59 protein-coding genes (1 of these 59 only partly in view) are annotated in these 56,169 nt (G+C 77.4%); 25 read left to right on the forward strand and 34 right to left on the reverse strand.

The features are described from left to right. Positions 1-248 precede the first annotated feature (248 nt). Positions 249-956, forward strand: coding sequence for an ANTAR domain-containing protein (locus ACI780_RS18870; protein ID WP_457004903.1), 708 nt, complete (start codon positions 249-251; stop codon positions 954-956). A 166-nt stretch (positions 957-1,122) separates the two neighbouring features. Here ACI780_RS18870 and ACI780_RS18875 read toward each other — a convergent pair whose 3' ends face one another. After that, entirely contained in the window at positions 1,123-2,685 is a 1,563-nt protein-coding gene (locus tag ACI780_RS18875; RefSeq protein WP_456868808.1) for an MFS transporter, read from the reverse strand. A 118-nt stretch (positions 2,686-2,803) separates the two neighbouring features. Between ACI780_RS18875 and ACI780_RS18880 the strand changes: the two genes are divergently transcribed. After that, positions 2,804-3,736 carry a helix-turn-helix domain-containing protein gene (locus ACI780_RS18880; RefSeq protein WP_456868809.1) on the forward strand — a complete coding sequence of 311 codons (933 nt, stop codon included), beginning with the start codon at positions 2,804-2,806 and terminating at the stop codon, positions 3,734-3,736. Then, entirely contained in the window at positions 3,733-4,275 is a 543-nt protein-coding gene (locus ACI780_RS18885) for a dihydrofolate reductase family protein (protein ID WP_456868810.1), read from the forward strand. Before ACI780_RS18880 ends, ACI780_RS18885 begins: the two co-directional genes overlap by 4 nt. Here ACI780_RS18885 and ACI780_RS18890 read toward each other — a convergent pair whose 3' ends face one another. The 4 genes from ACI780_RS18890 to ACI780_RS18905 form a co-directional block, all read right to left on the reverse strand. Beyond that, positions 4,276-4,878, reverse strand: a complete 603-nt coding sequence (locus ACI780_RS18890; RefSeq protein WP_456868811.1) for a YceI family protein — start codon at positions 4,876-4,878, stop codon at positions 4,276-4,278. Positions 4,879-4,958: 80 nt separating this feature from the next. Then, positions 4,959-5,768: an acyl-CoA thioesterase gene (locus tag ACI780_RS18895; protein ID WP_456868812.1), complete on the reverse strand. Its 810-nt coding sequence runs from the start codon at positions 5,766-5,768 to the stop codon at positions 4,959-4,961. Positions 5,769-5,915: 147 nt separating this feature from the next. Continuing rightward, positions 5,916-7,058, reverse strand: coding sequence for a thiolase family protein (locus ACI780_RS18900; RefSeq protein WP_457004907.1), 1,143 nt, complete (start codon positions 7,056-7,058; stop codon positions 5,916-5,918). Between the two features lie 35 nt (positions 7,059-7,093). Beyond that, positions 7,094-8,464 (reverse strand): MFS transporter, encoded by a 1,371-nt coding sequence (locus ACI780_RS18905; protein WP_457004909.1) that lies wholly within the window; start codon positions 8,462-8,464, stop codon positions 7,094-7,096. Positions 8,465-8,516: 52 nt separating this feature from the next. Here ACI780_RS18905 and ACI780_RS18910 point away from each other — a divergent pair, with 52 nt between their 5' ends. Beyond that, complete coding sequence (locus ACI780_RS18910; protein WP_457004911.1) at positions 8,517-9,617, forward strand: LacI family DNA-binding transcriptional regulator; 1,101 nt, start codon at positions 8,517-8,519, stop codon at positions 9,615-9,617. Here the strand turns inward: ACI780_RS18910 and ACI780_RS18915 are convergent. The 3 genes from ACI780_RS18915 to ACI780_RS18925 are packed head-to-tail and all read right to left on the reverse strand — an operon-like array spanning position 9,614 to position 12,302. Next, positions 9,614-10,390: a crotonase/enoyl-CoA hydratase family protein gene (locus ACI780_RS18915; protein ID WP_457004913.1), complete on the reverse strand. Its 777-nt coding sequence runs from the start codon at positions 10,388-10,390 to the stop codon at positions 9,614-9,616. The two genes, ACI780_RS18910 and ACI780_RS18915, sit on opposite strands and share 4 nt — an antisense overlap. 29 nt (positions 10,391-10,419) lie before the next feature. Then, positions 10,420-11,520 carry a CaiB/BaiF CoA transferase family protein gene (locus tag ACI780_RS18920; protein ID WP_456868817.1) on the reverse strand — a complete coding sequence of 367 codons (1,101 nt, stop codon included), beginning with the start codon at positions 11,518-11,520 and terminating at the stop codon, positions 10,420-10,422. After that, the gene (locus ACI780_RS18925; RefSeq protein ID WP_456868818.1) at positions 11,517-12,302 is read right to left on the reverse strand and encodes a dienelactone hydrolase family protein; all 786 of its coding nucleotides are present in this window, start codon (positions 12,300-12,302) and stop codon (positions 11,517-11,519) included. Before ACI780_RS18925 ends, ACI780_RS18920 begins: the two co-directional genes overlap by 4 nt. Positions 12,303-12,486: 184 nt before the next feature. Between ACI780_RS18925 and ACI780_RS18930 the strand changes: the two genes are divergently transcribed. The 3 genes from ACI780_RS18930 (at position 12,487) to ACI780_RS18940 (ending at position 17,497) form a co-directional block, all read left to right on the forward strand. Further along, positions 12,487-12,630 carry a hypothetical protein gene (locus ACI780_RS18930; RefSeq protein ID WP_456868819.1) on the forward strand — a complete coding sequence of 48 codons (144 nt, stop codon included), beginning with the start codon at positions 12,487-12,489 and terminating at the stop codon, positions 12,628-12,630. Positions 12,631-12,786: 156 nt separating this feature from the next. Further along, entirely contained in the window at positions 12,787-14,028 is a 1,242-nt protein-coding gene (gene mftD, locus ACI780_RS18935; RefSeq protein WP_457004915.1) for a pre-mycofactocin synthase MftD, read from the forward strand. Positions 14,029-14,161: 133 nt separating this feature from the next. Next, positions 14,162-17,497, forward strand: a complete 3,336-nt coding sequence (locus ACI780_RS18940; RefSeq protein WP_457004917.1) for a BTAD domain-containing putative transcriptional regulator — start codon at positions 14,162-14,164, stop codon at positions 17,495-17,497. On the opposite strand, the gene ACI780_RS18945 is transcribed toward ACI780_RS18940, so the two are convergent. Further along, a complete protein-coding gene (locus ACI780_RS18945) occupies positions 17,494-18,207 on the reverse strand; it encodes a hemerythrin domain-containing protein (protein WP_457004919.1) in 714 nt (237 codons plus the stop codon). The genes ACI780_RS18940 and ACI780_RS18945 overlap by 4 nt on opposite strands. 126 nt (positions 18,208-18,333) lie before the next feature. On the opposite strand from ACI780_RS18945, the gene ACI780_RS18950 reads away from it, so the two are divergent. Then, positions 18,334-19,323 carry an LLM class flavin-dependent oxidoreductase gene (locus ACI780_RS18950; protein WP_456868823.1) on the forward strand — a complete coding sequence of 330 codons (990 nt, stop codon included), beginning with the start codon at positions 18,334-18,336 and terminating at the stop codon, positions 19,321-19,323. 56 nt (positions 19,324-19,379) lie between these two features. After that, positions 19,380-21,041: a Na+/H+ antiporter gene (locus ACI780_RS18955; RefSeq protein ID WP_457004921.1), complete on the forward strand. Its 1,662-nt coding sequence runs from the start codon at positions 19,380-19,382 to the stop codon at positions 21,039-21,041. Between the two features lie 9 nt (positions 21,042-21,050). On the opposite strand, the gene ACI780_RS18960 is transcribed toward ACI780_RS18955, so the two are convergent. The 6 genes from ACI780_RS18960 to ACI780_RS18985 form a co-directional block, all read right to left on the reverse strand. Continuing rightward, positions 21,051-21,572, reverse strand: coding sequence for a pyridoxamine 5'-phosphate oxidase family protein (locus ACI780_RS18960; RefSeq protein ID WP_457004923.1), 522 nt, complete (start codon positions 21,570-21,572; stop codon positions 21,051-21,053). A 29-nt stretch (positions 21,573-21,601) separates the two neighbouring features. Then, positions 21,602-22,186, reverse strand: coding sequence for a class I SAM-dependent methyltransferase (locus tag ACI780_RS18965; RefSeq protein ID WP_456868825.1), 585 nt, complete (start codon positions 22,184-22,186; stop codon positions 21,602-21,604). A gap of 76 nt (positions 22,187-22,262) precedes the next feature. Beyond that, positions 22,263-23,099, reverse strand: coding sequence for an alpha/beta hydrolase (locus ACI780_RS18970; RefSeq protein WP_456868826.1), 837 nt, complete (start codon positions 23,097-23,099; stop codon positions 22,263-22,265). 98 nt (positions 23,100-23,197) lie between these two features. Next, positions 23,198-23,848, reverse strand: coding sequence for a LysE family translocator (locus ACI780_RS18975; protein WP_457004926.1), 651 nt, complete (start codon positions 23,846-23,848; stop codon positions 23,198-23,200). A 64-nt stretch (positions 23,849-23,912) separates the two neighbouring features. Continuing rightward, entirely contained in the window at positions 23,913-24,323 is a 411-nt protein-coding gene (mscL, locus tag ACI780_RS18980) for a large conductance mechanosensitive channel protein MscL (protein ID WP_456868828.1), read from the reverse strand. Between the two features lie 47 nt (positions 24,324-24,370). After that, a complete protein-coding gene (locus tag ACI780_RS18985; RefSeq protein WP_457004928.1) occupies positions 24,371-24,904 on the reverse strand; it encodes an N-acetyltransferase family protein in 534 nt (177 codons plus the stop codon). Between the two features lie 196 nt (positions 24,905-25,100). On the opposite strand from ACI780_RS18985, the gene ACI780_RS18990 reads away from it, so the two are divergent. From ACI780_RS18990 to ACI780_RS19000, 3 genes are read left to right on the forward strand one after another with little or no spacing between them, the layout of a single operon-like run. Next, positions 25,101-25,832: an ANTAR domain-containing protein gene (locus ACI780_RS18990; protein WP_457004930.1), complete on the forward strand. Its 732-nt coding sequence runs from the start codon at positions 25,101-25,103 to the stop codon at positions 25,830-25,832. Next, the gene (locus ACI780_RS18995) at positions 25,822-26,634 is read left to right on the forward strand and encodes an MEDS domain-containing protein (protein WP_457004932.1); all 813 of its coding nucleotides are present in this window, start codon (positions 25,822-25,824) and stop codon (positions 26,632-26,634) included. Before ACI780_RS18990 ends, ACI780_RS18995 begins: the two co-directional genes overlap by 11 nt. Further along, positions 26,631-27,533, forward strand: coding sequence for a hypothetical protein (locus ACI780_RS19000; protein WP_457004934.1), 903 nt, complete (start codon positions 26,631-26,633; stop codon positions 27,531-27,533). Before ACI780_RS18995 ends, ACI780_RS19000 begins: the two co-directional genes overlap by 4 nt. A gap of 24 nt (positions 27,534-27,557) precedes the next feature. Here the strand turns inward: ACI780_RS19000 and ACI780_RS19005 are convergent, their stop codons facing one another. The 5 genes from ACI780_RS19005 to ACI780_RS19025 all read right to left on the reverse strand — a co-directional run bounded on the left by ACI780_RS19005 (position 27,558) and on the right by ACI780_RS19025 (position 31,996). Next, complete coding sequence (locus ACI780_RS19005; RefSeq protein WP_457004936.1) at positions 27,558-28,142, reverse strand: hypothetical protein; 585 nt, start codon at positions 28,140-28,142, stop codon at positions 27,558-27,560. 29 nt (positions 28,143-28,171) lie between these two features. Next, positions 28,172-29,593 carry an NADP-dependent succinic semialdehyde dehydrogenase gene (locus ACI780_RS19010; protein ID WP_456868834.1) on the reverse strand — a complete coding sequence of 474 codons (1,422 nt, stop codon included), beginning with the start codon at positions 29,591-29,593 and terminating at the stop codon, positions 28,172-28,174. A gap of 82 nt (positions 29,594-29,675) precedes the next feature. Further along, positions 29,676-31,055, reverse strand: a complete 1,380-nt coding sequence (chrA, locus tag ACI780_RS19015) for a chromate efflux transporter (RefSeq protein ID WP_456868835.1) — start codon at positions 31,053-31,055, stop codon at positions 29,676-29,678. Positions 31,056-31,070: 15 nt separating this feature from the next. Then, positions 31,071-31,502, reverse strand: coding sequence for a chromate resistance protein ChrB domain-containing protein (locus tag ACI780_RS19020; protein WP_456868836.1), 432 nt, complete (start codon positions 31,500-31,502; stop codon positions 31,071-31,073). After that, a complete protein-coding gene (locus tag ACI780_RS19025; protein WP_457004939.1) occupies positions 31,499-31,996 on the reverse strand; it encodes a Chromate resistance protein ChrB in 498 nt (165 codons plus the stop codon). Before ACI780_RS19025 ends, ACI780_RS19020 begins: the two co-directional genes overlap by 4 nt. An 831-nt stretch (positions 31,997-32,827) precedes the next feature. Between ACI780_RS19025 and ACI780_RS19030 the strand changes: the two genes are divergently transcribed. Beyond that, positions 32,828-33,073, forward strand: a complete 246-nt coding sequence (locus ACI780_RS19030; protein ID WP_456868838.1) for a hypothetical protein — start codon at positions 32,828-32,830, stop codon at positions 33,071-33,073. A 227-nt stretch (positions 33,074-33,300) separates the two neighbouring features. Here the strand turns inward: ACI780_RS19030 and ACI780_RS19035 are convergent, their stop codons facing one another. After that, positions 33,301-34,674, reverse strand: coding sequence for a DUF222 domain-containing protein (locus ACI780_RS19035; RefSeq protein WP_457004941.1), 1,374 nt, complete (start codon positions 34,672-34,674; stop codon positions 33,301-33,303). Beyond that, on the reverse strand, positions 34,623-34,832 hold the full coding sequence (locus tag ACI780_RS19040) for a hypothetical protein (RefSeq protein ID WP_457004943.1): 210 nt from the start codon (positions 34,830-34,832) through the stop codon (positions 34,623-34,625). The genes ACI780_RS19035 and ACI780_RS19040 overlap by 52 nt, the downstream gene beginning before the upstream one ends. A gap of 132 nt (positions 34,833-34,964) precedes the next feature. Between ACI780_RS19040 and ACI780_RS19045 the strand changes: the two genes are divergently transcribed. After that, complete coding sequence (locus tag ACI780_RS19045) at positions 34,965-35,534, forward strand: dihydrofolate reductase family protein (RefSeq protein WP_456868840.1); 570 nt, start codon at positions 34,965-34,967, stop codon at positions 35,532-35,534. 1 nt (position 35,535) lies between these two features. On the opposite strand, the gene ACI780_RS19050 is transcribed toward ACI780_RS19045, so the two are convergent. Next, complete coding sequence (locus ACI780_RS19050) at positions 35,536-36,504, reverse strand: sulfotransferase (RefSeq protein WP_456868841.1); 969 nt, start codon at positions 36,502-36,504, stop codon at positions 35,536-35,538. A 67-nt stretch (positions 36,505-36,571) separates the two neighbouring features. On the opposite strand from ACI780_RS19050, the gene ACI780_RS19055 reads away from it, so the two are divergent. The 4 genes from ACI780_RS19055 (at position 36,572) to ACI780_RS19070 (ending at position 38,679) form a co-directional block, all read left to right on the forward strand. Beyond that, positions 36,572-37,474: a hypothetical protein gene (locus ACI780_RS19055; protein ID WP_456868842.1), complete on the forward strand. Its 903-nt coding sequence runs from the start codon at positions 36,572-36,574 to the stop codon at positions 37,472-37,474. A 90-nt stretch (positions 37,475-37,564) separates the two neighbouring features. Beyond that, entirely contained in the window at positions 37,565-37,645 is an 81-nt protein-coding gene (locus tag ACI780_RS19060; RefSeq protein WP_425283680.1) for a putative leader peptide, read from the forward strand. Between the two features lie 72 nt (positions 37,646-37,717). Then, positions 37,718-38,284: a cysteine dioxygenase gene (locus ACI780_RS19065; protein ID WP_457004946.1), complete on the forward strand. Its 567-nt coding sequence runs from the start codon at positions 37,718-37,720 to the stop codon at positions 38,282-38,284. Next, complete coding sequence (locus ACI780_RS19070) at positions 38,281-38,679, forward strand: rhodanese-like domain-containing protein (RefSeq protein WP_457004948.1); 399 nt, start codon at positions 38,281-38,283, stop codon at positions 38,677-38,679. Before ACI780_RS19065 ends, ACI780_RS19070 begins: the two co-directional genes overlap by 4 nt. A 213-nt stretch (positions 38,680-38,892) precedes the next feature. Here the strand turns inward: ACI780_RS19070 and ACI780_RS19075 are convergent, their stop codons facing one another. Together ACI780_RS19075 and ACI780_RS19080 are read right to left on the reverse strand one after the other, a co-directional pair. After that, positions 38,893-39,927 carry a glycosyltransferase gene (locus ACI780_RS19075; RefSeq protein WP_457004950.1) on the reverse strand — a complete coding sequence of 345 codons (1,035 nt, stop codon included), beginning with the start codon at positions 39,925-39,927 and terminating at the stop codon, positions 38,893-38,895. Then, entirely contained in the window at positions 39,924-40,982 is a 1,059-nt protein-coding gene (locus tag ACI780_RS19080; RefSeq protein WP_456868844.1) for a glycosyltransferase family 9 protein, read from the reverse strand. Before ACI780_RS19080 ends, ACI780_RS19075 begins: the two co-directional genes overlap by 4 nt. 85 nt (positions 40,983-41,067) lie before the next feature. On the opposite strand from ACI780_RS19080, the gene ACI780_RS19085 reads away from it, so the two are divergent. The 3 genes from ACI780_RS19085 to ACI780_RS19095 are packed head-to-tail and all read left to right on the forward strand — an operon-like array spanning position 41,068 to position 44,954. Next, positions 41,068-42,321 (forward strand): glycosyltransferase, encoded by a 1,254-nt coding sequence (locus tag ACI780_RS19085; RefSeq protein WP_457004952.1) that lies wholly within the window; start codon positions 41,068-41,070, stop codon positions 42,319-42,321. Then, positions 42,318-44,105 (forward strand): glycosyltransferase, encoded by a 1,788-nt coding sequence (locus ACI780_RS19090; RefSeq protein ID WP_457004954.1) that lies wholly within the window; start codon positions 42,318-42,320, stop codon positions 44,103-44,105. Before ACI780_RS19085 ends, ACI780_RS19090 begins: the two co-directional genes overlap by 4 nt. A 33-nt stretch (positions 44,106-44,138) precedes the next feature. Next, on the forward strand, positions 44,139-44,954 hold the full coding sequence (locus ACI780_RS19095) for a hypothetical protein (RefSeq protein WP_457004956.1): 816 nt from the start codon (positions 44,139-44,141) through the stop codon (positions 44,952-44,954). Between the two features lie 4 nt (positions 44,955-44,958). Here ACI780_RS19095 and ACI780_RS19100 read toward each other — a convergent pair whose 3' ends face one another. From ACI780_RS19100 to ACI780_RS19135, 8 genes are all read right to left on the reverse strand, one after another. Beyond that, the gene (locus tag ACI780_RS19100) at positions 44,959-45,408 is read right to left on the reverse strand and encodes a hypothetical protein (RefSeq protein WP_456868848.1); all 450 of its coding nucleotides are present in this window, start codon (positions 45,406-45,408) and stop codon (positions 44,959-44,961) included. 118 nt (positions 45,409-45,526) lie between these two features. Then, positions 45,527-46,612, reverse strand: a complete 1,086-nt coding sequence (locus tag ACI780_RS19105; RefSeq protein WP_457004958.1) for a zinc-binding dehydrogenase — start codon at positions 46,610-46,612, stop codon at positions 45,527-45,529. After that, positions 46,609-46,884 (reverse strand): hypothetical protein, encoded by a 276-nt coding sequence (locus tag ACI780_RS19110; RefSeq protein WP_457004960.1) that lies wholly within the window; start codon positions 46,882-46,884, stop codon positions 46,609-46,611. The genes ACI780_RS19105 and ACI780_RS19110 overlap by 4 nt, the downstream gene beginning before the upstream one ends. Before the next feature lie 105 nt (positions 46,885-46,989). Beyond that, on the reverse strand, positions 46,990-47,559 hold the full coding sequence (locus tag ACI780_RS19115) for a Gfo/Idh/MocA family protein (RefSeq protein WP_457004962.1): 570 nt from the start codon (positions 47,557-47,559) through the stop codon (positions 46,990-46,992). Between the two features lie 112 nt (positions 47,560-47,671). Further along, positions 47,672-48,313, reverse strand: coding sequence for a hypothetical protein (locus ACI780_RS19120; RefSeq protein WP_457004964.1), 642 nt, complete (start codon positions 48,311-48,313; stop codon positions 47,672-47,674). Beyond that, positions 48,310-48,795 (reverse strand): hypothetical protein, encoded by a 486-nt coding sequence (locus tag ACI780_RS19125; RefSeq protein WP_457004966.1) that lies wholly within the window; start codon positions 48,793-48,795, stop codon positions 48,310-48,312. Before ACI780_RS19125 ends, ACI780_RS19120 begins: the two co-directional genes overlap by 4 nt. Beyond that, positions 48,792-51,245 carry a molybdopterin oxidoreductase family protein gene (locus ACI780_RS19130; RefSeq protein WP_457004968.1) on the reverse strand — a complete coding sequence of 818 codons (2,454 nt, stop codon included), beginning with the start codon at positions 51,243-51,245 and terminating at the stop codon, positions 48,792-48,794. Before ACI780_RS19130 ends, ACI780_RS19125 begins: the two co-directional genes overlap by 4 nt. Further along, complete coding sequence (locus ACI780_RS19135; protein ID WP_457004970.1) at positions 51,242-51,709, reverse strand: MarR family winged helix-turn-helix transcriptional regulator; 468 nt, start codon at positions 51,707-51,709, stop codon at positions 51,242-51,244. Before ACI780_RS19135 ends, ACI780_RS19130 begins: the two co-directional genes overlap by 4 nt. Before the next feature lie 158 nt (positions 51,710-51,867). Here ACI780_RS19135 and ACI780_RS19140 point away from each other — a divergent pair, with 158 nt between their 5' ends. The 3 genes from ACI780_RS19140 to pdxY are packed head-to-tail and all read left to right on the forward strand — an operon-like array spanning position 51,868 to position 54,776. Beyond that, entirely contained in the window at positions 51,868-52,902 is a 1,035-nt protein-coding gene (locus ACI780_RS19140) for a bacteriorhodopsin (RefSeq protein WP_457004972.1), read from the forward strand. 4 nt (positions 52,903-52,906) lie between these two features. Beyond that, positions 52,907-53,878: a Brp/Blh family beta-carotene 15,15'-dioxygenase gene (locus ACI780_RS19145; RefSeq protein ID WP_457004974.1), complete on the forward strand. Its 972-nt coding sequence runs from the start codon at positions 52,907-52,909 to the stop codon at positions 53,876-53,878. A gap of 28 nt (positions 53,879-53,906) precedes the next feature. Then, on the forward strand, positions 53,907-54,776 hold the full coding sequence (gene pdxY / locus ACI780_RS19150; RefSeq protein ID WP_456868856.1) for a pyridoxal kinase PdxY: 870 nt from the start codon (positions 53,907-53,909) through the stop codon (positions 54,774-54,776). Positions 54,777-54,794: 18 nt separating this feature from the next. Here pdxY and ACI780_RS19155 read toward each other — a convergent pair whose 3' ends face one another. Beyond that, a complete protein-coding gene (locus ACI780_RS19155; protein ID WP_457004976.1) occupies positions 54,795-55,301 on the reverse strand; it encodes a MarR family winged helix-turn-helix transcriptional regulator in 507 nt (168 codons plus the stop codon). An 88-nt stretch (positions 55,302-55,389) separates the two neighbouring features. Here ACI780_RS19155 and ACI780_RS19160 point away from each other — a divergent pair, with 88 nt between their 5' ends. Continuing rightward, positions 55,390-56,169: the 5' portion of an EamA family transporter gene (locus ACI780_RS19160; protein ID WP_456868858.1), read on the forward strand. Its footprint extends 123 nt past the window's final position; the window shows 780 of its 903 coding nt (coding positions 1-780); the start codon lies at positions 55,390-55,392; its stop codon lies off the right edge, out of view.

Genomic DNA, 56,169 nt, shown 5'->3' on the forward strand with positions numbered 1-56,169 from the left:
CCGCGCGGCCGCGCCGGCCCGCGCCGGCCCCGCACCCCCCCCCCCCCCGCGCCCCCCGCCCCCCGCCCCCCCCCCCCCCCCCCCCCCCCCCCCCCCCCCACGCCCCGGGTAGTCTCCTCGGCGCGCGTCACACAGCCGGCGTGCAGGAGGGGGCCTCGCCCCACCCGTACGGGGTCCTGGAACCACCGGGTCCCCCGACCTGCAGCCGGCACCCACCGCCGGCCACCCCGGCCCCCGGAGTACGACACGTGACCCGCCCCGACGACGACCTCTTCTGCGCTGCCCTCCTCGACCTCGGCCTGGTCCCCGCCGACCGGCCCCTGCCGCTGCTGCTCGAACAGGTCGCCGCCCTGGCCGCCGACGTGCTGGGCGCCCGGCCGGCGCTGTCGGTGACCGTCGTGGGTCCCGACCGCGGCAGCACGGTCGGGGCCAGCGCCCAGGTCGCGGCCTCGCTCGACGAGGTCCAGTACACCGCCGGGGAGGGGCCCTGCCTGACGGCCGCCACGACCGGCGAGGTGGCGGTGGTCGCCGACACCGAGCGCGAGCAGCGCTGGCCCGCGCTGACCGCGGCCGCCGCCGCGGGCGGCGTCCGGAGCCTGGTGTCGACGCCCTTCCCCTCCCGGTCCGTGGCCGGGGGGCTCAACCTCTACCTGCAGCCGCCACTGACCGCCGGCGGCGTGCCCCGCGACCGCGCCGAGCGGTTCGCGCGCCACGCCACCGTCGCCGTGGCCAACAGCCACCTCTACGGCCGCAGCGTGCAGCAGGCGCAGAACCTGCACGCAGCGCTGGAGTCCCGCGCGGTCATCGACCAGGCGAAGGGCGTCCTGGTGGAGCGCTACCGGCTCACCGTGACCCAGGCGTTCGAGGCGCTGGTCCGCGTCTCCAACGAGACGAACACCAAGGTCCGCGACCTCGCGGCACACCTGGTCGACACCGGCGAGTTCCCGCCGGCCTGACCCGCCGGGCGGGCGGTCCTGCCGCCCGGGATCTCGAGCGGCAGGACCTGACCGGCCCCGGCCCCCCGGGTGGCGGCGCCGGCTGCGACCAGTGTCGGGGCCGGTCCGCCCGGCCGCGACCGCCGGCCGGCGCTCGCGTCCCCCTGCCGCGTCGCCCGGCCGGCGCTCAGCCGTGCGCGGCGTGCCCGTGGCTGTGCACGCCGTCGGGCCCGTGCCGCTCGTCGGGCACCGGACCGCCGTCGTCGGCCGCGCGGTCGACGCCGTCGCGGTCGGCGGCCCGGTTGCGCCGCAGGTCGACCACGCCGAGCACCAGCGCGGCCGCGGCGCCCAGCACCGACACCCCCAGCCCCGCCGCCGCGGCGAGGGGGTAGTCGTCGCCGGTGGCGCCGAGCACGAGGTAGAACAGGCCGGGCAGCGCCGCGGTGCCGACCGCCGCGCCGAAGCGCTGGGCGGTCTGCAGGCCGCCGCCGGCCGAGCCGGCCATGGCCACCGGCACGTCGCGCAGGGTCATCGTGATGTTGGGCGAGATCACCAGGCCGCCGCCGATGCCGCCCAGCAGCAGCGCCGGCGCGATGGCCCACCCCGCCGCCGACGGCGGGACGAGCAGCAGCACGCACGCGGCCGCCGCCAGGCCGGCGATCACCGTTCCGAGCCCGAGCACGGTCAGCTTCCGCCCGTACCGCTCGACCAGCCGCCCGGCCACCACCGCCGAGGACGCCGACCCCAGCGCGAAGGGCGTCACCGCCAGTCCCGACTGCAGCGGCGTGTAGCCCAGGCCGGTCTGGAAGAACAGCGCGAGCACCAGCCAGATGCCGCTGAAGCCGACGAAGTAGACGGTGCCCAGCGCCGCGCCGATGCCGTACCCGCGGGTCTGCGTGACCAGGCGGGGGTCGAACACCGGCTGGCCGTCGCGGGCCACCACCCGCCGCTCCCAGGCCACGAAGCCGGCCAGCAGCGCCGCGCCGACGACGAACAGCCACCACAGCCGTGACAGCCCGCCGGCCTCGGCCTGCACCAGCGGGAAGAGGACGGCCAGCGCCCCGGCGCCGAGCAGCAGCACCCCGAGGACGTCGATCCGCCCGCGCCCGCCCGACCCGCCGCGCGGCAGCAGCCGCAGGGCCAGCAGGAAGGCGACGACGCCGATCGGCACGTTGACGTAGAACAGCCAGCGCCAGCCGTCGGGGCCCGACGCCAGGCCGAGGATCGCCCCGCCGGCGACCGGCCCGACGGCGGTGGAGATGCCGACCGTGGCACCGAACAGGCCGAAGGCCCGGCCGCGCTCGGCCCCGCGGAACAGCTGCTGGATGAACGCGGAGTTCTGCGGCGCGAGGCACCCGGCGGCCAGCCCCTGCACCAGCCGCGCGGCGACGAGCCAGCCGATCGACGGCGCCGCGCCGGCGGCCGCGCTGGCCAGCACGAACCCGGCGAGGCCGGCGAGGAACAGCCGCCGCCGGCCGAGGGCGTCGCCCAGCCGCCCGGCGGGGACCAGCGCCAGCCCGAAGGTCAGCGCGTAGCCCGACACCACCCACTGCACCGTGGCCGGCGTGGCGCCGAGGTCGTCCTGCAGCGAGGGCAGCGCCACCGACACGATGCTGACGTCGAGCAGCGACATGAACCCGACGACGAGGGTGACCGACAGCGCCTGCCAGCGCCGGGGGTCGGGCCGGTACCCCTCGTCCGGGCCGGCGGCGGAGCGGGGCGCGGTCTCGGCCGGGGAGCGGGGTGGCACGACGGGGGGCCCTACCCGGTCGTGCGCGACCGACACCCGCCGCCCGCGCGTCGCACCGGCCGGGACAGCGCAAGAACGGTCGGGCGCCGCGGGCGCGGCGCTCGCCAGACTGGTCCCCGTGACCCCACCCGGACGCGACCGGCTGCGCGAGCTCCTCGACGCCGTCCTCGACGAGGACAACCGCACGCTCACCGACATGGCCGGCGACGCCTACGCCTCCCCGTTCCACTTCAGCCGGCAGGTGTCGGTCGGCGCCGGCGAGTCACCGGTGGCGCTGCGCCGCCGGGTGGTGCTGGAGCGCGCGGCCTGGCAGCTGCGGCAGGGCGCCAGCGTCACCGAGGTGGCCCTCGCGGCCGGCTACGAGTCGGTCGAGGGGTTCAGCCGGGCCTTCGCGCGGGCCTACGGCCGCACGCCGGGCAGCCTGACCACCGGCGACGGCGGCGTGCGGGCGCGCGACGAGCACTGGCTGCCCGCGCCCAACGGCCTGCACTTCCACCCGCCGTCGTCGCTGTGGGTGTCCGACGAGCCGGTGCGCCGCGGCGGCGACGCGGTCACCGCGCTGCTGGTGCACCACGGCGTCGAGGACACCCGGGCGCTGCTCGAGCTCGCCAAGGGCCTGCCCGACGAGGAGTACCGGCGGGTGCGCGCCCCCGGCCTGTCGGTGCTCGCGTGGAGCGGCACGGAGGAGACGCTGGCCGCCGTCCTCGACGAGCTGGTGTGGACCCTCGAGGTCTGGGTGGCCTCCATCGAGGGCGGCGACACCCCCGCGCGCGGCGCCGACGACCCGGCCGCGCTGCTGGACCGGCACGACGCCGTCGCACCGCGGTGGCTGGCGGCCGTGCGGGAGGTGTCCCGGCGCGGCGCGTGGAACGACCGGCTGGTCGACGCGCTGTGCGAGCCGCCGGAGAGCTTCGTCCTCGGCAGCGTCGTCGCGCACGTCCTCACCTTCTCCGCGCACCGCCGCCTCCTGGCGCGGCACTGGCTGCGCGCGGCCGGCGTCGAGGTCGACGCCGGCGACCCCATCGAGTGGCTCTCCCGGAGGGACCGATGACCCGCACCGTCTACTACACCGCCACCTCGCTGGACGGCTTCATCGCCGACGCCGAGAACTCGCTGTCCTGGCTGCTGTCGCGCCAGGTCGACCAGGAGGGGCCGATGGGCTTCTCGACGTTCGAGAAGTCACTCGGCGCGATGGTCATGGGCGCCACCAGCTACGAGTGGATCCGCGAGAACGGCGGGCCCGACCCCTGGTCCTACGCCCAGCCGGCCTGGGTGCTCACCCACCGCCGGCTCGAGCCGTTCCCGGGCGCCGACATCCGGTTCGCCGCGCCGGGCACGCCGGAGGAGCTGCGCGCGCTGCACGCGGACATGGCCGCGGCGGCCGGGGACCTCGACCTGTGGGTGGTCGGCGGCGGGCCGGTGGCCGCACAGCTGGCGGGCGTCGGGCTGCTCGACGAGGTGGTCGTCGCCATCGCGCCGGTGACGCTGGGCGGGGGTGCGCCGCTGCTGCCGGCGCGGGTGGAGCTGGTGACCCGCGAGGTGGCGCAGAACGGCGAGTTCACCTGCGTCCGCTACGACGTCGTCCGCTAGCTACTGGTCGGCGCGGATCACCGAGACGTCGAACTCGACCTGGATGCGGTCGCTGACCAGCACGCCGCCGGTGTCCAGCGGGGTGTTCCAGGTCAGGCCCCAGTCGCTGCGCTTGATCGCCAGCGCGCCCTCGAAGCCCACGCGGGTGTTGCCGAACGGGTCGCGCGCCGAGCCGGTGAGCGTGAACTCCACGGTCACCGGCCGGGTGACGTCGCGGATGGTGAGGTCGCCGGTGACCTCGTAGACGCCGTCGTCGACCTGCTCGACGTCGGTGGAGGCGAAGACGAGCTCCGGCCACCGCTCCACGTCGAGGAAGTCCGGCGAGCGCAGGTGGGCGTCGCGGTCGGCCTGGCCGGTGTCGATGCTGGCCGTCCGGATGCGGATGCCGACCGTGCTCGCGCCGGGCTTGGCGACGTCGAGGTGCGCCTCGCCCTCGAAGTCGGTGAACGCGCCGCGGACCGTCGTCACCATGGCGTGCCGCGCCCGGATGCCGATGCGGGTGTGCGCGACGTCGATCGTGTAGTCACCCGAGACGTCGGACAGCGCGGCCGTCGCCGCGTCGAAGTCGGTGGGACCGCCGTCGGGTGCCCGGTGCTTGGCCACGTGGTCGTCCTTCCCCCAGTCAGCCTCCCCATCCTCTCCGATCAGCCCGGCGCTGCCACCGCCGGGCTCCCCGGGGGCGGTCAGCGGCCGGGGCGGAAGGGGTTGCGCCCGGGCCGGAACAGCGTCTCCTGGGCGAGGCTGGCGGCCAGGACGCCGTCGCCGGTGGTCACCGAGCCGGTGTACCAGCCGCGCCCGCCGGAGACGGTGTGCGGGACGAGGTCGACCAGCACCCACTCGTCGAGCCGGGCCGCGCGGTGGAACCACACGGCGTGGTCGAGCGTGGGCCCCGGCGCCGCCTCGTCCTCGGGCAGCGCGGCCAGCCCGGTGCCGATGTCGGAGAGGTAGGTCAGCGCGCACGCCTGCAGCAGCGGGTCGCCGGGCAGCGGCACCGTGGCCCGCGCCCAGAACCGGGTGGGCGAGGAGGCACCGGGGTGGGGCTGGGCCGGGCGGCGGCTCTCCATGGTGAACAGCCGCGGCAGGGTGAACGGCACGCTGTCCTGCGGCGGCTCGGCGGCCGGCGCCGCCGCCACCTGCAGGTCGGGGCCGGCGGTGGGCGCCTGGAAGGACGCCGACATCGACAGCACGACCTCGCCGCCCTGCACCGCGACGACGCGGCGCGCGGAGAACGAGCCGCCGTCGCGGTCGCGGTCGACGCGGAACACCGTCGGGCGGGCGGCGTCGCCGCTGCGCAGGAAGTAGCCGTGCAGCGAGTGCGGCAGCCGCTCGGGCGCCACCGTGCGACCGGCGGCGAGCAGCGCCTGGGCGGCGACCTGGCCGCCGTAGAGCGGCAGCGGGTCGGTGAACACCAGCGTGCTGCGGTAGAGGTCCCGGTCGATCTCCTCGAGCGTCAGGACGTCGAGCAGCGTGGGCCCGTCGGCGGTCGCCGTCACGACCGCCGACCGTAACCGGGCGCCGGGACCGCCCCGCAGGGCGGCCCCGGTCGGAGGACCCCCGTGCCCCCCACCCCTCGCACGCTCGGGGCGGGCCCCCGCACGGGGCCGCCCCGAGCGCGGCGAGGAGGCGAGCTCAGGACGCGACTAGAGGAGCTCGAGGATGGTGGCGTTGGCCTGGCCGCCGCCCTCGCACATCGTCTGCAGGCCGTAGCGGATGCCGTTGTCGCGCATGTGGTGCACGAGCGTGGTCATGATCCGCGCGCCCGAGCCGCCGAGGGGGTGGCCCAGGGCGATGGCGCCGCCGTTGGGGTTGAGCGCCTTGGCGTCGGCGCCGATGTCGGCCAGCCACGCGAGCGGCACCGGCGCGAAGGCCTCGTTGACCTCGAAGGCGCCGATCTCGTCGACCGACAGCCCCGACCTCGCCAGCGCCTTCTGCGTGGCCGGGATCGGCGCGGTGAGCATGACCACCGGGTCGGCGCCGGCCAGCACCGCGGTGTGCACCCGGGCGACCGGGCGCAGCCCCAGTTCGGCGGCCTTCTCGCTGGTGGTCATCAGCAGCGCGGCGGCGCCGTCGGAGATCTGCGAGGAGTTGCCGGCGGTGATGACGCCGTCCTCGCGGAAAGCGGTCTTGAGCGTGCCGAGCTTCTCCACCGTGGACTCGCGGATGCCCTCGTCCTGGCTCACCACCGTGCCGTCGGGGGTGGTCACCGGCGCGATCTGGGCGTCGAAGCGGCCCTCGGCGCGGGCGGCCGCGGCCTTCTCGTGGCTGGCGACGGAGAACTCGTCGCACTGCTGCCGGGAGAGGCCCCAGCGCTGCGCGATCGTCTCCGCGCCCAGCCCCTGGTTGATCTTCGCGCCGGCGTAGCGCTCGAGGAACCGGGTGCCGAAGGGGTTGGCGTCCTGCCGCGCGCTGCCCATGGGCACCCGCGACATCGACTCCACGCCCCCGGCGACGACGACGTCGTAGTGCCCGGCCACCAGCCCGGCGGCGGCGAAGTGCACCGACTGCTGCGAGGACCCGCACTGCCGGTCGACGGTCACGCCGGTGACCGTCTCCGGCCACCCGGCCGCCAGCGCCGCCGTGCGGGCGATGTCGAAGGTCTGCTCCCCGACCTGGGACACGCAGCCCCAGATGACGTCCTCGATCTGCGCCGGGTCGACGCCGGCCCGCTCGGCCAGCGAGGTCAGCACGTGCGCCGACAGGTCGACCGGGTGCACCCCCGACAGCCCGCCGTTGCGCTTGCCCACCGGCGTGCGCACCGCCTCCACGATCACCGCGTCACGCATCGTTGCTCCCCTCGACAGGTGTGGTCACCGGCACACTAACCCCCGCTCGCGGGGGTGCCGCGGGACCGCAGCAGGAGTCCCGCCGGCACGGCCGCGAGCGCCGCGGCGGTGACCCAGCCCAGAGGCGTCCCGGCCAGCGGCAGGGACGTCCCCGCGCTCGCCCCGGCGACGAGCAGCACGACCGCCACGCCCAGCGCCGTGCCCAGCTGGGCGGCGGTGTTGAGCACGCCGGCGGCCGTCCCCTGCAGCTCGGGGACGACGTCGGTGCCGAGCGCGGTGGCCGCCACCGACGACAGCCCGATGCCGAGCCCGGAGACGGCGACCCCGGCCGGGACGGCCTGCGGGCCCGCGGCCGCGGCGAGCAGGACGAGGTCACCGGCGGCGACGACCGCCAGGCCCGCCGCGGCGGCCGTGCGCGCCGGGACCCGGCCGAGCACCCGGGCGGCTCCGGCGGCGCCGGCCACCACGCACAGGCTGAAGGGCACCAGCGCCAGGCCCGCGGCCGCCGCCCCGAACCCCTCGGCCTCCTGCAGGTGCAGCGTGGCGAGGGTGACCGCCGAGCTCGTCCCGGCGGTGTTGGCGGCCGAGGCGAGCACGCCGGCGCGCAGCCCGGGGTGGCGCACGGCGGCCCGGGGCAGCAGCGGGTCGGCGGCGCGGCGCTCCACCGCCGGGAGCACCGCGGCGGCCGCCAGCCCGCCGGTGACCAGCAGCGCCCCGGGGAGGCGGCGCCCGGGGTCCTCGACCAGCGAGGCCCCGGTGACGACGGCGGCCACCGCGACGGTGAGCACGCCGGCGCCGGCCAGGTCCAGGGCGCCCGCGGCGCGGCGCGGGACGGGCGGCGCGGTCCGGCGCACCGCGGCGAGCAGCAGGACCGACAGCGGCACGGTCAGCCAGAACAGCACCCGCCAGCCGGCCAGCTCGGTGAGCACGCCGCCGAGGACCAGGCCCGACGCCCCCGCCGCCGCGCCGGTCGCGCTCCAGGCGGCCAGCGCCCGGCGGCGCGTCGCCCCGTCCGCGGTCGCGGCGGTGAGCAGCCGCAGCGCGGGCGGCACCGACAGCGCGGCGGCCACCCCCAGCGCGCCGCGGGCGGCCACCAGCACGCCCACCGACGGCGCGGTCGCCGCGCCCAGGGACGCGATCCCGAAGACCGCGAGCCCGGCCTGCAGGACCCGGACGTGCCCGTACCGGTCGCCGAGCCGGGCGCCGAGCACCAGCAGGGCACCGAAGAGGACGGCGTAGACGGTGACCACCGGGGTCGCCGCGGACGCCGGTGCGCCGAGGTCGGCCAGCACCGTGGGCAGCGCCGCGATCACCAGCGTCGTGCCGAGGACGTCGACGAACTGGACCGCGCACAGCACCGGCACCACGCCGCGGGCGGTCCGGGGGGCGTCGACCTCGGGGGTCACGTCCGGGGCGGGTACCCGGCTTCTTCATCGATGAAGCACGGATCATGGGCCCGTGCCCGCCGACCGCCCCCGGACGCTGCGCGACGTCGCGGCGCAGCTGGGCGTCTCGGCCAAGACGGTGTCCAACGCGTTCTCCCGCCCCGACCAGCTCTCCCCCGCGCTGCGCGAGCAGGTGCTGGCCACCGCCGCGCGGCTGGGCTACCCGGGTCCCAACCCGCTGGCCGCGGGGCTGCGCCGGGGCCGGGTCGGCGCGATCGGCGTCGCCTACGACAACGGGCTGTCCTACGCCTTCGACGACCCGGTCGCCGTCGCGCTGCTGGCGGGGGCCTCCACGGTGGCCGAGCCCGAGGGCGCCGGGCTGCTGCTGGTCCCCGGGTCGACCGACGCGCGCCGGCGCCTGGCCGCGGTGCACTCCGCTGTCGTCGACGGGCTGGTGGTCTGCTCCCTCGGCGACGACGACCCGCTGCTGGCCGCGGCCGTCGCCCGCGGGCTGCCGCTGGCCGTCGTCGACCAGCCCCGGCCGGCGCGGCTGGCCGCGCTCGGCGCGCCGGGGACGCCGTGGGTGGGCGTCGACGACCGGGCCGCCGCGGCCGCGCTGGCCCGGCACCTGCTCGACCTCGGGCACCGCAGGCTGGCCGTCGTCTCCTTCGGGATGCACCGGGAGCCCATCCGCCGCGGGCCGGCCGACGAGGCGGTGCAGGCGGCGGCCACCTACGCCGTCACGCGCGACCGGCTCGCCGGCTACCGCGAGGCCGTCGAGGGCGCCGGCCTGGCGTGGTCGGCGGTGCCGGTGTTCCACGGCGAGGACAGCACGCCGGCGGTGGGCGAGGCCGGCGCGGCCGCCGTCCTCGCCGCCGACCCCCGGCCGACGGCGCTGCTGTGCCTGAGCGACCGGATCGCCGAGGGGGTGCTCGCGGTCGCCGCCCGCCTGGGCCTGCGGGTGCCGCGGGACCTGTCGGTCGCCGGGTTCGACGACGCCGCCCCCGCGGCCGGCCTCGGGCTGACCACCGTGCGGCAGCCGACCCGGGAGAAGGGCGGCGCGGCGGCGCGGGCCCTGCTCGACCGGATCGCCGGCCGGCCGGCGCCGGGGCCGGTGCTGCTGCCCACCGAGCTGGTGGTGCGGACCTCGACCGGCCCGGCGCCGGAGAGCTAGCGACCCCGCCAGACCGGCGGGCGGCGCTCGGCGAACGCGGTCGCGCCCTCGCGGGCGTCCTCGGAGGTGAACACCGGCTCGATGAGCTCCTGCTGGCGCGCCCAGCCCTCCTCGGCGGTCCAGTCGGCGGTGCCGCGGGCGATCTCCTTCGTCGCGGCGACGGCGAGCGGGCCGTTGGCGGCGATCACGCCGGCGAGCTCGACGGCGGCCTCCAGGGCGCCACCCTCGTCGACGACCCGGTTGACCAGCCCGACCGCGGCGGCCCGCTCGGCGTCGACCGGCTGACCGGTCAGCAGCATCTCCATGGCGACCGCCCGCGGGATCCGCCGCGGCAGGAACAGCGCGGCGCCGGCCGCGGCCACCAGCGAGCGGCTGACCTCGGGCACGCCGAAGCGCGCCGTCCGCCCGGCGACGACGAGGTCGCAGGCGAGCACCAGCTCGAACCCGCCGGCCAGCGCCCAGCCCTCGACGGCGGCGACCAGCGGCTTGCGCGGCGGGGTCTGGGTGATGCCGCACAGCCCGCGGCCCTCGATCGCCGGCCGCTCCCCGCGCAGGAAGGCCTTGAGGTCCATGCCGGCCGAGAAGGTGCCGCCGGCGCCGGTGAGCACGCCCGCGCGCAGCTCGCCGTCGGCGTCGAGCTCGTCGACGGCGGCGGCCACGCGCTGCGCGACGGCGGCGTCGAGGGCGTTCTTGGCCTCCGGCCGGTTGATCGTGATGACCTGCACGGCGCCGCGGCGCTCCACCAGCACGGGATCGGGCACGCTGTCGGTCACGGGCGGACCTCCTCGTCTCGGCGCCCCGCTCAGCGGGGACGCGACCACTCCTCCAGGACGGCGGCGGCGTCGGCCGGTCCCGGCGACACCGGTGCGGCCGGACCGGCCGGGGTCCGGGAGAACCGCGGCGCGGGCGCCGCCTGCACCACGCCCTCGACCTCGGTGAACGTGCCGCGCGCGGCCAGGTGTGGGTGCCCGGGCGCCTCGGCGGGGTCCAGCACGGGGGTGACGCAGGCGTCGGTGCCCTCGAACACCCGCTCCCAGTGCGCGCGCGGGTGCGCGGCGAAGGCCGCGGTGAACGCCTCGCGCAGCCGGGGCCAGCCCTGGCGGTCCGACTGCGGCGGCAGGCCGGCGTCGGCGAGCCCGAGGCCGGCGAGCAGCTCGGCGTAGAACTGCGGCTCCAGCGCCCCGACGGCGACGAACCGCCCGTCGGCGCAGGGGTAGACGTCGTAGAAGGGCGCGCCGCCGTCGAGCAGGTTGGTGCCGGGGCGGTCGGACCACGCGCCCATCCCCCGCATCGACCACATCAGCTGCGACACCAGCGCGACGCCGTCGACCATCGCGGCGTCGACCACCTGGCCGCGGCCCGACCGCGACCGCTCGTGCAGCGCGGCGAGGACGCCGACGAGCAGCAGCATCGACCCGCCGGCGTAGTCGGCGACCAGGTTGAGCGGGGCCTGCGGCGTCCGCCCGTCGCGGCCCAGCGCGGCCAGGGTGCCGGTGAGGCCGAGGTAGTTGACGTCGTGCCCGGCGCGGTCGGCCCACGGCCCGTCCTGGCCCCAGCCGGTCATCCGCGCGTACACCAGCCCGGGGTTGCGGGACCGGCACTCCTCCGGGCCCAGGCCGAGGCGCTCGGCGACGCCGGGCCGGAAGACGTCGAGCAGCACGTCGGCGCGTGCCACCAGCGAGAGCACGAGCTCGCGGCCCTCGGGCGTCTTGACGTCGGCGACGACCGGGCGGCGCCCGCGCAGCACGACGTCGCGTCCCGCTCCGCCGACCCGCAGCCCGCCGGAGGGCCGCTCCACCCGGACGACGTCGGCGCCGAGGTCGGCGAGCACCATCGCCGCGTGCGGGCCGGGCCCGATGCCGCCGAGCTCGACGACGCGCAGCCCCGCCAGCGGCCCGCTCACGCCGCCGTCCGCAGGTGCCGGTCGAGGAAGCGCAGGATCCGCCCCCACGCGTCCTCGGCCGAGGGCCGGTGGTGGCCGCCGCCGAGCACCTTCTCCAGCGCGGTGATCGCCCCGGGGTGCCGGTTGAGGAAGGAGTGCCCGGCGTCGGGGTACTCGTGCACGTCGTGCTCGACGCCGAGGTCGGTGAGCACCCGGTCCAGCCGGCCGGCGGCGCCGCGCAGCGCGGGGTCGCGGCGGCCGTAGCTGGCCACGACCGGGCAGGCGCCGGCCAGCACCCGCTCGGCGTCCTCCGGCAGGAACCCGTAGTTGGGCGCGGAGACGTCGAAGCCCCGGGTGGCGGCCACCAGCGCGAACCCGCCGCCCAGGCAGAACCCGAGGACGCCGACCCGGCCGGTGCAGTCGTCGCGGTCGGCGAGGAAGCGGCGGGCGGCCTCGAGGTCGCCGAACGCCGGGCCCTCGCCGCGGCTGAGCGCCCGGAACGTGGCGCGCAGGCAGCGCCGGGCCCCGCCGGCGCTGAACAGGTCGGGTGCGACCGCCAGATAGCCCGCGGCCGCGAGCCGGTCGGCGTGGTCGCGGACGTCGTCGGTCAGCCCGAACACCTCGTGGACGACGACCACGCCGGGCCAGGGTCCCTCCCCCACCGGCGGGACGGCGAGGTGCGCGGACAGCTGCGGGGTGCTGACGCCACCGGGGACGACGGTGCTGGGCAGGACGGCCTCCGGGGTCTCGGGCGGCGGGTCGGCGGGCCCGACGCTAGCCCGCCGGTGTGGCCGGCGTCTCACCGGGCCGGGTGCCGCGCGGATCACGGTCCGGGGGCTGGCGCGGACGCCGCGGCGGGAGGACAGTTGGATTTGCAGACCCAGCAGGTGGAAGCCGGTTTCCTGTGACCGGCACCGCACCTGGCGGGCCCGCCGGGGACGGCCGGGAGCGACCGTCGCCGTGGACCGTCGCCCGGAAGGAACCGTCATGACCCGCCTCCGCTCCGCCCTCACCGCCGCTCGCGCCAGCGCCCGGACCCGCCGCGACGAGCGCGCCCTGCAGCGCGCCCTCGCCGCCGCTCCCACCCAGGAGTCGGCGCACGAGATCGCCGCGCTGGCCGCCCGCCGCTGACGCGCCGGCACCTCCCTCCGGCCCCGCGACCCCCGGTCGCGGGGCCGAGCCGTCTCGGCCAGGTGTGGTCTGCGCAACACCTCCGGCGCTAGGGTGGCACTCAGTGCCATCCCCGGCGCAGCCCGGCCCGACGGGTCCGACGGAGCAGGAGACGACATGGCGAACGCGTGGTTCGAGACGGTGGCCGAGGCCCAGCGGCGGGCGAGGCGGCGGCTGCCCAAGGGCGTCTACGGCGCGCTGGTGGCCGGGTCGGAGAAGGGCCTGACCGTCGACGACAACCTGCGCGCCTTCGACGAGCTGGGCTTCGCCCCGCACACGGCGGGCCTGTCCAACAAGCGCGAGATGGCCACCCGCGTCATGGGCCAGGACGTGTCCATGCCGGTCCTGATCAGCCCCACCGGCGTGCAGGCGGTGCACCCCGACGGCGAGGTCGCCGTCGCCCGCGCCGCGGCCGCCCGCGGGGTGGCGATGGGGCTGTCCTCGTTCGCCAGCAAGCCGGTCGAGGAGGTCGTGGCGGCCAACCCGCAGACGTTCTTCCAGATGTACTGGGTGGGCACCCGCGAGGAGATGCTCGCCCGCATGGACCGCGCGAAGCGGGCCGGCGCCGTCGGGATGATCGCCACCCTCGACTGGTCCTTCGCCTACGGCCGCGACTGGGGCAGCCCGTTCATCCCGTCGAAGATCGACTTCGAGGCCGCCCGCCGCTACGCGCCGCAGGTGCTGCTGCGCCCGCGCTGGCTGTGGGACTTCGCGAGGACCGGGCAGATCCCCGACCTCACCGTCCCGAACATGGTCCCCACCCCGGGCGAGGCCGCGCCGACGTTCTTCGGGGCGTACGGCATGTGGATGCAGTCGCCCATGCCGAGCTGGGAGGACGTCGCCTGGCTGCGCGCGCAGTGGGACGGCCCGTTCATGCTCAAGGGCGTCATGCGGGTCGACGACGCCCGGCGCGCCGTCGACGCCGGCGTCACCGCGATCTCGGTGTCCAACCACGGCGGCAACAACCTCGACGGCACCCCCGCCTCCATCCGCGCGCTGCCGGCCGTCGCCGAGGCGGTCGGCGACCAGGTGGAGGTCCTGCTCGACGGCGGCATCCGCCGCGGCAGCGACGTCGCCAAGGCCCTGGCGCTCGGCGCGAGGGCCGTCCTGATCGGCCGGGCCTACCTCTGGGGGCTGGCCGCCAACGGGCAGGCCGGCGTGGAGAACGTGCTCGACCTGCTGCGCGACGGCCTCGGCTCCTGCCTCACCGGCCTCGGCCGGGAGTCCACCGCCGAGCTGTCCCGCGACGACGTCGTCGTCCCGCCCGGCTTCGAGCGGCGGCTCGGTGTCGAGGGTCCCGACGCGCCGGTCGAGTCGGCGCCGCCCTCGCGGCCGAGGCGCGGCCGCAGCTCCGCCTGAACGACCGACGCCGCGGGGGCGGCGGTGACCGGATCGGGGTGGTTCCCGCCACAGGAGGCTGACCCGGACCCCCGGCGCCACCTATGCTCTCGCCGTCATGGGCACGGGGGGTGCCGGAACCGTCTCGTTCCGGGTGTTGGGTGAGGTCGGCGCCGTCCGGGACGGGGTGCCCCTCGACCTCGGGGGTCGCCGGCAGCGGTCGGTGATCGCCCGGCTGCTGGTCGCCGGTGGCCGCATGGTCCCGGCCGAGATGCTGGTCGCCGACCTGTGGCGGGCCGCCTCCCCCGCCGACGCGATGGGGTCCCTGCAGGCCCACGTCAGCCACCTGCGCCGCATCCTCGAGCCCGGCCGCGCGCCGCGGACGCCGGCCCGGCTGCTGGTCACCGTGCCGCCCGGCTACGCCCTGCGCCCCGACGAGGACGCCGTCGACGTGCTGCAGGCGCTGCGGCTGCTCGACGAGGGCGACCGGCTCGCCGCGACCGACCCGGGTGCGGCCCGGGACCGCTACAGCGCCGCGATCGACCTGTGGCGGGGCCCGGCCTACGCCGAGTACGCCGACGAGCCGTGGGCCGCGCCGGAGGCCGCCCGCCTCGACGAGCTGCGCCTGACGGCGATCGAGCGGCGCGCCGCGGTGGCCCTCGACGCCCCCGGCGGGCGCGACCCGCTGCCGCTGCTGCGCGCCCACGTGGCCGAGCACCCGCTGCGCGAGGAGGGCTGGCGGCTGCTGGCGCTCGGGCTCTACCGCGCCGGCCGGCAGGGCGAGGCGCTGGCCGCGCTGCGCGACGTCCGCACGCGGCTGGCCGACGAGCTCGGCGTCGACCCCGGCCCGGAGCTGCGGGCGCTGGAGGAGGCGGTGCTGGCCCAGTCGCCGTCCCTGCTGCCCGCACGCCCGCCGGCCCCCGCCGTCGGCCGACCCGGGCCGGTCGCCGCCGAGCCCGCACCGGTCCCCGTGCCGGTCCCCGGGCCGACGCCGGAGGTGCCCCGCCCGGTCGGCCGGGACGCCGAGCTCGCCGCGCTGGACGCGGCGGCGGCCCGCGCCGCGGAGGGCCGGCTGCAGGTCGCCGTGCTCGCCGGGGAGGCCGGCAGCGGGAAGTCCACCGTGCTCGACCACCTGCGCGCGCAGTACGCCGGGCGGGGCTGGACCACGCTCGCGGTGTCCTGCCCGGAGACCGACGGCGCGCCGCCCGCGTGGCCGTGGGCCGCCGCGCTGCGCGCGCTGGCCGCCACCGTCCCGCCCGCGGACCCCGCGCCGCTGGCCCGGCTGCTGACCGACGACGCCCCCGCCGACACCGGCGGTGACCCGACCGGCAACCGGTTCCGGCTGCACCGCGCGGTGGCCGGCTGGCTCTCCGCCGTCGCCTCGGCCACGCCGCTGCTGGTCACCGTCGACGACCTGCACCGCGCCGACCGCGAGACCACCGCCCTGCTGCTGGACCTGCTGCCGGCGCTGGCCGGGTGCCCGGTGCTGGTGGTCGCCGGGCACCGCGCCGAGGAGAGCGGCGGGCTGGCCGACGTCCTGGCCGCCCTCGCCCGCCGCTCGCCGCTCGGCCTGTCGCTGCGCGGCCTGGACCGCGGCGCCGTCGACGCGCTGGTGGAGGACTGGGCGCTCACGCCGGTCGACGGCCGCACCCGCGCCGCGATCGCCGCCCGCGCCGACGGCAACCCGTTCTACGTGCGCGAGCTGCTGCGGCTGGTCGACGCCGGCGCCGACGTCGACGCCGTCCCCGGCACCGTGCGCGACGTCGTCCGGCACCGGCTGGCCACGCTGCCCGCGCGCACCGGCACCCTGCTGCGGCTGGCCGCCGTCCTCGGCCGCGACGTCGACGCCGAGGTGCTGCTGGCCGCGGCCGTCCCGGCCGACGGCGCCGACGACGAGGACGCGCTGGTCGAGGCGCTGGAGACGGCGCTGGTCAGCGGGCTGCTGGTCGAGCCCGGCGCCGGGCGGCTGCGCTTCGTGCACGCCCTGGTCCGCGACACCCTCTACGAGGACCTGTCCTCGCTGCGCCGCACCCGGCTGCACGGCCGGGTGGCCGCCGTCCTGGAGCGCCTGCGGCCCGACGACGTCACGGCGCTCGCCCACCACACCGCCGCGGCCGGGCCGGGGTCGGCCGCGGCCGCGGGGCGCTGGGCGCAGGCCGCCGCCGAGCTCGCCGAGCGCCGCTTCGCCCACGCCGACGCCGCGGTCATGTGGGGCCGGGCGGCCGAGGCCACCGCGACGGCCCGGCCCGGCGACGGGGCGGCCCTCGCCCGGCTGCTGGGCGCCCAGGCGCACGCCACCGCGCTGGCCGGCGCCGTCGGGGAGGCGCGCGCGCTGCGCACCCGGGCGCTGGCGGCGCTGCCCGAGGACGCGCCGCCCGCGCTGACCGCCTCGGTGCTGCTGTCCTCGGACGTGCCGACCTTCTGGAACGCCTGGGTCGACCCCGTCGACGACCGGTTCGTCGAGCGCACCGAGCGCACCGTCGCCGCCCTGCCCGCGGGGGACCCCCAGCGCGCCCGGCTGCTGACGGTGCTCGCCGTCGAGCTCGAGGAGCGGCACGAGGACCGCGCCGTCGAGGTCTCCGCGCGGGCGCTGGCCGACGCCCGCCTCGGCGGGGACCCGCTGGCGCTGGCCCACGCCCTGACCGTCCGGCAGTTCCACGCCGTGCGCGGGACCGACCGCAGCGAGGCCACGGCGCTGGGCACCGAACTGCTCGCCGTCGCCCAGCGCGAGGGCTTCGGCCTGTTCGAGGCGGTGGCGCGGCTGGTGCTGCTGCAGGACGCCTGCACCGTGCTCGACCTCGAGGCCGCCGACGTGCACGCCCGGGAGGCCGAGCGGCTGTCGTCGGCCTACGGGCTGCCGCTGCTGCACGGCATCGCCCGCTGCTACGCCGGCCTGCGCGCCGCCGTCGCCGGGCGCACGGCCGACGCCGAGGCCGCCTACGACGTGGCCGAGCAGGCCCTGCTCGACGCCGGCTACTACCCGCAGGTCGCGCGGGCGCTGCGGCTGACCACCCAGCTCTCCCTGCAGCTCGCCGACCCCGGCGCCTGGACGGTCCCGCCGGAGGAGATGGCCGCCCTCGCACCGATCTCGCCGGAGCTCGCGGCCGAGATGCAGGCGCTGGCCCTGGTGCTGGCCGGGCGGGCGGAGGAGGCGCGGTCGATGGGCCCGTCGCGCCACCGCGTGGTGCGGGACCTGTTCACCCCGTTCCTGCAGTACTGCCGCGGCCTGGTGGGGCTGGCCCTCGGCGACGCCGCGCGGATGGCCGAGGCCGAGACCGAGCTGCTCCCCTACCGGGACACCGTCTGCGGGACGCACACCGCCCAGATGGCGCTCGGCCCGACGGCGACCCTGCTGGCCCGGCTGGCCGCCGCGCGCGGTGACCTGGCCGCGGCCGCGGCGCACCGCGAGGTCGCCGTCGCCGTCGCCGCGCGGACCGGCCACCCCGGCTGGATCGCCGACGCCCGCGACCTGCCCGGCCGGCGCGACTAACCGCCGGCGGCGGTCCCGACGAGGAGGTCGCGCCGGCGCCGCCAGCCGGGCTCGGCCAGCCGCAGGACCACCCGCAGCGGAGCCGGGGTCGCGGCCAGCAGCCCGGCCCGCTCGGCGGGGTCCCGGCAGGTGTCGGCGAGCCACGGCAGCGCGAACGCCGCCTGCCGCAGGCCGGTGCCCCGGGCGCAGCGCGCCTCGTAGCGGGCCAGGTCCCGCACCGACACGCACCGGCGCACCACCGGGAAGACCTCCCGCTCCTCCTCCTCGACGTGCTCGTCGAGCGCGTCGGCCAGCTCCGCGAGGGCGGTGGCCGACGTGCCCGCGACGGCGGGGTCCGCGGCGGCGAGCCCGGGCAGCGCCGCCCCCGCCCGTCCGATCAGGGCGCGCAGGGCGGCGTGGTCCTCGGTCAGCGGCTCCAGGTCGGCGGCGTGCGCCCCGGCGCAGGCGGCGACCACCGGCCACAGCACGGCGTCCTCGCGCTCGGTGTGCGCCCGCACCTCGCCGAGCACGGCCCGCCCGAAGGCGACCAGCGCCCGCCGCCGCTCGGGGGGGCACGGCGCGCCGCCGGCGACCTCGGCGGCGACGTCGGCCAGCAGCCGGCAGCCGCCGCGCAGCGCGCGGTGGGCCAGCGCCAGGCGCGTGACGTCGGCCTCGGGCTCCCCCGGGCGGCGGGGGGTGACGGGGAACGGCAGCGGGGCGGTCGCGGTCACGGTCGGACCGTCCCGCGGTCCGGTTGCCGGTGACTTGCGACCGACTGCCGCGGCTCCGGAAGAGCATGGGAGGGCCAGGGGTTGCACCGGGCAACGACCGTCGTCGCCGTCCCCAGGAGCTCCCCCATGCGCGTCCCGCTGTCCGTGCTCGACCTCGCCCCCGTCGCCCGCGGGGAGACCGTCGGGGAGAGCATCGCCGCCAGCGTGGCCCTCGCGCAGCGCGCGGAGGAGGCCGGCTACCGGCGGGTCTGGTACGCCGAGCACCACAACATGCCGGCCATCGCCTCCTCGGCGACCAGCGTGCTCATCGCCCACGTGGCGGCCCACACGCGCACGATCCGGCTCGGCGCCGGTGGGGTCATGCTGCCCAACCACTCGCCGCTGGTGATCGCCGAGCAGTTCGGCACGCTGGCCTCGGTGCACCCGGGCCGCATCGACCTCGGCCTCGGCCGGGCACCGGGCTCGGACCAGAACACCGCCTGGGCGCTGCGCCGCGACCCCGCCGCCGCGGAGCGCTTCCCGCAGGACGTGCTGGAGCTGCAGGGCTACCTGACCGGCCGCTCGCGGGTCCCCGGCGTCCAGGCGGTCCCCGGGCGCGGGACCGACGTGCCGCTCTACGTCCTGGGGTCGTCGATGTTCGGCGCGGGGCTGGCCGCCGCGCTGGGTCTGCCCTACGCCTTCGCCTCGCACTTCGCGCCGCAGCTGCTCGAGCCGGCCGTGGCCGCCTACCGGCGGGACTTCCGCCCGTCGGAGCAGCTCGACGCCCCCTACGTCGTCGCCGGGGTCAACGCGCTGGCCGCGGACAGCGCCGAGGCCGCACAGGCGGGGCTCGCGGCCACCCGCCGGCGGCTGGCGGTGGGCCTGTTCGGCCAGGGCCGCGACCTGTCCGACGACGAGGCGGACCTGCTGCTGTCCTCCGGCGCCGGCCGGCACGTGGACTCGATGCTCACCCACACCGCCGCCGGCACCCCCGACCAGGTGCGCGAGCAGCTGACCGCCTTCGCGCGGCTGGCCGACGCCGACGAGCTGATCGTCGCCCACCAGGCGCCCACCGCCGAGGCCCGGCTGCGCTCGGTCACCCTGGTCGCCGAGGCGATGGACGCCGTCGCCGCCTAGCACCTGCCCGGGGGTGGCGGGACGGACACCGCCGCCCCCTCGGGGAGGATGCGCGGGTGCACCCCGAGACCGTCCTGCTGCTCGCCCTCGCCGCGGTCGCGGTCATCGTCGCGGCCCGCTGGCTGGCCGAACGGACCGGTCTCCCGGCGGCCGCGCTGCTCACCGTGACCGGGCTGGTCTACGCGCTGCTGCCCGGTCCGAACCTGACGCTGGACCCCGAGGTCGTCCTCACCGTCCTCATCCCGCCGCTGCTCTACAGCGCCGCGCTGGACTCCTCGCTCATCGCGATCCGGGCCAACCTGCGCACCGTCGTCGGGCTCTCGGTGCTGCTGGTGCTGGTCACCGCGCTGGTCATCGGCGCCGGCTTCGCGCTGTGGGTGCCCGGCGCCACGCTCGCGGCCGGCATCGCCCTCGGCGCCGCCGTCGCCCCGCCGGACCCGGTGGCCGCGCTGGCCGTCGGCCGCCGGGTCGGCCTGCCCCCGCGGCTGGTCACGCTCATCCAGGGCGAGGGGCTGCTCAACGACGCGACGGCGCTGACCCTGCTCACCGTCGCGGTCGCCGCGGCCTCCGGCGACGGGTTCTCCACGTGGGGCGCGCTGGGCCAGTTCGCGCTGGCCGCGGCCGGCGGGGTCGCCGCGGGCCTGCTCGTCGCCCACGGCATCCGGCCGCTGCGCCGGCTGCGCCGCGACCCGCTGACGTCCAACGCGATCTCCCTGGCCACGCCGTTCGTCGCCTACCTGCTGGCCGAGAGCGTGCACGTGTCCGGCGTGCTGGCCGTCGTCGTCGCCGGTCTCGTCATCGCGCACAACGCGCCGTACTGGCAGTCGGGGGCCACCCGGCTGCAGACCGACGCGGTGTGGCGGCTGGTCGACTTCCTGCTCGAGGGCGTCGTCTTCCTGCTCATCGGCCAGCAGCTGCCCGCGGTCATCCGCGGCCTCGGCCAGTACGCGGCCTCCACCGTGGTCGTCGCCTCGGCGATCACCGTCGGGGCGGTCCTGCTGGTGCGGCCGCTGTGGCTGTGGCTCACCGAGCACGCCCCGCAGGCGCTGCACATGCGCCTGGGCGGCTCGCCGGTCGAGGACGAGACGACCCCGCCGGGTGGGCGCTCCCCCGCGGCGCCGCGGCTGTCCGGCCGGGAGATCACCGTGCTGAGCTGGGCCGGCACCCGCGGCGTCATCAGCCTGGCCGCCGTCTTCACCATCCCGCTGGTCACCGACACCGGCGACCCCTTCCCCGACCGCGACCTGCTGCTGTTCTGCGCGTTCCTCGCCGTGCTGGTCACCCTGGTCGGCCAGGGCGCCACGTTCGCGCCGCTGGTCCGCCGGCTGGGCCTGCGCGCCGACGCCGCCGACGCCGCCCGGCTGCGCAACCAGGCGCGGGTCGCCGCCGTCGAGGCGGGGCTGACCCGGCTCGACGAGCTGCAGGCCGAGCAGCACGACCACGTCGACGACGCCGCCATCGCGTCGATCCGCGCCGCGCTGCGCACGCGGGTGGACCGCTACCGGCGGCGGCTGGAGGTCCTCGAGGACGCCGCCGGGGAGGTGCCGATGTCCCCGGAGTACGAGGCGGCGCTGCGGGTGCGCCGGGCGGTGATCGACGCCGAGCGCCAGGAGCTGCTGCGCTGGCGCGACCTGGGCCGGCTGCCCGACGACGGGCTGCGCACCCTGGAGCGCGAGCTCGACCACCAGGAGCACCTGCTGCCGGCGCGCCCGGTCTGACGGCGCCGGTCAGGGGCGGTAGCGGGTCTGGCCGTGCGGCCCGCCGAAGAGGAGCACCTTCGCCGGCGCGACCCGGTAGACCCAGGCGCCGCCCTCGGTGGCGCCGCCGGAGTCGCTGAGCTCGACGAACTCCTCGCCCCGGACCTCGAAGTGCCAGTCCTCGCCGTACTTGGCGTACCAGGCGGCCGCCAGCGCCTGCAGCGCCCCCGGGTCGGTCACCCGCACCGCGGTGCCCTCGACCACGACGTCCCGGCCGCTGTCCCAGCCGTGCGCGCCGGTGCTGCCGGTGGTCACGGCCACGTGCGGGTTGGTCTCGAGGTTGCGCCGCTTCTGCTCGGCGGCGCCGGTGCAGAAGGCGAAGGCGCCGTCGTGCCAGACGCCGACCAGCGGGACGGCGTGGGGGCGTCCGTCGGCGCGGACGGTGACGATCCAGTAGAGCTGCGCGTCGGCGAGCAGCCGTTCGACGTCGGCCCACGGTGGTGCGGAGGCCGAGGCGTCGCCGTAGCGGGGGTCGATCCGTCCGGTCGTCATGTCGGGAGGACCGGCCTGCCGGCGGCGACTCATCGCCCGGCGGCGGGCGCTCCCGGGCCGGTGCAGGCGAACAGGAAGGCCGGCGGCACGTTCCACGGCGTGACGACGGTGCGCACCGCGGCGAACCGGCGGCGCAGCTCGCCGCGCACCAGCGGCGAGTACTGGATGACCAGCGCCGTCCCGCCGGGGCGCAGCGCGCGCGGCAGCACGTCGAGCAGCCGGCGTCGCAGCCCTGCCTCCAGCGAGGTGAACGGCAGCATCGAGACGACGACGTCGGCCCGCTCGCCGTCGAGGTGGGCGTCGAGGTCCTCGGCGGAGCCGCACACCACCTGCAGCCGCGGGTCGCCGAACCGCTCGGTGAGCAGGCGGGCCAGCCGCGGCTCGATCTCGACGGCGACCAGCCGGGCGGCGGGCCCGAGCCGGGCGAGGAGCTCCCGGGTGGCCACCCCGGTGCCGGCACCGAGCTCCACCACGAGCCCGGCCGACGGGACGTCGGCGAGGTCGAGCATGGCGCGCACCGCGGTGCGCGAGGTGGGCAGCACCGCGCCGATCTGCCGCGGGTTGGTGGCGAAGGCGCGCAGCAGGCGCAGCCCGTCGCCGAGGGCGTGGGTCACCGTTCCTCCCGTCCGTCGCTCGGCCCCGCTGCCCGGGACCCTGTCACGGACCGGCGGCCGCCGCCGCGCGAGCGCGTCAGCTCCCGCGGTGGGCGTCGAGCCAGGCGACGACGTCGTCGAGCACCCGGTCCTTCTCCGGCTCGTTGTGCGGCTCGTGGTAGAGCCCGTCGTAGAGGCGCACCGTGAGGTCCGGGGACCCGGCGTGCTGCCGCACGACGTCGCTGGCCGACGGCGGCATCAGCCGGTCGTCGCCGCCGTGGAGCACCAGCAGCGGCAGCCGCAGGTCCCGCAGCCGGGCGGGCATGCCGGCGGCGCCGAGCATGATCTCGGTGCCGGTGCGGGCGACCATCTTCCCGGTGTGGTTGAGCGGGTCGGCCCGGTAGGCGGCCACCACCTCGGGGTCGCGGCTGACCGTCTCGGCGTCGAGGGTGAGCACGCCGAGGCCGGGGGCGACCCGGGCGAGCACCGGCGCGAGCGCGCGCTGCGCCGGGGTGGCGGTGCTGGTGTCGAGGGCCGGCGCGGAGACGACCGCACCGGCGACGCGCTCGTGCGGCGTGCCGGTGAGGTACTGCAGCGCCACCAGGCCGCCGAGGCTGTGCCCGTAGACGAACAGCGGGACGCCGGGGTGGCGGTCGGCGGCCGCCCGGGCGGTCTGCGCGACGCCCTCGACGGCCGCGGCCAGGCTGCGGATGTCGCCGCGGCGGCCCGGGGAGCGGCCGTGGCCGGGGTGGTCGGGGGCGTAGGACGCGTACCCGGCGGCGCCGAGCCGCTCGGCGACGTGCGCGTACCGGCCGCCGTGCTCGTGGGCACCGTGCACCAGCACCACGACGCCGACCGGGTCGGGCACCGCCCAGCCCTGCCAGTACTGCCCCGTGGCCAGCGTCCCCTGACCGTGCCTGACCGGTGTGGTCACGCGCCCTCCCCGTCCCGTCGGTGCCGGCGCAGACCGTAGCGGGTGGCGCCCGGCCGCGGACGGGGTCCACGGGAGGTCGGCGGGAGGTCAGCGGGAGGTCACCGGGAGGACACCGCCACCCGGACGCCGAGGCCGACGAGGGCGGTGCCGCTGGCCGTCTCCAGCGCCTGCCGCACCCGCCGCCGCCGGAACCACCCACCGGCGCGGGCCACCCCGGCGGCCAGCGACAGGTACAGCACCAGCTCGATCGCGACCTGCAGCAGCGCCAGCACCGCGGTGGTGGCGAACAGCGGCCGGTCGGCCGGCACGAACTGCGGGTAGAAGGCGATCATGAAGACGGCGGCCTTCGGGTTGGCGAGCTGCACGAGCAGCCCCTCGCCGAACGCCACCCACCGGCCGCGGCGCCCGACGGGCGGCGGTACCGGCACCAGCGGGCCCGCGGCGGCGGCGCGGTGCTCCCGCCACGCCGAGCGCCACGCCTGCAGGCCCAACCAGACCAGCACGACGGCGCCCACGACCCGCAGCACCAGGAAGGCGACCTCGGAGGCGGCGACCAGCGCGGCGAACCCGGCCGCGGCGAGCAGCGCCCACGCGTAGAGGCCGAGCTCCAGGCCCAGCACGGTCGGGACCGTCGCGCGGAACCCGCGCAGTGCGGCCCGGCGCAGGATCAGGGCCATCGCCGGCCCCGGCGAGGCCGAGATGAGCACCACCGCCAGGAGGAACGCCGGCAGCGACGAGAGCAGGTCCACACCCCGCATGCTGGCACCGGCCCGCCCGCCCGTCGCCCGGTTTCCCGGGCAGGGCGGCACGCGGTCAGGGGACGACGGGTTCGACGTCGCGCGTGCAGAACATGCAGACCGAGGCGTCCACGGGGATGAAGCTCTTGCAGTGGTCGCACTCCCGGTTGCCCTGCGCGCCGGCGGTCTCCCGGCCGGTGGCCCGGCGGATCGCCTGCACCAGGAACATGATCGTCACCGCGAGCAGCAGGAACGACACGAACGCGGTGAGGAACGACCCGTAGCGGATCTGCGCGCCGTTGACGGTGAGCACGAGGGCGTCGAAGTCCGGCTGGCCGAAGACCGCCGCCACCAGCGGCAGGATCACGTCGCCGACCAGCGACTCGACCACGGTGGCGAAGGCCGCCCCGATCGCCAGGCCGACCGCGAGGTCGACCAGGCTGCCCGAGAAGGCGAAGTTCCGGAAGTTGGTCAGCAGCGTGCGCACGTCGTCCTCCCCGTCGGTCCCGACGGGCGGAGGGTAGGGCGTGCAGCTCAGCGCGGCTCGGCGGGCGGCACGCCGTCGGCGGGTCCGGGACCGAGGTCGCGCTGCAGCCAGGTGACGTCGCGCCAGGCGCCGTCCTTCCAGCCGACCCGCCGGTAGGTGCCCACCGGCTCGAAGCCGAGGGCGCGGTGCAGGCCGAGGCTGGCGTCGTTGGGCAGCGCGACGCCGGCCAGCGCGACGAGGTACCCGCGGCCGGCGAGGCGCTCGAGCAGCGCGTCGTACAGCGCCCGGCCGGCGCCGGTGCGCCGGCGGCCGGGCTCCAGGTACACGCTCACCGCGCAGGACCAGCGGTAGGCGGCGCGGCCCGTGAAGGGCCCGCCGTACGCGAAGCCGCGCACCGCGCAGTCGGCCTCGAGCACCAGCCAGGCGTGGCGCTCCTGGGCGGCGGCGATCCGCGTCGCCATCTCCGCCACCGTCGGCGGGGTGGTCTCGAAGGAGACGGCGGTGCCGGTGACGTAGGGGGTGTAGACGGCGGCGCACGCGGCGGCGTCGCCGGGGGTGGCGTCGCGGACGGTGCCGGTCACCGCCCCGACGCTAGCCGGTCCCGGCCACCGCGCTGCGTGTGCACCACGTCACTCTGGTGAGCGAGTCGTGGGCGTGTCGCCCGTCCGGGTGGCACGATCAAGCGCACCCGGAGGGGGGAGCGCGTCGAACCACGGAGCGCCTCCGCCCACGTCGCGACCGGAGCCACGTCCGGCTGGAGGTGCCGCGGTGCACCCTGTGACCACCGTAGCCGTCCCCCGTCCCCGACCCGAACTCACCGGCTGGCTGCTGGCGGCGGCCCGCCGCTGGCACGCCGCCGAGGACCCGGATGCCGCCGTCCGGGCCGTGCTCGACGACGTGGCGACCCTGCTGCCGCCGGGGTCGTCGGTGTCGCTGACCCTGCTCGGCACCGGCCGCCGACCGGTCCCGCCCCGGGGGGACGCCGGCCCCGCGGCGGCGCTGGACGCCGGACAGGTCGGCCGCGGGCAGGGGCCGCTCCTGACGGCCCTGTCCGGCACCCCGTCCGGCAGCGGCGACCTCGGCCGCGACCTGCGGTGGCCGGCGCTGGCGCAGGCGGCCGCCGCCGCGGGCGTGCGGGCGGCCACCTGCCTGCCCCTCGACACCGGCACCGAGGTGATCGGCGCGCTGTCGGTGTACGCCACCGGCCACGGCGCCGACCGCGCGACGCTGGTGCCGGTGGCCGGGCAGGCCGCGCTGGCGCTGCACACCGTGCGGCGGACCACGAACCTGGCCGTGGCGCTGGACAGCCGCGACCTCATCGGGCAGGCGAAGGGGGTGCTGATGGAGCGCTACCGCATCACCGCCGACACCGCCTTCGGCATCCTCGTGCGCGCCTCCCAGGACACCCACCGCAAGGTCCGCGACGTCGCCGCGCTGGTCACCGAGACCGGCGAGACGCCGCGTCCGGTCGCCGCGGGGAGCGACGGGCGGGCTCCCGATGGCCCCTGAGCGGACGAGCGCCGGCCGGCACGACTGGGTGGTCCTCGACAGCGAGGAGGCGCACGCCCAGGTGGTCGGCGACTTCGTCGCCGAGGGCGTGCGCCGCGGTGAGCAGGTGCTGCTGGTGGGCCTGGGGTCCCGCGAGGAGCGGATGTGGACCCGGCTGCGCCGGCAGGGGCTGCTCGGCTCGGGTCACCCGGGCGCCACGTCGGCGCAGGCCCTCGATCGACCGGTCCGGATCCTGCCGCCGGACCCGGACGCCGTCCGCGCCGCGATCACCGGCGCGGTCGCCGAGGGCTGGCCCGGCGTCCGGTTCAGCGGCGCGCTCACCTCCGCCGGGGGCAACCCGTTCGAGGCGGTGGTGACCGAGCTGGTCGCCCACCTGCCGCTCACCGTGCTCTGCCCCTACTTCCGGGACCTGCTCGTGCCCGGCCAGCGGGAGCAGCTCACGCAGCTGCACGACCACGAGCACGACGCCCGGGCCGAGTACGACGACGGGGTCTTCCGGCTCGTCGTCGCCGGGACGGTGCTGCGGATGGCCGGTGAGCTGGACTCGGCCAACGCCGACGCGCTGCGCGCCGTCCTCGGGGCCACCCTGCAGGTCTCCGCGCGGCCGGCGACCTGGGACGTGACGGACCTGCGGTTCCTCGACGTGGGTGCCGCCGACGCGCTGGTCGCCGCCGCCGCCGGCCCGCCGGGGCTGACGCTGGTCGGCGCCTCGCGGCTGACCGGGCGGCTGATCACCCTGATGGCCGGGCGGCACCCGGGCCGCGAGGTACGGCTGGCGGACGGCGGCGGGGCGGAGCGGTGACCGCGACACCCCTCCCGGTGCACCGGTGCGCCTTCTCCACCGGAGCCGAGGAGGCCGGCCGGCTCGCCGTCGAGTTCTGCCGCCGCGCGGTCGCAGCGGGGTCGCCGGTGGTGGCCCACGTCGACGACGTCGTCCGGCGGGCACTCGCCGAGGCCGTGCCCGGCACGCCGGTGACCTTCGCGCCGCAGCAGCGGGTGCTGCAGGTCCCGCCCGCGGAACTCGCCGACGAGTGGTCCCGGCTGCGGCACCCGGGGTCGGCGGCCCCGGTCGTGGTGCTCGTCCAGCCGCCCCTCGCGCTGGTGTCCGACCTCGCCCGCTGGCGCGGCGCGGAGCACGAGGTCACCGTCGCCGTGGCGGTCCGGCCGGTCGAGGTGACCTGCCTGCTCGACACCGCCGTCCTCGAGCCGGACGCCGTCGCGACGGCCCGCAGCACCCACCCGCTGCTGTGGTGCTCGGGCACCGACCTGCCCAACCCCGACCTGGAGGTGGCACCGCGGCCGGCCGCCGGCACGGCGCTGGCGGAGGGCACGCTCGACCCGCACGCCTCGGTGGGCAACCGCGCGTGGTGGACGGCGGTCCTGACCGACGCCGGCCTGTCCGGCACCCGGCGCGACGAGCTGGTGCTGGTCCTGCACGAGGCGGTCCGCACCGCCGCGGAATTCGCCGGGCACCCCGACGGCGTGCCGGTGCGGGTGGCGCGCGACGGCGCGGCGATCGCCTGCGAGGTCGGGGTCGGGGGCGCGGTCCCGGCGCTGCACCCGCACGAGGTCCCCGCCGACCGGCGGCTGCTGCTGCTGTGGCTGGCGGAGAAGGTCTCCCCCGCCGTGTCCCTGGCCGTGCACCCCACCGCGAGCGGCAGCCGGCTGGTGGTCCGCGCCGAGCACCCCGACGGCGGCTGAGACGGGCCGGAGGCCCGGCCCGCCTCAGCGGTGCAGCAGCCGCCCGAGGACGCCCCGGACGGTGGAGACCGGTCGCTGGGCCTGCACCAGCCAGGCGTTGCACACGACGACCGCCCCGGCCAGTGTCGGGACGGCGGCCTGCGCCACCCGCTGCCGGCCCTGCCAGGTCGCGATCTCCGCCGGGGTGCCCGCCGAGGGCAGGGTGGCGTCCTTGACGTCGACGCCGCCGTCCCGGTCGGCCTTCTCGGCCAGCTCCCCGATCTTCTTGCCCGTGTAGGCGGCGTAGGCCGTCGCGCCGGCCCCGGCCACGGTCAGCGCCGCCTTGAGCGCACCGACCCTCCCGTAGCCCGCCTGCAGGGCCAGTCGCCCGCGGTTGGCGCGGGTCAGCTGCAGGCCGGCGCCCAGGGTGGCGGCGATGCCGCCCCACTGCGCCGGCGCGAACCGGCTCCAGGCCGAGCTGGCCACCCGGACCTTGTCGATCCCGGAGGTCAGGTCGCTGCCCGACTTGTTCACGCCGGCGATCCCCATCACGGCGCCGCCGAGCCAGAGCGCCGTCCCGAGGTCGTGCACCGCCTGGGCCACGAAGTGGTCGTCCGTCGTCCTCGTCACCGGTGCTGGCTACCCCCGGGACGCCGGGGTCACTCCGAGGCGGTCGCCGTGTTCCCCTCCCGCTGCTCGCTGCTGTGCGGGCCGATCCACACGGTCGTGGCGTTCATGAACTCGTACATGCCGAGCTCGGTCAGCTCGCGGCCGTAGCCGCTCTGCTTGACCCCGCCGAAGGGCAGCTCCGGGTAGCTGGTGACCATCCCGTTGACGAACGCCATGCCGCTCTCGACGTCGCGCACGAACGTCGCGCGCTCCTGCTCGTCCTCGCTCCACAGGTTCGCGCCCAGGCCGTAGGGGTGGCTGTTGGCGATCTCGATGGCCTCCTCCAGGCCGTCGACGGTCCACAGCGCGGCCACCGGGCCGAAGACCTCCTCGTCGTAGAGGTCCATCTCCTTCGTGATCCCGGTGAGCAGGGTCGGCTCGTAGTACCAGCCGGGCCCGTCGGGCCGGTTCCCGCCGACGACGACGGTCGCGCCCTTGTCGACGGCGTCCTGCACGTACCGCTCGACGTCCTCCCGGCCGGACTCGGTGGCCAGCGGGCCGACCTGGGTGCCCTCGTCCATCGGGTCGCCGACGGTGAGCGCGCCGAGCTTCTCGGCGAACAGCCGGGTGAACTCCTCGGCGACGTCGCGGTGCACGAAGAACCGCTTGGCGGCGATGCAGCTCTGCCCGTTGTTCTGGCAGCGCGCAGTGACGGCCACCTCGGCGGCGCGGTCGAGGTCGGCGGAGGGCATGACGATGAACGGGTCGCTGCCACCGAGCTCGAGCACGGTCTTCTTGAGCACGTCGCCGGCGATGGCGGCGACCGACTGCCCCGCGGGGGCGCTGCCGGTGAGCGTGGCGGCGGCGACCCGGTCGTCGCGCAGCACCCGCTCGATGGACGAGGAGCCGATGAGCAGGGTCTGGAAGACGTCGGCGGGGAAGCCGGCCTTGCGGAAGAGCTCCTCCAGGTAGAGCGCCGTCTGCGGCACGTTGCTGGCGTGCTTGAGCAGCCCGACGTTGCCGGCCATGAGCGCCGGGGCGGCGAAGCGCATCGCCTGCCAGAGCGGGAAGTTCCACGGCATGATCGCCAGGACCACCCCGATCGGCCGGTGCACGAGGAAGGCGCGCTCGGCGCCCACGGCGGCGGCGTCGGCGGGCTTCGGCTCGAGCATCGCCGGGCCGTGCTCGGCGTAGTACCGCAGCGCCTTCGCGCACTTGGCCGCCTCGGCCTTCGCCGCGGCCAGCGTCTTGCCCATCTCGGTGACCATGAGCGCGGCCACGGTGTCGGTGTCGGCGTCGAGCACGTCGGCGGCCGCGCGCAGCCAGCCCACGCGCTCCTCGGGGCTGGTCAGCCGGTAGGCGCGGTACGCGGCCGCGGCCCGGCCGATCTTCTCGTCGACGGCGTCGTCCGACAGCGGGTCGTAGGTCTTCAGCGTCTCGCCGGTGGCCGGGTTGATCGTCGCGATCGCCATCTCTGCCTCCCGTCCGGGGCGGGCCGGGCTGCCCGCCGCCCTCGGCCGGAGCCCTACCCGGCCGGCCGCCGGTCACCCACGCTCACGCCACCGGCAGCCCGGCGAGGCCCGCGGCGAGCCCGAGGACGGCGCAGACGCCGAGCGTCCGCAGCACCGACCAGCGCAGCCGGAACAGCAGGACGGCGGCGAGCGCCGCGACGGCCCAGGCCACCGGGCGCACCGCGGTGGGGTCGGGCAGCTCCAGCGCCAGGGGGCCGACCCGCACGGTGTCGGAGAACAGCGTGTGGACGGCGAAGTAGAGGCCGAGGCTGGCGATGACCCCGACGACCGCGGCGGTGATGCCGGTGAGCGCCGCCGACAGCGACCGGTTGCCCCGCAGCCGTTCGATGTAGGGGGCGCCGAGCAGGACGAACAGGAAGCTCGGCACGAACGTCACCCAGGTGACCAGCAGCGAGGCGAGCACCGCCGCGGCCCAGGGGTCGAGCCCGCCGGGCGCGCGGAACGCGCCGAGGAAGGCGACGAACTGCACGACCATGATGAGCGGCCCGGGGGTGGTCTCGGCCAGCGCCAGCCCGCGCACCATCTCCCCCGGCGCCAGCCAGCCGTAGGTGCCGACGGCGGCCTGCGCGACGTAGGCGAGCACCGCGTAGGCGCCGCCGAAGGTGACCACCGCGGCGCCGGAGAAGAACAGGCCCTGCTCGGTGAGCGTGCTGCCCGGGCCGGTGAGCAGGACGACGGCGGCCAGCGGCACGCCCCACGCGAGCAGCCCGGCGGTGAGCACGGTGAGCGTGCGGCGGCCCGACGGGCGCTCGGAGTGCAGGGCGTCGTCGGCGATCACCGGCGCGGGGCCGTCGTCGGCGGGTGGCTCGGCGACCGCCGCCGGGCGCCGGCGGCCGAGCACCCACCCGGCCAGGCCGGCGGCGAGCACGACGAGCGGGAACGGGACGGCGAACAGCGCCAGCGCCAGGAAGGCGGCGACGGCGATGGCCACCAGCGGCGGGCTGGTGAGCGCGCGCTTGGCCACCCGATGCACCGCCTGCGCGACGATCGCCACCACCGCCGGCGCGAGCCCGGCGAACAGCGCGGCCACCGCGGTGGTGTCACCGAAGGCGACGTAGACCGCCGACAGGAGCAGCAGCGCGAGGACGCCGGGGAGGACGAACAGCCCGCCGGCGACCAGGCCGCCACGCGTGCCGTGCAGCAGCCAGCCGACGTAGGTGGCCAGCTGCTGGGCCTCGGGGCCGGGCAGCAGCATGCAGTAGTTCATGGCGTGCAGGAACCGGCGCTGCCCGATCCAGCGGCGCTCGTCGACCAGCTCGCGCTGCATGACGGCGATCTGGCCGGCGGGGCCGCCGAAGGTCTGCAGCGACACCAGGAACCAGGTGCGGACGGCGGCGCGGAACGGCGGCACCGCCGTCGCCGCGCGGGGCTCGGCGGGGGTCGGGCGTGGCTCGGGGGTCACGGGTCTCCGTCGGGGTCAGGCCGGCTCGCGGCCGAGCAGCAGGCGGCGGCGGACGTACTCGTGGAGCCCGTCGAACAGCGGCCCGGAGACGGCGAGGGTGCGCTCGTCGTCGCCGGTCATCGACAGGCCGCGCAGCAGGACGTCGAGGCCCGGTGCCTCGGGGGCGTCGAAGCGGCCGTCGTCGAGGTCGGCCTCGTGCACGATCTCGCCGATCCGCTCCAGTGCGGGGTCGGTCAGGCCGTGGACGCGCAGGATCGTCTCGAACGAGCAGTCCCCGCCGACGTGGCCGAGCGCCGCGCCGCGCATGTCGAAGGGCGTGGCGTCGGCCGGGACGTCGGCGGGGTCGGAGACGAAGACGAACTCGGCGTCGGGGTCGACGAACCGGCGGATCAGCCAGGCGCAGGCGGCGCGGTCGACGTGCACCCCGGCCCGGGTCGCCCACCTCACGACCGGCTCCCCCGCCCGGCCGCGAGCGGCTCGCCGACCGCCTGGGACAGCGCCCGGAGCGCCGCGCCGGCCGTGTCCCGCTCGGCCGGCGGGAAGAAGTCGCGGCGGCCGATGGCGCGCCACTCGCCGCGCAGCCGCCGCAGCGCGCGGGCCCGGTCGGCCTCGGGGGCGGCGAGCGCGGCGTCGCAGTCCGCGGTGAACGCGCGGTACTCCTCCGCCCGGGCCGCGGCCATCCCCGTGGCCAGCTCACGCTCCTGGGCGGTGCCGGCCGGGCGGGCGAGCCAGACCCCGGCGCTGCCACCGGCGGCGAGCACGTCGTCGGCGAGCCACTCGAGCGACTCGCGGGTGCGCGCGTCGGCGGGGAGGGCCACCACGCCGTCGCCGAGCTGGGCCACGCCGAGCCGGCGCAGCCGCCGCCACAGCGTCGTCCGCGGCCCCGACGGTTCCCGGGGCAGGCGGTACGAGAGCAGCACCCACTCCCCGACGGCCGGCACGGCGGTGATGCAACCACGGTTGCAGCGCTCCTGTCGAGCCGGCTGCCGCGCGGGGTCGCGTGTCAGCGGCGCGGCGTCACCCCGGCAGGACCCACGGCGCGTTCCCGAACGGGGCGCCCGTGCGCTTCCCGCACCGCCGGCAGATCTTGTCGTCCGGACTCGACGGCTGCTCCCCGTCCGGGTGTCGCTGGACGTAGGAGTGCCACCCGAACCGGCACCGCAGTGGCTTCCGACTCATGGCCCGACGCTAGGGATCGCCGATGCCGCCGGACAGGGCACCACGGCCCGGCGCGCCACGACCGCGGCATCCTCAGGATGCGCCGCTCCGGGACGAGGGCGACTCGCCCTGGAGGCGGCCTCTGGGACACCACCTGCAGACCCGCCGTTGCCGCAGGCCTGGATCCCCTGCACCACACCGATCAGGACGCGTCGCTACGCGTTCCACGACGTCGACCGCAGGACATGGGACGTGACGCGGCCCGGCGTGACGTGCTGTGTCGGCTCCCGCGCTGACGCGCTGGTGCTACGTGGATGACGCGGGCCCGGCGAACGGTCGCCGGTCGTCGGCCGCCGGCGCCGGTGCCGGCTCAGCGGCCGGGAGACCGGCATGGCCCTGCTGCGGTCACGAGCCGCGTCCCCGGTGGATGGCCGGCTGCTCTCCGCAGAGGCGGAGAGCCGCGACGGCTCCAGGCGTGCACTGCTGCGGACGTCGAAAGCCCCGGCTGGTGACCGCGATCTGCGTCATCAGCGGCGGGTGGCGGCGTGTCAGTCGTAGAGCCTCCCGACGGGGGCCCGACGAGAGGAAGACCGATGCGAATCCGTTCCACTGCCATGACCCTGGCCAGCGTCGCCGCACTCGGGTGCGGGGGTGTGGCCCTCGCCGCACCTGCCAGCGCACAGCCCGTCTTCACCGGCGGGCTCGTGAACGTGAACATCGAGGACGTCAACGTGCAGATCCCGATCGGCGTCGCTGCCAACGTCTGTGGCGTCTCCGTGGCCGTCATCGCCGAGGTGCAGCCGGCACCGTTCGACTGCGATGCCGCCGTGATGCAGGACCTGCCCGTGGCCTTCCAGTAGGCCACCCCCGCCGCCGTGCGGGACGAGGGCACACGGGGATCGCTCCATGCGCCTCCTCGCCCGCACGGCGGCACAGGCGGCCGAAGTCGCGGACGAGGAGGAGGCGTCGACAGGCCACCCGCCGCTGCCCATCTCTGGACGTCGGCACCGCCCGGACGAGAGAAGGCGACCGAGCGGACCCCCGCCTCGGTGACCGCTGGTCAACCGCCCGGCGGCTGACGAGTCCATCAGCGAGAGATGGTCTGACAGACGCGAGAGTCCCCGGCTGTGCGAGGCCGAGCGGCGGAGCCGCCATGATCCGGGTCATCGTCGTCGATCACCGCGTGCTGCGTGACGCGGTCACCGGAGCAGCCACCAGGTCGGCCAGGTGCCGGAACCTCGCGCGGAGCCACGTGGTCAGCCATCCCGGGGACGTCGAGCATCAGCAGAGGCTGGTCAGGCCGGGCTCCCGACGATCCGTGGCTCACAGGTGGCGTCGTCCCATCGTGGGCCGCTCCGGGACACCACAGCAGCGCGGCGCAGAGCAGCCGACAGCGCGAGGGCGCGCCAACGAGCGCAGGCAGCGGTCGCGCAAAGGCACGACCGGTCAGGCGGCGGGTGCGAGGGGTGCGGGGACGGTGATCTCGGTGCCATCGGGTCGCCGGGTGCGCCATCGCCCGTCCGGTTGGCGTTCGACGCGGAAGCCGTGGTGGTCGGCCCTCGCGTAGGGGCCCGCCGCGAGCTGGCGAGTGGCGGGGGACGCGGGGGTCCTTCCACCAGTGCACCAGGTGGTGCACGTCGGCCCAGTGGCTCGGCGCCGAGCAGCCGGCGAACACGCAGCCGCCGTCGCGCAGCTCCACCGCCCGGCGCAGCTGCCGGCTGACCAGCCGCTGCGAGCGGCCCAGGTCCAGCGGGACCCCGTCGGGGCCGAACACCACCCGGGAGATGGCCCCGTCACACGCCAGCCAGCGGGCCTTCGCCGCGGAGATCACCGCACCGAACCCCATCGTCGCGGCGCCGGGGCCGGGCGCCGGGTCGGCCAGGTCGTCCAGATCGACGCGCACGGCCACGTGCGGCTCCACGGTCCGCAGGACGGGGAGGTCCCCCGACGCGAGCGAGGTGTCGGCCAGCTGCACCAGCGCATCCCCCTGCCGCTGCGACCGCGTGCGCTCATCCCCGGCGGGCCGGTCGCGTTGCACGAACGGCTCCAGCGCCGCCTGCAGCTTCTCCCCACCCACGGCGTCCAGGTGCCCGCGGAACGACAGGCTCCCGTCGCCGTGCTTCGACAGCGTCAGCGACCGGCCCTCGGTCGGATCGGGCTCCGGGCCGTCGGGATCGAGGGCGTCGCAGTAGCGCCGCACGACCAGCACGAGGTCGGCGTGCTCGCCGTCGACCGCGACCTGGGTCAGCGCGGCGTCGATCGCGGCCAGGTCCACCCCCTGCGCGGCCGCCGCCGCCCGCCGGCGGGGAGTGACGATCCGGGCGGCCTCGGCGACCTGCTCGCCGGTCACCCAGCCGGCCTGATGCGCCTCGGCGAGGGTCGGCAGGTGCTCCAGCGCCCGCCCGGCGGTCACCAGCCGGGCGGCCGCGGCGTCGGTGAGCCGGCAGTGCCCCGCAGCCACGAGCTCATGGACTTCAGCCCGTCGCGCTCCGGGGCCTGGGCCAGCTCCGCCGCCCGCACCCGCCGGGCCAATGCCGCGTCGATCCGGTTGCGCTCGGCGATGAGCGCGGCGACGTCGTCCAGCACGTCCTCCGCGCCCTGCCACTCACCCGAACACATGTACGAAGAATAGCGGATCCGCGGTGGTCCTGCGACCCGTATCCGCAGGTCAGAGGCTCATCCACACATCCGGTACACCCCTTGACACCACCTCGAGCGATGAGTCCGGGAGCCCTGCGACGTCGACACCCCATGACCCTCGTCATCGGCGACATCACGGTCTCCCTCGACGGCTTCGTGGCCGGCCCGGACGACGCCGTCGAGGTCCTCCACACCTGGGCGCTGCACAGCGACGACCCCGTCGACCGCGGAGTGCTCGAGCGGCACGTCGCCACCTCCGGTGCCGTCGTCATGGGCCGGCACACCTTCGACGAGGTCGACCGCGGGTGGGTCGACGGCATGGGCTACGGCGCGGCACTGGACGCCCGCCCGCCGTTCCTCGTCGTCACCGGCAGCCCGCCGGCGGAGCACCGGCTCGCGGCCACCCACGACGTCACGTTCGCCACCGACGGCCCGGAGGCCGCCCTGCAGCAGGCCCGCCAGGCCGCCGGCGACCTCGACGTCTTCGTCATGGGCGGCGGGGCGCTGGTCGGCTCGTGCCTGCGGGACGGGCTGCTCGACGAGCTGCGCCTGCACCTCGCCCCGGCGGTCCTGGGCGGCGGCACCCCGCTGTTTCCCGGCGCCGGCCGGCACCGGCTCGAGCAGACGTCGGTCGAGGCGAGCCGGACGTGCACCCACCTCACCTACCGCGTGCGCCGCTGAGTCAGGACCGGCGCGAGCGGAAGTCGCCGCGGCCGGTGTCGCGGCGCCAGTCGTCGAAGGACTCCCCGGTGAGCTCCTCGAGCAGCGTGATGTCGGGCAGCAGCGGGGCGAGCACCGCGCGGCGCACCTCCACCGGCAGCGGCGGCCGGGGCGCCCGCCCGGCGTGCAGCGCGGCGAGCAGCGGCCGCGAGACCTGCCGCCACACCTGCGGCGGCGCGTACGCGCCCAGCGCCGCGCCGGCCCGCACCACCCGGGCCAGCGCCCGGTACCGGGGCGTGTCCGGGACGTACGGCTTGACGTTCTCCGGCGCCACCGTGTGCGCCACCCCCGGCTCGACACCGAGAAAGGCACTGACCCGGTCGAGCGTCTCGCGGGGGGTGTCGACCAGCTGCCGGTAGCGCAGCAGGAGCACCTGCGACCGCGGCAGCACGGCGTACAGGTCGCGCAGCTGCTCGCCGTAGCGCCCCAGCCCGCGGTAGTGCCAGAACGGCGCCCAGCCGGCCGCCACCCGCGCGTCCTCCCGCGAGACGGCGGTGCGGAAGTCCGCCTCGGGCTCCAGGCCGTCGGCGCGCAGGTGCACCCAGTTCGACCACGCGCGGTCCACCGGGTCGCGCACGACGACCACCACGCGGATCCCCGGGACGTCGGCGGCCAGGCGGCGCTGCGCGGCGCGGTCGTGCAGGTAGAACGGCGTGCTCTCCCCGCGCACCGTCCCGGGCGGGGCACCGTCGAACAGCCGCAGGTAGTCCGCGCGCCGCCACACCCACTCCCGGGCGCTGTGCGCGTCCCCGGGTCCCCGCTGGCGGCTGCGCGGCGGCGGGCGCCCGTCGGTCAGGTAGTACTTCGGCTCCTTCACCGGCGACAGGTACAGCCCCGGGTGGGTGGCCAGCGCCGCGTGCAGCGCCGTCGTCCCGGCCTTGGGGGCACCGGCGATCACGAACTGCGGGAGCCGCTCGGCGTCAGCGGACACCCGGCCCACCCCCGTCCCGCGGTGTACACACGGGGAGGTCCGCCACCTGCCCGAGAGGAGCCGCCGAGTGACCGCGCCCCGCCCCCCGGCGCCCGACCGCTTCTGGGCCGACGCCGAGGTCGTCGCCGAGCCGGAGGACCCGCGCCCCGGCTCGTGGGCCGGCGCGCCGTCGGCCCAGCTGGTCGACGGCACGTGGTGGCTGGCCCACCGGCTGCGCCGCCCGGTCGGCGAGGGGCGCGGCTTCGGCACCGTGGTGGCCCGGTCCGACGACGGCGTGCGCTTCGAGCCGGTCCTCGCCCTCGGCAAGGACCGCTTCGGCGCCGAGTCGCTGGAGCGCCCGGCCCTGGTGCACACGCCTGACGGCCGCTGGCGGCTCTACGTCAGCTGCGCGACGCCGGGCACCCGGCACTGGCGGGTGGACCTGCTGGAGGCCGACACCGTGGCAGGGCTGGGCGCCGCCGAGCCGCGCACCGTACTGCCCGGCAGCGCCACCGAGGCGCCCAAGGACCCGGTCGTGCGGTGGGACGGTGGCCAGTGGCACCTGTGGGCCTCGGTGCACCCGCTCGACGACCCCGGCGCCACCGACCGGATGACCACCGAGCACGCCACCAGCCCCGACGGCGTCACCTGGACGTGGCAGGGCACCGCGCTGGCCGGCACCCCGGGCGGCTGGGACGCCCGCGGCGTGCGGTTCAGCACGGTCGTCCTCGACGGCGACCGCACCTGGGCGCTCTACGACGGCCGGGCCACCGCGGAGGAGAACTGGGAGGAGCGCACCGGCCTCGCCCGGCTCGACGGCGGCGGCTTCCGCGCCGCCCCGGGTGGGCCGTACCTGCAGAGTCCGCACGCCCCGCACGGGCTGCGCTACGCCGACGTCGTCGCGCTGCCCGGCGGGGGCGCCCGGTGGTTCTACGAGGCCACCCGCGCCGACGGCGCGCACGAGCTGCGCACCGTCCTGCTCCCCGACTGACGTCGTCTCCCCGGTCCCGACACGCGACACGCCAAAGTGCACCACGGCGATCGACTTGACACACATTGACCGGCCGGGTCGGATGGCCCCGTGGCACCCGCCCTGACGCTCACCCGCCGGTCCGCCGTGGACCTGCTGCGGGTCGCCAGCGCGCTGTGTCCGGCTGCCTGAGCGCCCGACCACCGCCACCTCCCGCGCCCGCCCCCCGACGGGGCGCCGGCGCGCCCTGCACCCGGAGTCCCGATGCCCCCGCTCACCTCCCTGCTGTCCGACGCCGCCCGCGACCAGCTCACGACCGACACCCCCACCGCCCGCACCACCTCCGCCGCCACGGTCGCCGCCGCCCTGGCCGCCGTCGCCGAGGCGTGGCTGCCGCGGGTCGAGTACCGCGCCGAGAGCCGCTGGACCGGCCTGCTGCCGGCCGAGGACGCCGCCGCCCTGCTCGACCCCGCCCTGGCCGCCGACGTCGCCGGCGCGCAGGTCTGGCTGCTGACCTGGCTGCCCGGCCAGGGCACGCCGCTGCACGACCACGGCGGCTCGGCCGGCGCCTTCGCCGTCGTCCGGGGGACGCTGACCGAGGACACCGTGGGCGGTCCGGTCGGCGCCGTCCGGGAGGCGCGCGCCGAGCTGACCGCCGGGCGGGTGCGGCCCTTCGGCCCGCACCACGTCCACCGGGTGGCCAACCGGGGCACCGCGGCGGCCGTGAGCGTGCACGCCTACACCCCCGGGCTCCGCCAGATGAGCACCTACGACCTCGAGGGCGGGGTGCTGCTGCACACCGGCACCGAGCGCGCCGGTGTCGACTGGTGAGCGCCCGCCCGCCCGGCGCCAGGAGCGTCGACCAGCTGCTGGCCGAGGCCCGGTCCCGGATCACCCGCCTCACCCCGGCCGAGGCCGCTCGGCGGGTGGCCCACGGCGCGGTGCTCGTCGACATCCGGCCGCAGTCGCAGCGCGAGACCGAGGGCGAGGTGCCCGGCGCGCTGGTCGTCGAGCGCAACCACCTCGAGTGGCGGTTCGACCCGGAGAGCGACGCGCGGCTGCCGCAGGCCACCGGGTACGACGTGGACGTCGTCGTCCTCTGCCAGGAGGGCTACACCTCCAGCCTGGCCGCCGACGCGCTGCGCTCGCTGGGCCTGGCGACGGCGAGCGACGTCGTCGGCGGGCACCGCGCGTGGGTGGCGGCCGGGCTGCCCGGCGCCGGCTGAGACCGGCCGCGGGGGGGGGGGGGGGGGGGGGGGGGGGGGGGGGGGGGGGGGGGGGGCGCGGCGGCGGGGGGGGGGGGGGGGGGGGGGGGGGGCGGGGCGGCGCGGCGGGGTCGGGGGGCTCGGGGGGTGGGTGGCGGGCGGGCGCCCCGGCGCCGGCTGAGCCCCGCCGCGGGGCGGTGGCGCCTGACGGAGGGACGCCGCCGCCCCCCGGCCTCACGCCGCGGCGCGCACCTGCCGGAGGACGGCGTAGGTCCGCGAGGCCATCAGCCCGGCGTCGAGGTCGCGCTCGGCCCGCGCCCGGGCCCGTACCCCGAGGTCCACGCGCCGGGCGGGGTCGGTGAGCAGCCCGCGCAGCGCCCCGGCCAGCGCGCCGGCGTCCTCCACCGGCACGACGACGGCGTCCTCCCCCACCGCGCGCCGGACGTCGCCGACGTCGGTGGACACGCACGGCAGGCCCTCGGCCATCGCCTCCAGCAGCACCAGGGGCAGCGCCTCGACCCGCGAGGACAGCACGAACAGGTCCAGCCCGGCGAGGAAGCCGCGGACGTCGGAGACCCAGCCGGGGAGGTGCACCGGCAGGCCGGCGGCCGCGGCCCGCAGCGCCTCGCCGTCGCGGCCGGCCCCGCCGATGACGGCGTCGAACGGCACGTCCAGGCGGCGCAGCGCGGCGAGCAGCACGTCGAAGCCCTTCTGCGCGGTGAGCCGGCCGAACGCGCCGACCCGCGGCACCGGGCGCCCGGCCGGCCCGGCGGGATCGGGCGGCACGTCGACGCCGTTGGGCACCACGTGCGCCCGGGCCGGGTCGACGCCGAGGTCGGCCACCAGCTGCGCGCGGCCCTCCTCCGAGGGGCTGACCACCGCGGCCATGCGCCGGTAGAGCGCGGTCAGCACGGCGCGCTCCTCCCCCGCCCGGGTGTCGCCGACCAGGTGCAGCACGCCGACGGTGGGCGCCACCTGCTGCGCGGCGGCGACCGCGGCGGCGTTGGACGCGGGGTCGACGAGGTTGACCACGACGACGTCGGGGCGCTGCGCGGCCAGCGCCGCCCGGGTGCGCGGCGCCGCGGCCGTGTGCCGGGTCAGCGGGACGACGGCGCGCTCGACGTCGAGGTGCGCGAAGCCGGACGCCACCGGCTCGGCGCACACCAGCGACGCCGTCGCGCCGTGCTCGGCGGCCCGGCGCAGGTGGTGGGTCAGCCACACCTCGGCGCCGCCCCACCCGCTGGAGTCGGCGAGGAAGGAGACCCTCACGAGGCGGCCAGCTCGCGCGCCGCACCGGCCACCGCGGACGGCGAGACGGTCAGCGCGCAGCGGAACTCGATCGGGCAGGCCAGGTGCGGGCAGGGCGCGCAGGCGACGGCCGGCGTCAGGGCGCGGTGCCGGGGCCCGGGGTGCGCCCAGCGCACCGGGTCGCCGGGGAGGAAGACCGTCACGGAGCGGGCGCCGACGGCGGCGGCGAGGTGCGCCGAGCCGGTGTCGTTGCCGACGAGCACCGCGCTGTCGCGCAGCAGCGCGGCCAGCCCGCCCAGGCTGGTGGCGCCGGTGAGGTCGACGGCCGGGGCGCGCATCGCCGCGACCACCCGCGCCGAGATGTCCCGCTCGGCGGCCACCCCGGTGACGACGACGGCCAGCCCGTCGGCGGCCAGCGCGTCGCCGACCGCGGCGTAGCGGTCCACCGGCCAGCGCCGGGTGGGCGCCGACGCGCCGGGGTGCAGGACGGCGTAGCGGCCCGGCTCGAGCCCCGCCGCGGCGAGGGTGGCGGCGTGCTCGGCCTCGTCGTCGGCGGTGAGCGGGAAGCCCATCGCGGCGTCCCCGCCGGGCGGCAGGCCCAGGTGCTCCAGCAGCGCGACGTGCCGCGCGGCCTCGTGCAGGTGCAGCGGGTAGCGCAGGTGCAGCGCCTCGGTGCTCGGCGGGGGCGGCCACCCGGTGGGCGCGAACCCGCCGGTGAGCCGGGCGCCGAGCGCGGCGGTGACCCGGTTGGCGGCCGGCCGGTCGCCGTAGGCCTGCAGCGCGAGGTCGAACCGGCGGTCCCGGGCGGCCGCGGTGAACGGCTCCCACCCGGCGGCGTCGACCGGCCCGTCGGGGATGCCCGGCGCGCCGGGGAAGGGCAGCAGCCCGACCGGGACGCCGAGGCGCGCCACCACCGGCGCCATGCGGCCGAAGGTCACCAGCGTCACCTCGACGTCGGGGCGGGCGGCGCGCAGCCGGCGCAGCGCGGGGACGGTGCACAGCAGGTCGCCCAGGCCCACCCGGAGCCGGACCAGCGCCACCCGGCGGACGGCGGGGTCGGCGAGCGGGGTGATCACCCCGCCCCACTGCCCCGGCTGTGCCGTGCGCTAACTCGTGGTGCACTACGGGTCTCGCCCCCCGAGGAGCCGGAGGTCCCCTCGCGTGTCCCGCGCCGCCGCTGACCTGCACGTGCTGCGCCTGTGCAGCGTCTTCGAACCCCCGGAGGCCCGGCGGCCGGACCGGCCCGGCGCCCTCCCCGGCGAGCTCGACGCCCGCGCGGCCCGCTTCGACCCGATCGGCGGCATGCAGAACCACACGGCGACGCTGACCCGCTGCCTGGACGCCCGGGGCGTGCGGCAGACGGTGGTGACGGCGCGGCTGGCCGGCCCGGCGGGGACCTCGTCGGTGGGCGCCGCCGCGCGGGTGCACCGCACCGGGGTGCGGGTGCCGCGGCTGCGCCAGCTGTGGGCGCTGTCCGGGCTGCCCGCCGTGCTGCGCGCCGGCCACCGGGCGCCGGTCGACGTCGTGCACGCCCACCAGGGCGAGGACCTCGCCACCCTGCCGCTGGCCCGGCTGGCCGCGCGGGTGCACCGCTGCCCGCTGGTGGTCACCGTGCACTGCAGCGTGGCGCACACGCTGGCCGGCCGCGGCCCGAAGGTGCGGCTGCTGCGCGCGCTGGGCGGCTGGATCGAGCGCGGCGCACTGCGGCGCGCCGACGCCGTCGTCGTCCTCACCGGGCGCACCGCCGCCGCGCTGGCCGACGACGGCGTGCCGGCCGACCGCCTCTCCACCGTCCCCTCCGGCTTCGACCCGGCGCTGTTCACCACCTCCTCCGCCGACGTCTTCCCCGGGGTGCCGCGGCCGCGCATCGGCTACGTCGGCCGGCTGGCGCCGCAGAAGAGCCCCGGCACGCTGGTGCGGGCGTTCGGGCGGATGCGGGAGCAGGCCTCGCTGGTCGTCGTCGGCGACGGTCCCGACCGGGCGCTCGTCGAGCGGCTGGCCGCCGAGAGCCCCGCCGCCGACCGGATCACCCTGGCCGGCTTCGTCGAGCACGCCCGCGTGCCCGCGGTGCTGGCCTCCCTCGACGTGCTGGTGCTGCCCTCCGCGTACGAGGAGATGGGCTCGGTGCTCACCGAGGCGATGGCCGCGGGCCTGCCGGTGGTCGCCAGCGACGTCGGCGGGATCCCCGAGGTGGTGCGGCACGGCGTCACCGGGCTGCTGGTGCCGCCCGGCGACGCCGACGCGCTGGCCGCCGCCCTCGACCGGGTCACCGGCGACGACGTCCTGCGGGCGCGGCTGGCCGCCGGCGCCCGCGCCCGGTCGGCCGAGTACGGGTGGCCGGCGCTGTCGGCGCGGGTGGCCGGCGTCTACGACCGGGTGCTGGGCACGGCCGACGACCTCGAGCCCGCCGCGTGACCCCCCGGGTCGCCGTCCTCGTGCCGGTGCACGAGCAGGCGGCCTTCCTCCCGCGGGCGCTGGAGTCGCTGCTGGCCCAGCGGGAGACGGCGTGGGAGGCGGTGGTCGTCGACGACGGGTCGCGCGCGCCGGTGACCGTGCCCGGCGACCCCCGGGTGCGGCTGCTGCGCACCGAGGACAACCGCGGCCTCGGCGCGGCCCTCAACACCGCGCTCGACGCCACCACCGCACCGGTCGTGGCCTACCTGCCGGCCGACGACGTCTGGTTCCCCGACCACCTGGCCACCGCCCTCGACCGGCTGGCCGACCCCGCCGTCGTGCTGGTCCGTGCCGGGCTGGCCGAGCCGGCCGGCACCCCGTACGCGCAGCTGGTGCAGGTCGTGCACCGGCGCACCGGCGACCGGTGGACCGAGCGCGCGGAGCTCGAGACCGACGACCTCGACCGGCTGATGTGGACCCGGGTCGCCGCCCGCGGGACGGCGACCGGCACCGGCCGGGTCACCTGCGCGTGGACGCAGCACCCCGGGCAGCGGTCCCGGGCGATCCGGGAGGCCTTCGACGGCGGCCCCAACGTGTTCCGCACCCGCTACCGGGTCGCCGGGCCGCTGCGGTTCTCCTCCACCGACGGCACCGACCTCGACGAGCGGTCCCGGTACGCGCGGTTCCGGTCGCGTCGGTACGAGCCGAGCGCCGACGGGCTGTCGGTGCTCGTCGTCGGCGAGCTGGCGTTCAACCCCGAGCGGGTGCTGGCGCTGGCCGAGCGCGGCCACCGGCTCACCGGGCTGTGGACCGCCGACGGGCTCGGCGACGCCACCGTCGGGCCGCTGCCGTTCGGTTCCGTGCCCGACCTCGACCGCGACACCTGGCGCGAGGGCGTGCGCGACCTCGCCCCCGACGTCGTGTGGGCGCAGCTGAACTGGCGGGCGGTGCCGTTCGCGCACGCGGTGCGGCAGGCCTTTCCCGACCTGCCGTTCGTGTGGCACTTCAAGGAGGCGCCGCAGCGCAGCGTCGTCCGCGGGGAGTGGCCGCTGCTGGCCGACCTCGTCTGCGGCGCCGACGCGGTCCTGCTGGCCACCGAGGAGGAGCGCGACTGGTTCGCCCTCGCCCTGTCCGGCCGGGTCGACCCCGCCCGGCTGGGCGTCCTCGACGGCGACCTGCCCAAGCGCGACTGGCTCGACGCGCCGCTGTCGCCCAAGCCGTCCGACGCCGACGGGCAGCCGCACGCCGCCGTCGTCGGCCGGCCCTCGGGGCTGGACCTGGACTGGGTGCTGGCGCTGGCCGACCGCGGCGTGCACACCCACCTCTACGGGCAGGTGCGCGCGCCCGGGCCGAAGGGCTCCTGGACCGGCTGGCTCGACGAGGCGCTCGCCCGCGCGCCGGGGTTCGTGCACGTGCACCCGGCGGTGGGGCCGGAGGACTGGGTGCGCGAGCTGTCCCGCCACGACGCCGGCTGGCTGCACCGCTTCGACTCGGCCAACGGCGGCGACCTGCGCCGGGCCACCTGGGACGACCTCAACTCCCCCGCGCGGCTGCCGGTGTGCCTGGCCGCGGGGCTGCCGCTGCTGCAGCAGGCCAACCCCGGGTCGAGGGTGTCGGTGGAGCGGGTGCTGCGGGCAGACGGGACGGGGCTGTTCTACCGCTCGGCCGACGACGTCGCCGCGGCGCTGCACGCGGAGGTGGCGACCCGGGCCGGGCAGGCCGCGGCGCTGGCCGCCCGCGAGCGGCACGTGTTCGACGCGCACGCCGACCGCCTGGCCGACCTCTTCCGCTCCCTCGCGCGCTAGGGACTGTCGGACCCCGCTCCTACCGTGCGGCGCGTGGACGGACTGCGCTGGGCGGTGACCGACGGGCCGGAGGGCACGGCCGCCGTCGAGCTGCCCGCGGACGCCGCCGGGGCGCGCCTGCTCGACGAGCAGGCCGGCGGTGCCTTCTGGTGCGCGCGGCGGGCCGGTGGCTGCGGCGCGCTGCTCGAGGTGGTCACCGACGGCGGCGCGGCCGCCTTCCGGCACACCGGCGGGCAGCCGTGCGGTCTCCTCGCCCGCCCGGCGACGGCAGCCCGCGCCTACGACCCCCTGCGCTACCGCCCCGCGCTCACCGCGTGGCTCACCGGCCAGGGCCACCGGCCGCGGGTGGAGACGCTGACCGGGCGGGACGGGCACGTCGGCCTGCACGTCGCCGTCGACGCGCTCGGCGCCGTCCTGCAGGTGCAGCTCACGCCGCTGGGCGACACCGCCTGGCGGGCGCGCGACGACCGGCTCCGCCGCACGGCGCGGTCGGTCACCTGGCTCTACGGCCCCGGCGCCGACGACGCCGGGGCCACCGAGGCGAGCGTGCGCGGCGCGGCGCTGTCGCTGCGGCGCCACGACCGGGGCCTGCTCGTCGGGGTCCGCGACGCCGCCGACCGGGTGCGCTGGGTGCGGCCGGCCGCCTGCGCCCTGACCGCCGACGGGGTGAGCGCGCCGGGCCTGGCCGAGGCGCGGGCCGCGCACGCGCAGCGGTCGGCCGACCGGCAGGACGCGGCACGCCGGGCGGCGCGGGAGGCGGCCCGCGAAGCGGCCCGGCGGTCGCGGCGGCCCGGCGCGGTGCCCTGGGACGTCCGCACCGGCACGCTGCCCTACCCGGCCGCCGGGTAGCCGGTCAGCCGCTCCCGCCCGCCACGCCGGTGGTGTCCCCGTCGGCGCCCGCAGGCTCTGGCTCCACCGCCGACGGCTGCGGCTCCTCCGCCGGCTCCGGCGCCCGGCGGACGCGGCGCGGCAGGTGCAGGACCGGCAGGTGCAACGCCTCCAGGTTCGGGTGCGGCAGGTGCGGGCGCGGCACGTGCGGGTGCGGCAGCCGGGCCACCAGTCCGGCCGGCAGGCGCACGTGCGGCAGGTGCAGGTGCGACCGGCGCGCCGCAGCCCCCGACCCGTCGTGCTGCCGGCCCAGCGTGGCCGACCAGACGCTGCGTCCGCGCGCCGCGTGCGCCCGCGCGGCCACCTGTGCCGCGCGGTGGTCGCGCTCCCAGCGGGCGGTGTTGCTCCGCGCCATCACCACGACCAGCCCCGTGGTCACCACGAAGCCGGCGACGCTGACGACTGCCCAGCCCATGGCGGCCCTCCTCTGGACCGCGCCGCGCCCCCGGTGCCCGGCGTCCGCGGCGGTGACCGCAGGATCCCGCCGTTCGTGTTCCGCGACAAGTCGGTCCCCGCGACGCGCCGGGACGGCGTCAGCACCGCAGCACGGCCTGCAGCGGCGGGGCGGGGAGACGGCGCTGCGCGAGGTCGGCCAGCAGCGCCGGGCCCTCGTCGAAGGGCACGACGTCGGTGACCAGGTGCCGGCGCACCTCCTCGCCGCGCTCGCGCAGCAGGTCGAGGGTGGCCGCCGACAGCGCGCGCCGCGGCCAGGCACCGGCCATGCCCCGCGGCACCCGGCCGATCTGCGCGCACACGACCGACAGGCCGTTGTGGTGGAACTCCTCCCCGAGCCGCACCGCCCCGGCGCCGCCCTGGTAGAAGCCCAGGTCGACGACGACGCCCTGCGGTCGCAGCGCCTTGAGCGCGGTGGCCAGCGCGGTGTCGTGGCCGCGGCACTGCAGCACCAGGTCGGCGCCGGCGTCGCCGGGCCCGTGCCGCCACCGCTGCTTGACCTCGTGCCAGGCGTCGCCGTCGACGGTGGCCAGCCCCAGGGCCGCGGCCACCGCCCGCCGCTGCGGGGAGGGCTCCGCGACGACGACGTCGGCGGCGCCGTGCCGCACCGCGAGCAGCGCGGAGACCAGCCCGATCACCCCGGCGCCGGTGACGAGGACGTGCCGGTCGCGGACGCCGTCGCCGAGCCCGCCGCCGGGCCCGGCGAACTGCGCACTCGCGTGCAGCAGGCCGTTGGCGCAGATGGGCCCCATGTGGGCGAGGTAGACGCCGAGCAGCGGGTCGAGGTCGTCGGGCACCGGGACGACGTTCACGGCCGCGGGGTCGGCGCAGCGGCCGGTGCGGTGCCCGTAGGCCAGCGCCACCCGGGTGCCCTCGGCGAGATCCGGGCTGCGGCTCTCGGTGACCAGCCCGACCTCCATGTAGCCCAGCGCGCGCACCGGGTAGCCGGCGGCCGGCTCGCCGGGGGTGAAGGAGCGCAGCTCGGGGTCCCAGCGGGTGACGTGGTGGGCGTCGGTGCCGCGCACCAGCGCCACTTCGGTGCCGGCGCTGATGCCGCTGTACTCGGTGGTCACCCACACCTGGCCGGGCCCGGGGTCGGGCTCGGTGTCGTCGAGGACGGCCGGCTCGCCGGGGCGCAGGACGCCGATGGTGCGGACCGGCCTCACAGCGCCACCGTCCCGCCGCCGGCCGCCGCCCCCGCCACGGCCACGGCGAGCCGGTGGGTGTGCAGCGCCTCGGCGTAGGGCGTGCGGACGTCGTCGCCCTCACCGCGGACGGCGGCCACGAACGCCGCGTCCTCGGCCTCGATCGGGTCTCGGGCCCGCTCGACGGTGCGCTCGCCGTCGGCGTCGGTGATCCGCAGCTCGTGCTCGGTGAGCTCCAGGCCGAGCCCGGGGGCGACCACCTGCAGGCCGATGCGCCAGCCGCGCGGGGCCACGCAGGTGCTGGAGAACGACCCGAGCGCGCCGCCGGCGAAGCGCAGCGACGCGGTACAGGCGTCGTGGACGTCCCCGGGGCCGTCCGGGGATCGCCCGCCGGCGGCTCACCCGGACGCCACCTCGCCGGCCAGCACCCGGGCGACGTCGAGCAGGTGGGTGGCCTGCTCGACGGTCTGCCCGCCGGACTGGCCATGCCGCGCCCACCACGGCGCGGTGGGCGCCGCGTCGAGCCAGGTGCCCAGCAGCAGCCGCGGCGGCCGGCCGGCGAGCAGCCCGCGGGCCTGCTCGAGGGTGTCGAGGTACCGCCAGTGGTAGCCGACGGCGGTCAGCAGCCCGGTCGCCTCGATGCGGGCGGCCAGCCGCTCGGCGGTGGCGAGGTCGGTGTCCAGCGGCTTCTCCACGAACAGCGGCAGGCCGGCGTCGATCGCGGCGTCCTCCACGGCGCCGTGCTGGGCGGGCGGGACGCAGACGTAGAGCGCGTCGAGGTCCGCGCCGTCGAGCAGGTCCTCCCACGACCCGTGGGCCCGCCCGCCGGCCCGCTCGGCCAGCCGCCGCGCGCGGTCGGTCTGCGGGTCGGCGACCCCGGTGACGGCGACGCCGTCGAGGCCGGTCAGCGACTCGACGTGCCGGCCGGCGATGAACCCGGCCCCCACCACCCCGATGCGGATCGTCACGCGGCCGGTCCTGCCCCCCGCCGGCGGGCGGCAATCCCCGGCCGGCAGGTGGTCCCGCCAGCCGTCGTGCCCTGCCGCACCCGGGGCAGCGCACGACGTCGGGCGCGAGGACTCAGAGCTGCGGGCGGACCCCCGGCTCCCCGCCGACACCGGACGGCTCGACGGCGGCCCGCCCGGGACCCCGGCGCCCCAGCGGCAGCACGGTGCGGCCGCGGGACCCCTCGAGCTCGAGAGCGAGCGCCGCGTGGACCGCGAGGGCGCCGAGCGCGAGACCGACCCAGCCGGCCGCTGTCTGCCAGGTCGGGGAACCGGTGAGGTGGTACCCGCCGGTGACGGCGAACCGGATCCCGGCCAGTCCCATCACCGCGGCCGGGACGAGCTTGGCCGTCGCCGACAGGGCGGAGATCTCCATGGCCACGCCCGCTGTGACCAGGAGGACGCCGAGGCCGGCGCTGGTCGCCCCGGGCGGCGAGGTCCACGTGGTCAGCCCGACGACGGCCCAGGTGCCGGCCAGCACGCCCATGCCGGTGGCGGCCACAGGGTCGCGGGCCGTGAAACCGACGATCGAGGCCAGCAGCCGCAGCGGCACCGTGGCCAGCAGAGCGGTCAGCGCCGCCACGCGGCCCTCGGTCGGCGGGATCCACCCCAGCTGTACGGCGGCGAACACCGTCGTCGCCAGGGCCAGGGCGAGGAAGCCCAGCGGCAGCGGCGTGGCGACCGGCCGCAGGACGACGTGGGTCTCGGGCGGGGTCATCCCGTCACCAGGATCTGCGTCGCGGACTCCTTGATCCGGCTGTTCGCCCACTTGGCCTGGCGGAGGGTCTCCGGGTGGCAGCGCTGCGCGAGCCCGAGCAGCTCGGTGTCCTCGATCCCCTGTGCCGCCTGCGCCACCATCTCCCAGTCGACCGAGACGCCCACCGCGTGGACGTGGAGACTGCGGAGGTCACGCAGCAGCAGCAGGGCCGGGGCCGACCGCCGGCCGAGACGGTCGCTGACCGCCTCGCTGAACCGGGCGAGCGACCGCGGCTCACCGGCGGGCTCGGGGTCGAGCTCGACGCCGTAGCGGGGGCCGAAGGGCGCCAGCCGGCGGACGTGGTCCTGCGACCAGCGGGCCAGGTCGCGGCCGAGGTGGAAGACCTCGTGGTCGGCCTTGTGCCGTTCGGCGACGGCCAGCAGCTGGTGCGCCAGGTGGTTCTCCGAGCGGTGCAGCTCCTCCAGTGCCAGACCGAGGTTCACCGCGCGCCCCCGTCGGCCGGCAGCGTCTCCGAGACCTCGGCGGTGGGCCCGCCGCGGGTCGGCGGGACACCGCCCCGCGCGGGCGCCGAGGCGGTGGTGGTCGGTGCCGCCGACCGGCCGCGCCGCGACCAGCGGACCCTGCGCACGCGGGCGGCCGCGGTCTTGAAGATCGGCTGCTTCGAGGCGGCGTCCCAGTCGGTGAGCGTGAGCTCGTTCGCGGCCCGGACCCGGCGTCGGCGCCCCGGGGCGTCCCAGTAGCCGTAGTGGAAGGGCAGGAAGACGACGCCGTCGCGGATGCCGCTGATCCGCAGCCGGGCCCGCACCCGGCCGCGCGGCGTCGAGACCTCCAGCAGGTCGCCCTCCCGGGCCCGCAGCCGGTCGGCGTCACCGACCGACATCTCCACCCACACCTCCCGGGCGGCGGTCTGCAGCTGGGGCGCCCGTGCGGTCTTCGTGCGGGTGTGGAACTGGTACAGCGTGCGGCCGGTGATCAGGGCGAACGGGTAGTCGGCGCTCGGCTCCTCGTGCGGCGGGAGGTACTCCGCCGCCTTGATCACCGCCTTGCCCGAGGGGTTCAGTGACCGGTACTCGTCGGCGTCGAGCGGGGCCCCGGTGAGCAGGTCGCGGCCGTAGCTCTCGCAGTAGTCCGGGTCGGCGTAGAACCGGCCGTCGGCGTAGAGCCGCTCGGTGCCCTCGGGCGCCTCGTCGGTGCACGGCCACTGGATGCCGCTGCCGCCGCGCAGCTTGTCGTAGGTGATGCCGGTGTAGTCATACGGCCGCCCCCGGCTGCACTCCTTCCACGCCTCGAAGGCCCCCTCCGGGTCCGACCACTTCACCAGTGGGGCGCCGTCCTTGTCCTGCAGCCCCAGCCGGTGCGCGAAGTCGACGAGGATGTCCATGTCCGGCCGCGCCTCGCCGGGCGGGTCGACCGCCTTCTCCGTCAGGTGCACGGTGCGGTCGGCGTTGGTGAAGGTGCCGGTCTTCTCTCCCCAGGTGGCCGCGGGCAGGACGACGTCGGCCAGCTGCGCGGTCTCGGTGAGGAAGATGTCCTGCACGACCAGGAACAGCCGCTCCTGGGACAGGATCGACCGGATGCGGGCCAGCTCCGGCAGGGACACCGCCGGGTTGGTGCAGATGACCCAGAACATCCGGATCGAGCCCTCCTCGAGGTACCGCAGCTGCTGCATGACGTGCGTCGAAGGCGCGTAGTGCGGGATGTGGGCCGGATCGACGTTCCAGATGCGGGCGAGGTCGGCGATGTGGGCGTCGTTGGACCAGTTGCGGAACGCCGGCAGGTCGCCGTCGGCGCTGGCCTCGCGGGTGTTCTCCGCGGTCGGCTGGCCGTTCATCTGCAGGATCCCGCAGCCGGGACGCCCGAGCATGCCGCGCACCAGGTGCACGTTGTTGACCTGGACCGCGGCCGCGGTGGCCTGGTGGGACTGGTAGAAGCCCTGCAGCACCGTCGACAGCAGCCGCTCGGCGGTGCCGATGACGCGGGCGGCCTCGCGGATCCGCTCAGCCGGGACGTCGCAGGTGCCGGCGACGACGTCGGGCGGGTACTCCGCGACCCGCTCGGCCAGCTCGTCGAAGCCGACGACGTGGGCGTCGAGGTAGTCCCGGTCGATCCACCCGTTGCTGACGATCTCGTGCAGCAGGCCGTTCATCAGGGCGACGTTGGTCCCCGGCTTCGGGGCGAGGTGGACGGTCGCCGCCCGCGCCACCGGCGTCTCCCGGGGGTCGATGCAGACCACCCGCGGCGGGTTCGGGCCGGCCAGCCGGTCCAGCACCCGGCTCCAGGTGACCACCTGGGTCTCGGCCATGTTGTGCCCGTACAGGCAGATGACGTCGGCGGTGTCGATGTCGGCGTAGGAGCCCGGCTGGCCGTCGGAAGCGAAGGACTCCTTGAGCGCCGCGGCCGCCGTCGCGGTGCACAGCCGGGTGTTGCCGTCGACGTGGATCGTCCCGATGCCGCCGTGCGCGATCAGGCCGAGGGTGTAGTAGTCCTCGAGGAAGAGCTGGCCGGTGTTGTAGAAGCCGATGGAGCCGGCGCCGCTCTCGTCGAGCAGCTCCCGGGTCCGCCGGACGACGAGGTCCATGGCCGTGTCCCAGTCGGTCTCGACCAGCCGGCCGTCCCGGCGCACCAGCGGGCGGGTGAGCCGCTCGCGGGAGCCGTTGGCCTGCCAGCCGTAGAGGTCCTTGGGGTCCAGCCGGCCGCGGTTGACCCGGTCGACGGCCCGGCCGCGGACGCCGACGATGCGGCCGTCCTTGACCGCGACGTCCATCGCGTCGCCGTTGGAGTGCAGGATCGACGCCGCCTGCACCCAGCGGTCGACGTCGCCCTCCGTCAGTCCCTCGGCCAGGTGCTGGTCGACCCGCGTCGGCCACGTCTCCCCCGGCCCGTACGGCATGCGCGTCCCCCACGGCTCGGCGATCCGGTCGATGCGCGTCACGGCTGGTCCTCCCGTCGTGGTGTGCGGTCTCGGCCGGTGCCCGTGGGGGGCTCCGCCGGGGAGGTCAGTGCCCGCAGCCCGGTGAGCACCCGGTGCCGCCGGTCCGGCGGCAGTCGGTCCAGGCAGGCCGTGAGGTCGGCCAGCCGCAGGTCGTCGTACCGGTCGAGGAGCCGCTCGCCGTCGGCGGTGAGCCGGAGGACGACGCTGCGGCCGTCCGCCGCCGAGGGCCGGCGGTCGGCCAGCCCGGCCGCTGCGAGCCGGTCGGCCAGCCGGCTGGTGGTCGAGACGGCGACCCGCATGCCCTCGGCGAGCTGCCCGACGCTCAGGCCCGGCCGCTCGCTCAGCACGGTCAGGGCGCGCAGCTGCACCGGCGAGGTGCCGACGACGTCGGCGGCGCGCACCGAGACGCCCATCGCCGTGCGCACGGCCGCCAGCAGCACCCGCTCGTCGGCGTCGCGGTCCACGGGCCCTCCCCGCAGGGGTGGCGGACGCCGGGAGGCGCCCGGCGCCGAGTGTGACCCGGTGCTTGCTGCATGGCAAACGATTGCGCGCGGCCGGATGGGGTAACGCGCACCGGGGCCGAGCGGAGGCCCGCCACCGCTGTCCCCGCCCCGGAGGTCCCGTGGACGTCTTCGACACGCCGACGCCCGAGCTGCAGACCCTCTCGCCCGGTCTCTACGACCTGGTGACGTACTCGATCGTCGCGGCCGGGTTCGCCCTGCTCGCCTACTTCCTCTACTCGTGGACGAGCAGGTCGGAGATCGGCGTCCGCTACCGGCCGGCGGTCCTCGCGGGACTGTGCATCGCCGCGGTCGCGACGCTGTCCTACCTCGTGGTGTTCATCCGCTGGGACAGCGGCTTCACCCTCCAGGACGGCGCCTTCGTGCCGAACGCCGAGTCGGCGCGGGCGACGCTCTACCCGCGCTACGTCGACTGGACCGTGACCGTCCCGCTGCTGACCGCCGAGCTGCTCGCCGTGTGCTCGATCGCCGGCGCCCGGGCCAGGAAGCTGCGCTTCACCACGATGGCGGCCGCCTTCCTGATGATCCTCACCGGGTTCCTCGGCAGCCAGGTGCTCGCCGAGGGCCGCGACCGCACCGCCCTCGTCGTCTGGGGGCTGATCAGCACCGCGTTCTACGCCTACCTCTACGTCGCCCTCATCGGGGCGGTCCGGGCCTCGAGGTCGTCCATGAGCCGGGAGGCCGCCACCAGCCTGCGCAACGCCGCGATCGTGCTGCTGGCGACCTTCGGAGTGTACCCGCTCGTGTACGCGGTCCCCGTCTTCGTCGACGTCACCCCGGCGTGGCTGGCCGGCGTGCAGATCGCCTACTCCGCGGCCGACGTCCTGGCCAAGGTCGGCTTCGGCGTGCTGGTCCACAAGGTCGCCAAGCTGCGCACCGCCGAGGACGTCGCCGCCGGCGTGGACACCCACCCGGAGTCGGTCTGGGTGAGCCACGTGCACCACAGCGAGGGCGTGCTGCCGCAGGTCGGCACGGTGTCCGAACGGGTCGCCGTGCGATTCACCGGCAACAGCGTCGACGAGCAGCCGGAGTCCACCGAGCACCCGCGGAACCCGCACGAGCACCACGAGACGGAGCACCAGCAGGTGCACGGCGCCCGCAGCGGGGCCACGCGCACGGCGACCGACCGGCGCTGACCCCGTGCTGCCGTTCCCGGCCCGGCCGGCGGCGACGACGCCGTTCGCCGCGCCGGCCCGGGCGGCCACGGCCGTCTCGCTCGGCGCGGCCCTCGCCGTCGTCGCCGTCGAGGGAACGGTGGGCTGGGGGAACCTCGCGTGGGTGCCCCTGGTCGCCGGACTCCTGGCCGGTCTGCCGCACGGCGCCGCCGACCACCTCGTCCCCGCCCACCGGCTGGGCTGGCGGCCGCCCCGGACGGCGCTGTTCGCGCTCGGCTACGCGCTCGTGGCGGCGCTGGCGTGGCTGGTCTTCGCCGCGGCGCCGGGGCCCGGACTGCTGGTCTTCGTCGCCCTCTCCGTCTGGCACTTCGGCACCGGGGAGACCGCCTTCGCCGACCTGCGGGCAGGCCGGGAGGTGCGGCGGCAGGCGCCCGCGTCGCTGGTGCTGGGCGGCCTGGTGCTGCTGGTCCCGCTGGCCCGCGGCGCCGACGAGGCCGCGCCGGTGCTGGCCGCCGTCGTGCCGGGGAGCGAGGGCGTCATCCCGCCGGCGGTCGTGACCGGAGTGCTCGCGGTCGTCCTCCCGGCCGGTGGTGCGCTGGCCGTGGAACGGCTGCTGGCCGGGCGGTGGCTCGAGGCCGCCGAGGTCGCCGTCCTGCTGACCCTGGTGGTGGTCGCCCCGCCGTTCGCCGCCTTCGGCGTGTGGTTCGGCTGCTGGCACTCCGTCCGGCACCTCGCCCGCGTGCTCGCCGACGACCCGGCCGGCGCCGGTGACCTGGCGGCCGGGCGGCTGGGCCGGCCGCTGCGCCGGTTCGCCGCAGCCGCCGCGCTGCCGACCCTCATCGCCCTCGCCGTCCTGGCCGCCCTGTGGTCGGCCGCGGGAGGGTGGCGCGGGTTCCTGGCCACCGACCTGCCGGTGCTGGCGGCCCTCACGCTGCCGCACGCCCTCGTCGTCGGCTGGCTCGACCGCGCCGGTCCACCTCCCGCCGCCGCGGCGTGAGTCCCCCGGCACCGCTGCGCCGGCCGGCATGGCACCGTTCCCCCTCGTGGTCAACGTCCTCTCGATCCAGTCGCACGTCGCCTACGGGCACGTGGGCAACTCCTCGGCCGTGTTCCCGCTGCAGCGCCTCGGCGTCGAGGTCTGGCCGGTGCACACCGTCCAGTTCTCCAACCACACCGGCTACGGGGCCTGGACCGGCCGGGTCTTCGACGGCCAGGCGGTCGAGGAGGTCGTCGACGGCATCGCCGACCGCGGCGTGCTCGGCACCGCCGACGCCGTCCTGTCGGGGTACCTGGGCTCGGCCGACATCGGCCACGCCGTCGTCGGCACGGTGAGCAGGGTGCGCGCGGCCAACCCCGACGCCGTCTACTGCTGCGACCCGGTGATCGGCGACGTCGGCCGGGGCGTGTTCGTCCGCCCGGGCATCGAGGAGCTCATGCGCGAGGTCGCCGTCCCCGCCGCCGACCTGGTGACCCCCAACCACTACGAGCTCGACCTGCTCTCGCAGATGACCACGCGGTCGCTGGCCTCGGTGAAGGAGGCCGTCACCGCCGTGCAGGGCCTGGGCCCGCGGGTGGTGCTGACCACCTCGCTGGACGCCGAGGACACCCCCGGGGACGCCGTGGACCTGCTCGCCTCCGAGGGCGGCCGGCACTTCCGCGTGCGGACGCCGCGGCTCTCGGTGTCGGTCAACGGCGCCGGCGACGCCATCGCCGCGCTGTTCCTCGCCCACTGGCTCGACACCCGCTCGGCCGGCGAGGCGCTGGGCCGGGCCGCCGCCAGCGTGTGGGGCCTGCTGCGGCGCACCGAGGAGGCCGGATCGCGTGAGATCCTGCTGGTCGCGGCCCAGGACGAGTACGTGTCCCCGTCGCGGAGCTTCCCCGTCGACGAGGTGTGAGCGCGCGGGCCGGCGGGCTCACCCGTCGGCGCGCTCCTCGACGGAGGCGAGCAGGTCGCGCAGCAGGTCGTCGAGCCGCCGCACGGCCGCCGGGGACATGCCCTCGAGCAGCCGCTGCTGCTCGGCGAGCCCGGCGGTGACGGCCTCGTCGACCAGGGCCCGGCCGGAGTCGGTCAGCCGCACCAGCAGCGCGCGCCGGTCGGCCGGGTCCGGGGTGCGCACCAGGTGCCCGGCCCGCTCCAGCCGGTCCAGCCGGCTGGTCATCCCCCCGCTGCTGAGCATCAGCGCGCCGGTCAGGCGGCCGGGCGAGAGACCGTCGGGACCGCCGGCCCGGCGCACCGTGGCCAGGACGTCGAAGTCGGCCCGGGTGATGCCGAACCGCGCGTAGCACCGCTCCTGGGCGTCCCCGGCCAACCGGGCGGTGCGGTAGACCCGGCCGAAGACGGCCATCGCCGTGGTGTCGAGGTCGGGCCGCTCGCGCGCCCACTGCTCGACGATGGCGTCGACGCCGTCCCGGTCGGTCACCCCTCGATCCTGCCACGTCTCACGGTTGACAGATACTCGTCAGCAAGTATCTTGGTGTCGAGATACATGCCATCGAGGGGAGTCCGCCGTGGCCGTCACGACCCAGGAACCGGTCACCGCGGTCCCCGCCGTGCCCCGGCGGCGGGTCCGCCCGCTGTGGGCGCTCACCGCCCTGACCGCCGTCGCGCCGGCCACCTGGGGGACCACCTACGTCGTCACCACCGAGTGGCTGCCGCCGGACCGCCCGCTGCTGGCCGCGGCGGTGCGGGCGCTGCCCGCCGGCCTGCTGCTCGTGGCCGCCGGCCGGGTGCTCCCCCGCGGGGCGTGGTGGTGGAAGGCGGCGGTGCTCGGCACGCTCAACATCGGCGCCTTCTTCGCCCTGCTGTTCGTGGCCGCCTACCGGTTGCCCGGCGGGGTGGCCGCGGTGCTCGGCGCCGTGCAGCCCCTGGTGGTCGCGCTGCTCTCGCTGCCGCTGCTCGGCCTGCCGCTGCGGGGCCGCACCTTCGCCCTCGGCGCGGCGGGCGTCACCGGCGTCGCCCTCGTCGTCCTCACCGACGCCGCGCGACTGGACCCCCTCGGCGTCGTCGCCGGGCTGGTGGCCACCGGCTGCATGGGCACCGGCGTGGTGCTCACCAAGCGGTGGGGGCGACCGGTCCCGGTGCTGGCCTTCACCGGCTGGCAGCTGGCCGCCGGCGGGGCGCTGCTGCTCCCGCTGGCCCTCGCCGTGGAGGGGCTGCCGGCGACGGTCACCGCCGGCCAGGTCGGCGGGTTCCTCTACCTGGCGGTGGTCAACACCGCGCTGGCCTACGTGCTGTGGCTGCGCGGCATCGGCCTGCTGCCCGCCGACCGGGTGAGCTTCCTCGGGCTG

It is taken from the genome of Geodermatophilus sp. SYSU D00814, from assembly GCF_054050055.1.

Bases quoted from the DNA above. Each gene is read 5' to 3' on its own strand.
- ACI780_RS18885 (WP_456868810.1), top strand. From the start codon at position 3,733: ATGACCCGCACCGTCTACTACACCGCCACCTCGCTGGACGGCTTCATC.
- ACI780_RS18900 (WP_457004907.1), bottom strand. From the start codon at position 7,058: ATGCGTGACGCGGTGATCGTGGAGGCGGTGCGCACGCCGGTGGGCAAG.
- ACI780_RS18930 (WP_456868819.1), top strand. From the start codon at position 12,487: ATGACCCGCCTCCGCTCCGCCCTCACCGCCGCTCGCGCCAGCGCCCGG.
- mftD (WP_457004915.1), top strand. From the start codon at position 12,787: ATGGCGAACGCGTGGTTCGAGACGGTGGCCGAGGCCCAGCGGCGGGCG.
- ACI780_RS18950 (WP_456868823.1), top strand. From the start codon at position 18,334: ATGCGCGTCCCGCTGTCCGTGCTCGACCTCGCCCCCGTCGCCCGCGGG.
- ACI780_RS18960 (WP_457004923.1), bottom strand. From the start codon at position 21,572: ATGACGACCGGACGGATCGACCCCCGCTACGGCGACGCCTCGGCCTCC.
- ACI780_RS18995 (WP_457004932.1), top strand. From the start codon at position 25,822: ATGGCCCCTGAGCGGACGAGCGCCGGCCGGCACGACTGGGTGGTCCTC.
- ACI780_RS19010 (WP_456868834.1), bottom strand. From the start codon at position 29,593: ATGGCGATCGCGACGATCAACCCGGCCACCGGCGAGACGCTGAAGACC.
- ACI780_RS19030 (WP_456868838.1), top strand. From the start codon at position 32,828: ATGACCCTGGCCAGCGTCGCCGCACTCGGGTGCGGGGGTGTGGCCCTC.
- ACI780_RS19040 (WP_457004943.1), bottom strand. From the start codon at position 34,832: ATGTGTTCGGGTGAGTGGCAGGGCGCGGAGGACGTGCTGGACGACGTC.
- ACI780_RS19045 (WP_456868840.1), top strand. From the start codon at position 34,965: ATGACCCTCGTCATCGGCGACATCACGGTCTCCCTCGACGGCTTCGTG.
- ACI780_RS19065 (WP_457004946.1), top strand. From the start codon at position 37,718: ATGCCCCCGCTCACCTCCCTGCTGTCCGACGCCGCCCGCGACCAGCTC.
- ACI780_RS19100 (WP_456868848.1), bottom strand. From the start codon at position 45,408: ATGGGCTGGGCAGTCGTCAGCGTCGCCGGCTTCGTGGTGACCACGGGG.
- ACI780_RS19120 (WP_457004964.1), bottom strand. From the start codon at position 48,313: ATGACCCCGCCCGAGACCCACGTCGTCCTGCGGCCGGTCGCCACGCCG.
- pdxY (WP_456868856.1), top strand. From the start codon at position 53,907: ATGGCACCGTTCCCCCTCGTGGTCAACGTCCTCTCGATCCAGTCGCAC.